The sequence below is a fragment of the Streptosporangium sp. NPDC002544 genome, assembly GCF_040295965.1.
Lineage (GTDB): Bacteria > Actinomycetota > Actinomycetes > Streptosporangiales > Streptosporangiaceae > Streptosporangium.
Genome location: NZ_JBEOWJ010000054.1, coordinates 1 through 47,052 on the forward strand (window position 1 = coordinate 1; position 47,052 = coordinate 47,052).

Annotated in this window: 46 protein-coding genes and 1 pseudogene; 19 read left to right on the forward strand and 28 right to left on the reverse strand. The window is 69.3% G+C overall.

What is annotated here, in order from left to right; translation table 11 throughout:
- The first annotated feature begins 102 nt into the window (after positions 1 to 102).
- The 4 genes from ABT061_RS45355 (at position 103) to ABT061_RS45370 (ending at position 4,870) form a co-directional block, all read left to right on the forward strand.
- Positions 103 to 1,020 (forward strand): carbohydrate ABC transporter permease, encoded by a 918-nt coding sequence (locus ABT061_RS45355; RefSeq protein WP_350929900.1) that lies wholly within the window; start codon positions 103 to 105, stop codon positions 1,018 to 1,020.
- Positions 1,021 to 1,035: 15 nt separating this feature from the next.
- Entirely contained in the window at positions 1,036 to 2,016 is a 981-nt protein-coding gene (locus ABT061_RS45360) for a carbohydrate ABC transporter permease (protein WP_350929901.1), read from the forward strand.
- 39 nt (positions 2,017 to 2,055) lie between these two features.
- Positions 2,056 to 3,654: a glycoside hydrolase family 13 protein gene (locus ABT061_RS45365; protein ID WP_350929902.1), complete on the forward strand. Its 1,599-nt coding sequence runs from the start codon at positions 2,056 to 2,058 to the stop codon at positions 3,652 to 3,654.
- A gap of 862 nt (positions 3,655 to 4,516) precedes the next feature.
- Positions 4,517 to 4,870 carry a Tn3 family transposase gene (locus tag ABT061_RS45370; protein ID WP_350929943.1) on the forward strand — a complete coding sequence of 118 codons (354 nt, stop codon included), beginning with the start codon at positions 4,517 to 4,519 and terminating at the stop codon, positions 4,868 to 4,870.
- On the opposite strand, the pseudogene ABT061_RS45375 reads toward ABT061_RS45370, so the two are convergent.
- Positions 4,839 to 4,940: pseudogene (locus tag ABT061_RS45375) on the reverse strand (Tn3 family transposase); the annotation flags it as partial. The gene ABT061_RS45370 and the pseudogene ABT061_RS45375 overlap by 32 nt on opposite strands.
- Positions 4,941 to 4,954: 14 nt before the next feature.
- On the opposite strand from ABT061_RS45375, the gene ABT061_RS45380 reads away from it, so the two are divergent.
- Positions 4,955 to 5,389, forward strand: a complete 435-nt coding sequence (locus tag ABT061_RS45380; protein WP_502991625.1) for a Tn3 family transposase — start codon at positions 4,955 to 4,957, stop codon at positions 5,387 to 5,389.
- 219 nt (positions 5,390 to 5,608) lie between these two features.
- Here ABT061_RS45380 and ABT061_RS45385 read toward each other — a convergent pair whose 3' ends face one another.
- Positions 5,609 to 6,436 carry an isocitrate lyase/PEP mutase family protein gene (locus tag ABT061_RS45385; protein WP_350929903.1) on the reverse strand — a complete coding sequence of 276 codons (828 nt, stop codon included), beginning with the start codon at positions 6,434 to 6,436 and terminating at the stop codon, positions 5,609 to 5,611.
- A gap of 562 nt (positions 6,437 to 6,998) precedes the next feature.
- A complete protein-coding gene (locus ABT061_RS45390) occupies positions 6,999 to 7,964 on the reverse strand; it encodes a recombinase family protein (RefSeq protein ID WP_350929904.1) in 966 nt (321 codons plus the stop codon).
- Between the two features lie 223 nt (positions 7,965 to 8,187).
- Here ABT061_RS45390 and ABT061_RS45395 point away from each other — a divergent pair, with 223 nt between their 5' ends.
- Complete coding sequence (locus tag ABT061_RS45395) at positions 8,188 to 9,252, forward strand: protein kinase family protein (protein WP_350929905.1); 1,065 nt, start codon at positions 8,188 to 8,190, stop codon at positions 9,250 to 9,252.
- A 37-nt stretch (positions 9,253 to 9,289) separates the two neighbouring features.
- Here the strand turns inward: ABT061_RS45395 and ABT061_RS45400 are convergent, their stop codons facing one another.
- From ABT061_RS45400 to ABT061_RS45415, 4 genes are all read right to left on the reverse strand, one after another.
- A complete protein-coding gene (locus ABT061_RS45400) occupies positions 9,290 to 12,322 on the reverse strand; it encodes a Tn3 family transposase (protein ID WP_350929906.1) in 3,033 nt (1,010 codons plus the stop codon).
- Between the two features lie 236 nt (positions 12,323 to 12,558).
- Positions 12,559 to 13,071, reverse strand: a complete 513-nt coding sequence (locus tag ABT061_RS45405) for a methylated-DNA--[protein]-cysteine S-methyltransferase (protein WP_350929907.1) — start codon at positions 13,069 to 13,071, stop codon at positions 12,559 to 12,561.
- A 381-nt stretch (positions 13,072 to 13,452) separates the two neighbouring features.
- Positions 13,453 to 14,052: a hypothetical protein gene (locus ABT061_RS45410; RefSeq protein ID WP_350929908.1), complete on the reverse strand. Its 600-nt coding sequence runs from the start codon at positions 14,050 to 14,052 to the stop codon at positions 13,453 to 13,455.
- Between the two features lie 173 nt (positions 14,053 to 14,225).
- Positions 14,226 to 15,038, reverse strand: coding sequence for an ASCH domain-containing protein (locus ABT061_RS45415; RefSeq protein ID WP_350929909.1), 813 nt, complete (start codon positions 15,036 to 15,038; stop codon positions 14,226 to 14,228).
- 65 nt (positions 15,039 to 15,103) lie between these two features.
- Here ABT061_RS45415 and ABT061_RS45420 point away from each other — a divergent pair, with 65 nt between their 5' ends.
- Positions 15,104 to 15,592 (forward strand): serine integrase family protein, encoded by a 489-nt coding sequence (locus ABT061_RS45420; protein WP_350929910.1) that lies wholly within the window; start codon positions 15,104 to 15,106, stop codon positions 15,590 to 15,592.
- Between the two features lie 392 nt (positions 15,593 to 15,984).
- On the opposite strand, the gene ABT061_RS45425 is transcribed toward ABT061_RS45420, so the two are convergent.
- Together ABT061_RS45425 and ABT061_RS45430 are read right to left on the reverse strand one after the other, a co-directional pair.
- Entirely contained in the window at positions 15,985 to 17,154 is a 1,170-nt protein-coding gene (locus ABT061_RS45425; RefSeq protein ID WP_350929911.1) for an MFS transporter, read from the reverse strand.
- A gap of 95 nt (positions 17,155 to 17,249) precedes the next feature.
- The gene (locus tag ABT061_RS45430; RefSeq protein ID WP_350929912.1) at positions 17,250 to 18,008 is read right to left on the reverse strand and encodes a DeoR/GlpR family DNA-binding transcription regulator; all 759 of its coding nucleotides are present in this window, start codon (positions 18,006 to 18,008) and stop codon (positions 17,250 to 17,252) included.
- Between the two features lie 57 nt (positions 18,009 to 18,065).
- Between ABT061_RS45430 and ABT061_RS45435 the strand changes: the two genes are divergently transcribed.
- On the forward strand, positions 18,066 to 19,049 hold the full coding sequence (locus tag ABT061_RS45435) for a helix-turn-helix transcriptional regulator (RefSeq protein WP_350929913.1): 984 nt from the start codon (positions 18,066 to 18,068) through the stop codon (positions 19,047 to 19,049).
- Between the two features lie 39 nt (positions 19,050 to 19,088).
- On the opposite strand, the gene ABT061_RS45440 is transcribed toward ABT061_RS45435, so the two are convergent.
- The 3 genes from ABT061_RS45440 to ABT061_RS45450 are packed head-to-tail and all read right to left on the reverse strand — an operon-like array spanning position 19,089 to position 22,359.
- Entirely contained in the window at positions 19,089 to 19,865 is a 777-nt protein-coding gene (locus ABT061_RS45440) for an ABC transporter permease (protein ID WP_350929914.1), read from the reverse strand.
- Positions 19,862 to 21,430: an ABC transporter permease subunit gene (locus tag ABT061_RS45445; RefSeq protein ID WP_350929915.1), complete on the reverse strand. Its 1,569-nt coding sequence runs from the start codon at positions 21,428 to 21,430 to the stop codon at positions 19,862 to 19,864. Before ABT061_RS45445 ends, ABT061_RS45440 begins: the two co-directional genes overlap by 4 nt.
- Positions 21,427 to 22,359 carry an ATP-binding cassette domain-containing protein gene (locus tag ABT061_RS45450; RefSeq protein ID WP_350929916.1) on the reverse strand — a complete coding sequence of 311 codons (933 nt, stop codon included), beginning with the start codon at positions 22,357 to 22,359 and terminating at the stop codon, positions 21,427 to 21,429. Before ABT061_RS45450 ends, ABT061_RS45445 begins: the two co-directional genes overlap by 4 nt.
- Before the next feature lie 113 nt (positions 22,360 to 22,472).
- On the opposite strand from ABT061_RS45450, the gene ABT061_RS45455 reads away from it, so the two are divergent.
- Together ABT061_RS45455 and ABT061_RS45460 are read left to right on the forward strand one after the other, a co-directional pair.
- The gene (locus ABT061_RS45455) at positions 22,473 to 23,768 is read left to right on the forward strand and encodes a sensor histidine kinase (protein ID WP_350929917.1); all 1,296 of its coding nucleotides are present in this window, start codon (positions 22,473 to 22,475) and stop codon (positions 23,766 to 23,768) included.
- Positions 23,765 to 24,457: a response regulator gene (locus tag ABT061_RS45460; protein ID WP_350929918.1), complete on the forward strand. Its 693-nt coding sequence runs from the start codon at positions 23,765 to 23,767 to the stop codon at positions 24,455 to 24,457. The genes ABT061_RS45455 and ABT061_RS45460 overlap by 4 nt, the downstream gene beginning before the upstream one ends.
- A gap of 120 nt (positions 24,458 to 24,577) precedes the next feature.
- Here ABT061_RS45460 and ABT061_RS45465 read toward each other — a convergent pair whose 3' ends face one another.
- Complete coding sequence (locus ABT061_RS45465) at positions 24,578 to 24,943, reverse strand: DoxX family protein (protein ID WP_350929919.1); 366 nt, start codon at positions 24,941 to 24,943, stop codon at positions 24,578 to 24,580.
- A gap of 133 nt (positions 24,944 to 25,076) precedes the next feature.
- Here ABT061_RS45465 and ABT061_RS45470 point away from each other — a divergent pair, with 133 nt between their 5' ends.
- A complete protein-coding gene (locus ABT061_RS45470) occupies positions 25,077 to 25,454 on the forward strand; it encodes a winged helix-turn-helix transcriptional regulator (protein ID WP_350929920.1) in 378 nt (125 codons plus the stop codon).
- Between the two features lie 19 nt (positions 25,455 to 25,473).
- On the opposite strand, the gene ABT061_RS45475 is transcribed toward ABT061_RS45470, so the two are convergent.
- From ABT061_RS45475 to ABT061_RS45515, 9 genes are all read right to left on the reverse strand, one after another.
- Complete coding sequence (locus tag ABT061_RS45475) at positions 25,474 to 25,656, reverse strand: hypothetical protein (protein WP_350929921.1); 183 nt, start codon at positions 25,654 to 25,656, stop codon at positions 25,474 to 25,476.
- 188 nt (positions 25,657 to 25,844) lie between these two features.
- Positions 25,845 to 27,179: an MFS transporter gene (locus tag ABT061_RS45480; protein WP_350929922.1), complete on the reverse strand. Its 1,335-nt coding sequence runs from the start codon at positions 27,177 to 27,179 to the stop codon at positions 25,845 to 25,847.
- Positions 27,180 to 27,186: 7 nt separating this feature from the next.
- Positions 27,187 to 28,260, reverse strand: a complete 1,074-nt coding sequence (locus ABT061_RS45485; RefSeq protein ID WP_350929923.1) for a MerR family transcriptional regulator — start codon at positions 28,258 to 28,260, stop codon at positions 27,187 to 27,189.
- Positions 28,261 to 28,514: 254 nt separating this feature from the next.
- On the reverse strand, positions 28,515 to 29,144 hold the full coding sequence (locus ABT061_RS45490; protein ID WP_350929924.1) for a hypothetical protein: 630 nt from the start codon (positions 29,142 to 29,144) through the stop codon (positions 28,515 to 28,517).
- An 84-nt stretch (positions 29,145 to 29,228) separates the two neighbouring features.
- Positions 29,229 to 29,456, reverse strand: a complete 228-nt coding sequence (locus ABT061_RS45495; protein WP_350929945.1) for a DUF6529 family protein — start codon at positions 29,454 to 29,456, stop codon at positions 29,229 to 29,231.
- Between the two features lie 361 nt (positions 29,457 to 29,817).
- Positions 29,818 to 30,222: a hypothetical protein gene (locus ABT061_RS45500; RefSeq protein WP_350929925.1), complete on the reverse strand. Its 405-nt coding sequence runs from the start codon at positions 30,220 to 30,222 to the stop codon at positions 29,818 to 29,820.
- Complete coding sequence (locus ABT061_RS45505; protein ID WP_350929926.1) at positions 30,219 to 31,136, reverse strand: metallophosphoesterase family protein; 918 nt, start codon at positions 31,134 to 31,136, stop codon at positions 30,219 to 30,221. Before ABT061_RS45505 ends, ABT061_RS45500 begins: the two co-directional genes overlap by 4 nt.
- Positions 31,137 to 31,183: 47 nt before the next feature.
- Positions 31,184 to 31,699, reverse strand: a complete 516-nt coding sequence (locus ABT061_RS45510; protein ID WP_350929927.1) for a cupredoxin domain-containing protein — start codon at positions 31,697 to 31,699, stop codon at positions 31,184 to 31,186.
- 79 nt (positions 31,700 to 31,778) lie between these two features.
- Positions 31,779 to 31,940 (reverse strand): hypothetical protein, encoded by a 162-nt coding sequence (locus ABT061_RS45515; protein WP_350929928.1) that lies wholly within the window; start codon positions 31,938 to 31,940, stop codon positions 31,779 to 31,781.
- A 123-nt stretch (positions 31,941 to 32,063) separates the two neighbouring features.
- Here ABT061_RS45515 and ABT061_RS45520 point away from each other — a divergent pair, with 123 nt between their 5' ends.
- Entirely contained in the window at positions 32,064 to 32,186 is a 123-nt protein-coding gene (locus ABT061_RS45520) for a hypothetical protein (RefSeq protein ID WP_350929929.1), read from the forward strand.
- A gap of 539 nt (positions 32,187 to 32,725) precedes the next feature.
- The gene (locus ABT061_RS45525) at positions 32,726 to 33,052 is read left to right on the forward strand and encodes a hypothetical protein (protein ID WP_350929930.1); all 327 of its coding nucleotides are present in this window, start codon (positions 32,726 to 32,728) and stop codon (positions 33,050 to 33,052) included.
- Between the two features lie 559 nt (positions 33,053 to 33,611).
- Here ABT061_RS45525 and ABT061_RS45530 read toward each other — a convergent pair.
- Entirely contained in the window at positions 33,612 to 34,775 is a 1,164-nt protein-coding gene (locus tag ABT061_RS45530; RefSeq protein ID WP_350929931.1) for an MFS transporter, read from the reverse strand.
- A 357-nt stretch (positions 34,776 to 35,132) separates the two neighbouring features.
- A complete protein-coding gene (locus tag ABT061_RS45535; RefSeq protein WP_350929932.1) occupies positions 35,133 to 36,092 on the reverse strand; it encodes a helix-turn-helix transcriptional regulator in 960 nt (319 codons plus the stop codon).
- An 89-nt stretch (positions 36,093 to 36,181) separates the two neighbouring features.
- On the opposite strand from ABT061_RS45535, the gene ABT061_RS45540 reads away from it, so the two are divergent.
- The 3 genes from ABT061_RS45540 to ABT061_RS45550 all read left to right on the forward strand — a co-directional run bounded on the left by ABT061_RS45540 (position 36,182) and on the right by ABT061_RS45550 (position 37,742).
- Positions 36,182 to 37,045 carry an NmrA family NAD(P)-binding protein gene (locus ABT061_RS45540; protein WP_350929933.1) on the forward strand — a complete coding sequence of 288 codons (864 nt, stop codon included), beginning with the start codon at positions 36,182 to 36,184 and terminating at the stop codon, positions 37,043 to 37,045.
- A 76-nt stretch (positions 37,046 to 37,121) separates the two neighbouring features.
- Entirely contained in the window at positions 37,122 to 37,337 is a 216-nt protein-coding gene (locus ABT061_RS45545; RefSeq protein ID WP_350929934.1) for a hypothetical protein, read from the forward strand.
- Between the two features lie 39 nt (positions 37,338 to 37,376).
- Positions 37,377 to 37,742 carry an MFS transporter gene (locus ABT061_RS45550; RefSeq protein ID WP_350929935.1) on the forward strand — a complete coding sequence of 122 codons (366 nt, stop codon included), beginning with the start codon at positions 37,377 to 37,379 and terminating at the stop codon, positions 37,740 to 37,742.
- An 81-nt stretch (positions 37,743 to 37,823) separates the two neighbouring features.
- Here ABT061_RS45550 and ABT061_RS45555 read toward each other — a convergent pair whose 3' ends face one another.
- Positions 37,824 to 38,252: a site-specific integrase gene (locus ABT061_RS45555; protein WP_350929936.1), complete on the reverse strand. Its 429-nt coding sequence runs from the start codon at positions 38,250 to 38,252 to the stop codon at positions 37,824 to 37,826.
- A 115-nt stretch (positions 38,253 to 38,367) separates the two neighbouring features.
- A complete protein-coding gene (locus tag ABT061_RS45560; protein WP_350929937.1) occupies positions 38,368 to 39,720 on the reverse strand; it encodes a PLL family lectin in 1,353 nt (450 codons plus the stop codon).
- A 638-nt stretch (positions 39,721 to 40,358) separates the two neighbouring features.
- Between ABT061_RS45560 and ABT061_RS45565 the strand changes: the two genes are divergently transcribed.
- Together ABT061_RS45565 and ABT061_RS45570 are read left to right on the forward strand one after the other, a co-directional pair.
- Positions 40,359 to 41,171, forward strand: a complete 813-nt coding sequence (locus ABT061_RS45565; protein WP_350929938.1) for a hypothetical protein — start codon at positions 40,359 to 40,361, stop codon at positions 41,169 to 41,171.
- Positions 41,168 to 41,545, forward strand: a complete 378-nt coding sequence (locus ABT061_RS45570; protein ID WP_350929939.1) for a GntR family transcriptional regulator — start codon at positions 41,168 to 41,170, stop codon at positions 41,543 to 41,545. The genes ABT061_RS45565 and ABT061_RS45570 overlap by 4 nt, the downstream gene beginning before the upstream one ends.
- Positions 41,546 to 42,370: 825 nt before the next feature.
- On the opposite strand, the gene ABT061_RS45575 is transcribed toward ABT061_RS45570, so the two are convergent.
- Together ABT061_RS45575 and ABT061_RS45580 are read right to left on the reverse strand one after the other, a co-directional pair.
- Positions 42,371 to 43,144 carry an SDR family NAD(P)-dependent oxidoreductase gene (locus ABT061_RS45575; RefSeq protein ID WP_350929940.1) on the reverse strand — a complete coding sequence of 258 codons (774 nt, stop codon included), beginning with the start codon at positions 43,142 to 43,144 and terminating at the stop codon, positions 42,371 to 42,373.
- Positions 43,145 to 43,158: 14 nt separating this feature from the next.
- Positions 43,159 to 43,638 carry a MarR family winged helix-turn-helix transcriptional regulator gene (locus tag ABT061_RS45580; RefSeq protein WP_350929941.1) on the reverse strand — a complete coding sequence of 160 codons (480 nt, stop codon included), beginning with the start codon at positions 43,636 to 43,638 and terminating at the stop codon, positions 43,159 to 43,161.
- Between the two features lie 116 nt (positions 43,639 to 43,754).
- On the opposite strand from ABT061_RS45580, the gene ABT061_RS45585 reads away from it, so the two are divergent.
- On the forward strand, positions 43,755 to 46,979 hold the full coding sequence (locus ABT061_RS45585; RefSeq protein ID WP_350929942.1) for an efflux RND transporter permease subunit: 3,225 nt from the start codon (positions 43,755 to 43,757) through the stop codon (positions 46,977 to 46,979).
- Positions 46,980 to 47,052: the final 73 nt, after the last annotated feature.

Consider the following 47,052-nt stretch of genomic DNA (forward strand, 5'->3'; position numbering starts at 1 on the left):
CCACCCCAAAACTTGGGGGGGGCTTCTTCTTCTTTTTCCCCCCCCCCGGGGGGGCCCGCCCGGCCGGCCCCCACCCCGGCACTCATGTAGAAATCGGGAGTCATGACCACAATGACCGTGAAAGGCTCACGGCGGCGGGGAGCGGGGGCGTTCCGGCGTGGGCTGCAACGCAACCTGACCGCCTACGGGTTCCTCTGCGCGGCGCTGATCTGCTTCGCCTTCTTCTCCTGGTACCCCATGGTGCGGGAGGTCCTGCTCAGCTTCCAGCAGACGAACTTCGTCGACGACCCGACCTGGGTCGGCCTGGAGAACTTCCGCACCGTGACGGAGGACTCGGCGTTCGCCGACGCGTGGCTCAACACCCTCGCCTTCACCGGCCTGGCGCTCGTGTTCGGCTACGTCATCCCCTTCGTGGCGGCGATCGTCCTCAATGAGCTGCGACACGCGCGGGCCTACCTGAGGTTCATCGTCTATCTCCCGGTGATGCTGCCGCCGGCCGTCGGGGTGCTGCTGTTCAAGTGGTTCTACGACCCGGGCGCCGGACTGTTCAACCAGATCCTGGAGCTGGCGCACCTGCCGGCCCTGAGCTGGCTGGACTCCACGGACACCGCGCTGATCTCCCTCGTGATCGTCTCCACCTGGATGAACCTGGGAACCGGCACGCTGATCTACCTCGCCGCGCTGCAGAGCATCCCAAGCGAGCTGTACGAGGCCGCGGAACTGGACGGTGCCGGGATCTTCAAGAGGGTCTGGCACGTCACGATCCCGCAGACCAGGCTGATCCTGCTGGTGATGCTGCTGCTGCAGATCGTGGCGACCATGCAGGTCTTCATCGAGCCGTACCTGCTCACCGGCGGCGGCCCGGAGAACGCGACGCTCACCGTCGCCTACCTCATGTACCAGTACGCCTTCAACTTCGGTGACTTCGGCGCCGGGGGCGCGCTCGGGCTGATGCTCATGGTCGTGCTGATGGTGTTCTCCGCCTTCTACCTGCGCCTGTCGCGGGACAACCAGAGCTAGGGAGGAGCCGAGCCGATGTCGAACCTCACAGTCCACCCACCTCGCCCCGCCCCCGCCCGGCCACCGGAGCGGGGCTCGAGGAAGAAGGCCGGGCGGACGCGTGCGGCCAAGGAGGCGCCCAGGGAGTTTCGCAGCCTGGTCTCCCCGCACACGCTCAACACCCCGCGCGGGCGGCTGATCTACCGGATCACGCTGACCCTGGTGGTGGTGGTCTTCACCGCCGTGTTCGTGTTCCCGCTCTACTGGATGGTCACCGGCGCGCTGAAGACCCCCGAGGAACTGGCCCAGATCCCGCCGAGCTTCTTTCCCACCTCCTTCGACCTCGGGGTGTACGCCGAGGCGTGGGACCAGCTCGACCTGGGACTCTTCCTCACCAACACCGTCATCTACGCCGGCGGCGCCTGGCTGTTCACACTGGCCATCGACGTCTCGGCCGCCTACGCGCTGTCCAAACTGCGGCCCGTGCTGGGCAACGTGGTCCTGGCGCTGATGCTGGCCACGCTCATGATCCCGCCGATGGTCATCCTGCTGCCCGCCTACCTGACGGTCAAGGACATGCCGATCTTCGGCTGGGACCTGCTGAACACCCCGTGGGTGATCTGGTTGCCCGCGGCGGCCAACGGGTTCTTCATCTTCCTGCTCAAGCGTTTCTTCGACTCGATCCCCCGGGAGTTGCTGGAGGCCGCCCAGATCGACGGCGCCTCTCCCGCCCGCATCCTGTGGTCGATCGTGCTGCCGGTCTCCCGGCCGATCCTCGGAGTGGTGTCCATTCTCTCGGTGGTCAACGTCTGGAAGGACTTCGTCTGGCCGCTGCTCGTACTGCCGGACGGGGACAAGATGACGATCAGCGTGGGCATCGCCTCGCTCTCGGCGCAGATGCCGCAGAACGTGTTGATCGCCTCATTGGTGATCGCGAGTATCCCGACCATGATCGTCTTCTTCATCTTCCAGCGCAGCATCATGGCCGGCCTCACGGCCGGCAGCCTCAAGGGCTGACCTCGTTACCCACTTTCAACCGCAAGGAGTTGTTCCAGCATGTCCGGCAGCACCTTCCCGGGAGCGACCCCGGACCCCGAATCATGGTGGCGGGGAGCCGCGATCTACCAGGTCTATCTCCGGAGCTTCGCCGACGGTAACGGCGACGGGATCGGCGACCTCGCGGGACTTCGCGCTCGCCTGCCATACCTCTCCGACCTGGGCATCGGTGCGATCTGGCTCAACCCCTGGTACCCGTCGCCGATGGCCGACGGCGGGTACGACGTGGCCGACTACCGTGACATCGAGCCATCGTTCGGCACGCTCGCCGAGGCGGAGGAGTTCATCGCCGAGGCGCATGCCCTGGGCATCAAGACGATCACCGACATCGTCCCCAACCACGGCTCCGACCAGCAGGAGTGGTTCGTGCGGGCACTGGAGGCCGGGCCCGGGTCGCCCGAGCGCGAACGCTTCCTGTTTCGCGAGGGCCGGGGAGCGAGCGGTGAGCTGCCGCCCAACGACTGGCAGTCGATCTTCGGCGGTCCCGCGTGGACCCGGGTCGCCGACGGCCAGTGGTACCTGCACCTGTTCGCCCCCGAGCAGCCGGACTTCAACTGGGCCAACCCCGAGGTCGTCGAGGAGTTCCACGACGTGCTGCGCTTCTGGTTCGACCGGGGCGTGGACGGCATCCGGATCGACTCGGCCGCCCTGCTGGTCAAGGACATGGACAGCGAGGGAGGAGAGGAGGCGTACACCGACCTCGACGGCGTGCACGACATCTACCGGGGCTGGCGCCGGGTGGCCGAGGAGTACGACGACCGGATCCTGATCGGCGAGGTGTGGCTGCCCGACCAGGAGCGCTTCGCGCTCTACCTGCGCCCCGACGAGATGCACACCGCGTTCAACTTCGACTTCCTGGCGTGCACCTGGGACGCCGCCGCGCTGCGCCGGTCGATCGAGGAGACCCTGGCCACGCACATCCCGCTGGGCGCGCCCCCCACCTGGGTGCTGTCCAACCACGACGTGACCCGCCCGGTGACCAAGTACGGCAGGGCCGACACCTCCTTCGACCACGCCGACCGCAAGCACGGCATGCCGTCGGATCCGGTGCTGGGCGAGCGGCGGGCCCGTGCGGCCGCGTTGCTGGCGATGGCGCTTCCCGGCGGGCTCTACGTCTACCAGGGTGAGGAGCTGGGGCTGCCGGAGGTGGAGGACCTGCCGGACGAACTGCGCCAGGACCCGATCTGGGCCCGTTCCGGCCACACCGATCCCGGCCGTGACGGCTGCCGGGTGCCGCTGCCCTGGTCGGGTGACGAGCCGCCGTTCGGGTTCGGCGCGGGGCAGCCGTGGCTGCCGCAGCCGCCGGAGTGGAAGGCGCTGACGGCCGAAGTGCAGGCCGCCGACCCGGCGTCCATGTTCACCCTCTACCGCACCGGGCTGGGTCTTCGCCGCGAACTGCTCGGTGACGGCACGCTGGCCTGGCTGGAGGTGGGGGAGGGGGTGCTGGCCTTCCGCCGGGAGTCGGGCCTGATCTGCGTGGTCAACCTCGGCGCGGAGCCGGTCTCCCTGCCGGAGCACGAGTCGGTCCTGCTGGCCAGCGGTCCGCTGGAGGGGGACAGGCTCCCCTCCGACACCGCCGTCTGGCTCCGGGTGATCTGATCCCCCTCCGGTGCCGCTGACCGGCCGAGCGAGGCTCGGCCGGTCAGCGGCACCGTCCACCGGTGGCCTGGTGCATCCGGGTGGCACTCCGGCCTGGCCCTCCGCTCCCAAAGATGCCCCCGGCCCCAAAGTAACTAGGTGAGTGATCACGGTTGCGGTTCGTGGTTGTCGCGGAGGGGTGAATGCGGCTAGTTGGTCGGGGCTTCTGCCTGATCGTGTTCGTGTTGCAGACGGTCGGGCGGAGGGCGGATACAGGTGCGTCGGGAGTGGGAGCCGGAGGAACTGATCGCGGCGTGGACGCTGCTGGACGGTGACTGGGAGCTGGTGGGGAACAGGACGGGGACAACACGGCTGGGGTTCAGCCTCTCGGCTGGTGGCCTCTTGGCGGGCGCGGGCGATGGCCTCGCATCCGTCGGACTTCGCGGCGAACCAGCCGCCGGTCCGGTTGACGCTGGTGGCCGCGCTGGCATGGTCACGGACGACGGAGATCACCGATGCGCTGGTCGATCTGTTCATCGGCCTGGTGTCGAAGATCAACACTCGGGCGGAGCGGAAGGTCGAGCGGGCGATCGAGGCCGAGGCCAAGAAGGTGCACCGCAAGACCGAGAAGCTGTTCTCGATTGCCGAGGCGTCGCTGCGGGCGCCGGAGGGCACGGTCCGGCAGGTAGTCTTCCCCGCGGTGCCGGGCGGGGAGGCGACGCTGCAGGCGCTGGTGGCCGAGGCGAAGGCGGACGCGAAGGCCTACAAGGCCCGGGTCCGGACGGTGCTGACCGGTTCCTGCACCTCCTACTACCGGCGGATGCTGCCCAGGTTGCTGGCCGCGATCGAGTTCAAGTGCAACAACACCGCCTATCGGCCGGTGATGGACGCCGTGGACTTGCTCGCGACCCTGGTCAACGCCACCTTGAGGATGCGGGACCCGCTGTGGTGGGGCAGCGGCACCGCGTGCGCCTCGGACTCGAAGAAGTTCGGGTCGTGGTCGTCGAACCTGATGACGGAGTATCACGCCCGGTACGGCGGCCACGGCGTGATGATCTATTGGCACGTGGACCGCAAGTCGGTGTGCGTCTACTCCCAGCTTCGCTCCTGCAACGCCTCCGAGGTCGCCACGATGATGGAGGGCGTGCTGCGGCACTGCAGGACGGGACCTGGTCATCGGCGTCGGCCTTCACCAGCTTCTGATGGGCGATGTTCTTCATCCGCGGCAGCAGCTTGAACCCCAGCAAGTAGGAGAACGCGAACCCGACCAGGGATTGGCCGTGGGTGTCGGTGTACTGGCGGTCGATGGTGGCGTCAGTGCATGACCGGCATGGTGACCGACAAGAGCATCGACTGGGAGATCATCGCTCAGCAGTACGACCAGATGGTCAAGTACGCCACCGCCCTGCGGCTGGGCACGGCGGAGGCCGAGCAGGTGCTGCGGCGCTTCACCCGCGGCGGGCCCAAGCACCCCACCTACAAGGCCATCGTGGAACTCGGCAAGGCGGGCAAGAGCGTGTTCGTCGTCGAGTACGTTGCCGCCCAAGAGCTGCGCCGCGAGATCCACGAGGGCCTGCAGGTCGTGGAGAACTGGAACTCTGCCAACACCGACCTGTTCTACGGCAGCGCCGGCACCATCCCCGGCAGCGACAAGGAACACCAGGAGGTCTCCATGCTCAGCCTGCACCTGCTGCAGTCCGCGCTGGTGTTCATCAACACGCTGCTCGTCCAGGCTGTTCTCAAGGACCCTGCCTGACAGCAGAAGATGACCGACGCCGACAAGCGAGGTCTTTCACCCTTTCACGGCGAAGGCTCAGTCGGTACCCGCGAGGCCGTCGCCGCCAACCTCGCTCGCCTGGGCGAGGTCGCGGCCCCTCGCCGCGCTGGAGAGGCTCGATGGACGCAGCCCGTCACGCGCACGGCGTGGCGGGCTGGGCTGCGGATGGGGCGGGCGGCCAGGGCGCCCCGGCCTGGGCTACTTCGCGAACTTGCCGTTGAACGCGAAGTAGTCGATGGAGGCGGCCATGGCCGTGTCCTGTCCGGCGAGAAACGCGCGGGCCGTGTCGACGGCGCTGGTGTAGGCGACCTGGGCGATCGCCGTGCCGGCGGAGTACCGAGACACGCCGGCCTCGCGCAGCTGCTCGGGTGAGGGGGCGCCGGGCAGCCACATGGCGTTGACCTTCAGTCCGGTGCCGCGCGCGACTGTGCCCAGCGCGTCGAGGTCGAGCAGGCCGGGGACGAACAGGCCGTCGGCGCCGGCTTCCCGGTAGGCGCTCCCGCGGGCGATGACGTCGGCGAGCCGGCCGTCCTCGTCGCCGATACCGAGAAGGAACACGTCGGTGCGGGCGTTGATGAACAGGTCGACGCCCGCGTCCTTGGCCGCCACGCGGGCGGCCGCGACGCGCTCGGCGGCGGCCGCGGTGTCGTACAGCAGCCCGTCGGGGGCGCCGGAGTCCTCCAGGTTGATGCCGACGATGCCGGTGGCCAGGACCTGCGCGATCGTCGCGCGCAGGTCGTCGGCACTGTCGGCGTAGGCGCTCTCGATGTCGGCGCTGACCGGCAGGTCGGTCGCCGCCACAATGCGCTCCAGGTTCGCCAGCACGTCCGCCTTGGCCAGCGAGCGGCCGTCGGGGACGGCTTGTGACCACGACTGCGCACCCGAGGACGTCGCGATGGCCGAGGCGCCGGCCTCGGTGATCAGACGGGCACTGCCGGCATCCCAGGCGTTGGGCAGCACGAGGAAGTCGTCGTGCAGGCTGCGGAACAGCTCGGCACGCCCCTGCTGGGCTCGGATGTCGGGCATGTGTCATTCTCCTTCCGGACCGAATCTCGGCCTCGCTTTGGAGACGCGCTCTCGCCCCCCGGACGTGAGATGCGAAGACGGAGAACTTTCAAGGCCTCTAAGCCGCAGCCCGCGGCCGGGGCGCGCCGCAGGACCGCGTCGCCCGGCGGGGAAGGCGTCCGGGCCGGTGCCGGCGCGGATGGCCGGGTAGTCCACCGTCCATGGCCCCACCTCGTAGGCCTGCACCGAGTGTGGCGCAGGGGCAGGGTCTCGGTGCGGGCGCGGCGCGGGTCGGGCCGATGCGTTCGCGCAGCTCTTCGACGGGCTGGCACGCGATCGCCGCCGGGGCCGCGAGCATGCGCAGGCCGCCGCCGAACGCGGGGCCGGGGCCGACGGCCCCGCAGGCGGCGATCAGCCGTGAACTGGACAGCCGGGTGGCGGGCAGGGACTCAACCGTTCAGACTCCGGGCACATACCGGGGCGGTGAGGCCGCGCCTTGCGGCATTGCGGCGTACGGCATCAGGGGTCCCGGTAGTCCTGTCGAAGAATCCAACAGATATAGCTCTGACCTGTGGAGATGCGGTCAAGTTCCTGTTGTGATCTCGGCGAACTCTGAGTGGGCCTGGGCAACCGCGTCGGGGTAGGCCTGCGCCTTGTCGTGCTCGGCCAGGGCACGGTAGATGCTGGCCAGGCTCGGATTGCGGCCCTTGCGTTTCCCGGTGGGGATGATCAGGTCGCCTCGGATGGTCTCGACAGACTCGCCAGCGGCCCTGCGGCGCAGCACGGTGTGCAGCATGTCCTCGGTGATGACGGCGGGCCGTCCGCCGTGGTTACTGCGGGCGGCGGCGTCCAGGCCCTCCAGGGTCGCTTCCCGTATGGCTTCGCGTTCGGTTTCGGCCATCGCGGCGAAGAAGGCGAACAGCATCCGGCCCGGGCCGGACGGGTCGTACAGGCCGGCCAGTGGCCCGCCGAGCATCTCCAGGACCAGGCCGTGCGCGACCAGGTGGTCGGCCAGCGCGGTGAGCTCGGCGGCGTCGCGGCCGAGCCGCTTCATCTCATACACCGTCACGATGACGCGGCAGTACGGGGCGTGCGCCTTGATCTGGCGAGCCAGGGCGAGCGCGGCCTCGAACTGGGGGCGGACCCGGACCCGGGTCGAGATCTTCTCGGAGAAGATCTTGTCGCGATCGATGCCGTGGGCCGCGAGGGCATCCAGCTGTGACTGCAGTTCCTGGGTCAGCGAGCTGCAGCGGGCGTATCCGATCCGGATGTCAGTGGTCGGCGCATCCGTGGCGAGTGGGGCCGGCGGCGGGGTGCCGGGCCGCCACGGCTGTCCCGGACCGCGATCGGCAGGGGTCTGTACCCGCAGCAGCTTTGCCAGCCGGCCGACCTTGGTGAAGCGGCCGGTGTGGTAGGTCCCGGCGACGGCGCCGGAACGGGATCGGCACGGTGAGCCCGCCGCCACGCCGCAGCGCGGGCACGGGTGGCGCTCGACGTCGTCGGCGTCGCGGTCGGCAGGGGGCGCGGAGGGTGCGGGGAGGTCGGCCACCCCTCGCATCGTGTCACAAACATTTCTCGCAACGGGCGGGTCTCGCTTTTTGAGTGAGAACGAGTTGTGAGAAGGAATTGATGATCCAGACGGTCACCGCGATGTCCGATTGATCTTCCTCCGGGAATGGAGCGTTTGTGAGAGCATGCTGGCCTTGTCGAATAGGGCCGATCATGCCGATAGCTCGCCGACGCCCGGCGGGGAGACTCAGGAGCCACCGCTGATGCCCAACCCAGACTCGCGGTACGCTGCGCGCCTGGCCGCCTACGGAGCGGTCTCCACCCAGCTGTCGCTGCTGAGCGACCGCCGACTCGGCCAAGCCGTGGCGGAAGCCACCGCGCTCGGGTCCGGCATCGGCGGTAGGTCTGCGGAGCTGGACATCAGCGGGAGGCGGGTCTTCATCAAACGGATCCCGCTGACCGATGTCGAGCTGCGGCCGGAGAATGTGCGCTCGACGGCGAATCTGTTCGGACTGCCGCTGTTCTACCAGTACGGGGTGGGCTCGGCCGGGTTCGGAGGCTGGCGTGAACTGGCCGTACACACCATGACCACCAACTGGGTCCTCGGACGGGAGTACGAAGGCTTTCCCCTGATGTACCACTGGCGGGTTCTACCCGACTCCCCGCCCAAGGGGTTCGTCGACGAATTCGGCGGCATCGATGGGGCGGTCGCGCACTGGGAGGACTCGCCGGCCGTCCGTGAACGCCTGGAGGCCGTCAGCCGCTCAACATTCAGCCTGGTGCTCTTCTTGGAACATGTGCCGCAGACTCTCGCCGCCTGGCTGGCCGACTCGCGGAAGGCCGCGCCGGGCACTGGAGAAGGCTCGCCGTACCCCTGGGTAGAGGAAGCTCTGGCAGGTGGAACCGCCTTCATGAGCTCTCGTGGGCTCGTCCACTTCGACGCCCATTTCGTCAACATCCTGACCGACGGCCAGCGGCTCTACTTCGCCGACTTCGGGCTTGCCTTGAGCTCCGGCTTCGAGCTCACCGCGGCCGAGGCCGCGTTCCTGTCCGAGCATCTCGACTATGACCACTGCTACACGACGGGCCATTTGCTGCACTACCACCTGCTCGACGACCTGCGCGGCGACATCGACCAGCAGGCGTTCCTGCGGGAATGGATCGCGGGACGACAGCCCGATGACGTCCCGCCCGCGACTGCCGCGATCATCGACCGGCACGCCCCGGCGGCCATCGTCTTGAACGAGTTCCACTACCGCCTGCTCAACACGAGCAAGCGGACGCCGTTTCCAGCCGCCGAGATCAAGCACGCCAGGCAAGTCACCTGAGACGAGACCGACGGGCTATGGCTGTTAGCTCTGCGCCTCACAGGCCCAGCTCCCGTAGCTGGGCCGGGCGCAGCGGTCGCCAGCCGTCACTCAGTTTGGCCAGCTCCGCCTCGACGTCGACGTGGATCGCCCCGAAGAAGTTGATGTTGTCACTGTGCCCGGGCGAAATATGGGCAAGTACCTCGTCGGGGACGTCGCGGCCCTGGGCGCGCAGGTCGACGACAGCTTTAGAATAATATTCTGTCGTCCAGGTCACGACACAGTTGGTCAAGAGGGTCAAACACCAGGCCTGTTCGGTCTGCTGGGACAGGTGCGCCTTGGTGACGATGCCTTGCTGGGCGTAGTGCAGATCACGGCGCAACGCGTGCAGGCTCTCGCCCTTGTTGAGCTGGCGGGTGATCTTCCTGCGGTAGGCCGGGTCCGACAAGTACTTCGCGGTGTGCACCGTACGCCGCAACATCCCCCACTCCTTCAGTGCGGCGGCCAGGGTGTTCTGCCGAGAGGCCGCCGACCACTTGCCGACGATCAACGACGCGGTCGCCTGCCCGAACTTCAGCGACCCGGCCATCCGCAGCAGGTCCGGCCACATCTCGGCGACCAGGGCCTCATTCCACCGCGCTCCGAGCAGTGGCCCTGCGTGCGGATAGAGCTTGCCGATCTCGGTCGGGGTGTCGTCCCGGACCAAGGTGACCCGGGTCAGGTCCCGCATCCGTGGCGTCAGCGCCTTGCCCACCAAGTCGAAGAGGGCAAAGTTGATGAGCGTGGCACCATGGGTATCGGTCGCGTGTTCGACGATCGGCAGATCGGTGGCGTTGCCAAGGAACTCATCGAGGGCGAAGTGGCCCTCCCGCGCCGTCGGTACGACGATCTTCGTGCCGTAGGTCGACCACTGATCTGAGACGTGGGTGTAGGTGGACAGCACCTGCCCGCCGTGGATGGTCATGGTCCGCCCGGTCACGCTTTTGCCACGCACCGGGAAGCGCTGACCGTCGGAGGAGGACATGGTACCGCCGCCGAACACCTTGGCCAGCGCCAGCCCGTAGTGGTGATCCACGACGCAGGTGTTGGCCTCGCGCAGCGTCTCCTCCCGCACATACCACTCCATCGTCCAGGCGAGGGTGTCGTAGGAGATGCCGCAGGCCTCGCTCATCTTGGCCAACCCCAAATTCGTGGCCTGGCTGATCAGCACCGCGAGGATGTTGCGCTTGAGCTCGGGCGAGGTGGCCAGCTTCTTGCCGCCGGCGTGGGTGAAGCAGTCCAGGAACCCGGTGCGCGCGTCCAGTTCGATCAGCAGCGAGGCGATCGGCGCGAACGGCAGCATCCCGGCCAGCTCATCTTTGAGCTCCTTGGCCTCGGCAGGGATGTCCTCGGCCGACAGCGGCGGGATCACCAGGTGATCGTCGTCGTCCAGGCGAACCGCGCCGGTGTCATCGGGCAGAGCGTCGGCCAGGACCGTCTCCAGCTCCGCCAGTGCGGCGTGCAGTTCCTCCTTGCCTTGCTCCAGCGCGTTGGTCGCCGTGGCCGGTTTGCGGACCAGCTGGCAGAACTCCGCTCGGCGCGGCTCCCACTGCTCGGGGGTGTACAGGTAGGTGGAGGGGGCGGCGTAGCGGCGCGACCCGGGCACGAACACATCCCCGCTGCGCAACCCGTCGCGCAGGCCCAGCAGCACGCACAATTCCCAGTAATGGCGAAAGGCGGTGTCATCGCCCTCCTTGAGGGCTTTTTCCAGGTAGTCGGCGTAGCGAGTGGGCACGAACGACATCGGCGCGCCTTCAGGGACCTTGCGGCCGCCGGTGCGGTTCAGCTCCTTCAACATTGCCGCCGCCCGCATCAGCTCGGCCGTGCCCGGCCCGCCGCGGAAGTCGATCGCTGCCAGCACCAGCGGGGTGAACTGCCGCAGATAGGAATAGAACGAGGCCATCTCCGACAACCGGCCATGATCCTTGGGTAGCGCCTTCCACCCGCCCGCGGTCACCTCCCGCAGCTTCCCCATCCCGATCCGCCCATGCAGCAGGCCGCCGACCTGCTCGTCCGGGACACCCGGGTCTGCCAGCACCGGCAAGATCACCTGCAGCAGCAACTGCCGGGCCTCCCCGGTCTTGGGCCGCTCCACCAACGCCTCATCGGTCTTGGACTTCGCCCGGGACTCCCGCGCCGAGACCGCCTGGTCGAACAACGCCACCACCTCATCCAACTGGTCGATCGCGGCCTGGGCGACGAACGCCAGCAGGATCGGATACCGGCGCTCCCGACGGCGCTCCAGCCCCTGGTTGGTGGAACGGCGCGCCACCTGGGCCAGGAGTCGGCGCCGCTCGTTCGGCAGCGCCGACAGATCCAACTGGTGCGCGTCCATCGCGCGCAGCCACGCCAGCTTGTCGATCGAGGTCTTCACCGCGGTGGCGGAGGCCTCCACCGCGGGTTTGGTCAGCCACTCCAACCGGGTGCATCCCAGCCCGGCATCGACCTTCAGCAGCAGATCCAAATCCCAGCGCACCTGCTCGGTCAGCAAGTGGGCCACCTTGTGCGAAGTCAACTCTCCCGCCGCCGCCCGGGCCGTGCCGACTATCTTCGCCAACGCGATCGCCCCAGGCCGGATCACCTTCGCCGACATCAGATACTCGCGGGCCAGGTTGAACAACAAGGTCGGGGAGTCGTGCTCCATGGCCCTGTCCTGCAGGAACTGCTCCAGTTCCTTCATCTCCTGGCTATCGGTCGCGGCCTGTTTCCAGCCCAGGTACTTGGCGACCTGGCCCACATGATCGGACCGGGTCTGGGCCCGCTGCCCGTATCCCCGCAGCGCCCCTGGATGCAGGCCCAACGCGATCGCCAGCCGGGCCACCGCCTCCGGCGGAGCCGACCCCGCCTCATCGGGCACAAACCCAAGCCACGGCAGCGTCGCGACCATCACGGCCATCCCCAGCCGATCGGCCGGGCCTCGGCCCCGTCCCGGATCCACGAACGCCACATCTGCGGGCGTCAACGTGAAGTGCGTGATCAACTCATCGCGGCCGATATCCGGGAACGACCGCAACTGCTCCAACTGCTCACGGGAGAACATCTTCTCCGGCACCGAACGACCCCACGCCCTAGACCGCACAAACCGGAACAGAACGTAGCGGAAACGATCTCAGGCCCCTACGCCGCCCCCTGCATCACCACAGCTCAGAGCTATATGTGTTGGATTCTTCGACAGGACTACCGGGACCCCCATCAGCGGCCCGCGTCCCGGCGCGGGCCGCACAGAAGGGAGGTCTCCTGGTCACAGCCTGATCGGCACGCCATCTCGGCCGGTACGTGAGGCTGCGGCTAGAACAACCTGCTGGCCCGTGCCTCGGCCGGCTCCTCAAGGTCCAGCAGGGTCTGCTTGCGCTCGAGCCCGCCGCCGAATCCCGTGAGCTTCCCGCCCACGCCCACCACCCGGTGGCAGGGGATGACGATGCTCACCGGGTTACGCCCCACCGCCTGGCCCACGGATTGCGCGAACCCCTTGCTCCCCAGCTCGACCGCGATATCGCCGTAGGTGATCCGCTCACCGTACGGGATCTCCCGCAGCAGCGCCCAGACCCGCTCCTGGAACTCGTCGCCGTTCGTCACCGCCGGGACATCGAACACCTGCCGGTCCCCGGCGAAGTACTCGTCGAGTTCGCTCTGCGCCTGCGCCAAAACCGGATCCGCCGATACGGCGACGCGGCGGCCCCACGCCGACTGCGGGGGCGTGTACCGGTAGCGCGGAAAATACAGCCCCACCAGCGCGTCACCGCCGGCGACGAGCAGCAGCCGCCCCACCGGGCTGTCCACATAGGCGTGTCGGACGTCCATTCTGATCTCCTGCCTGCAACCGCTGCCTGTCCACAACGGAGACGCGCGAGCGGCCTGAAACGTGAGACGCGTCCTGACGGTGACCGGCCGGGACGAGACGGCGAGGCAGTGGAGACTGCGGCCGGGCCAGACTCTCGAAGAGCATAAAGACGCGACGCCTGCCCGGAGATCACGAAGCGTGCAAGGATTGCTTGGAGAGTGCGGCGTTCTGGGCGGCGCGGGCGCTGCGGGCGAGTTGGATCTGGGGGGCCAGGTCCCAGCCGTCAGCACGACCTCCAGTCCCGTCGTCGTCGCGGACGGCGACCGGCAACGGGACACCCATGCGCCGCCCGGCCAGCAGGTTGTCCAGCCGGGTGGCGTCCAGCAGGCCGTCCTGGCCGGCTACTCCCGCCCAGCGGACGGATGCAGGACCGGCGCGTACCCGGCCGCCAGCACCTGCACCGTCACAGCGGGGGTGAGCACTTCCACCTGAAGATCGGAAGCGATCGCTTGCGCCGCGCCGTACCCGGCCATCGACCAGGGCCGCCAGCACCCCTGCCGCACCAGCCCGATCTCGCCGTCCAGGCGGACGAACGCGCCATCCGGCAGATCACCGGCCGCCGCCTGAAAGGTGCGCTGCCACCCCTCGGGCGCTCGCCGATCCGCCTGCAGCCTGCGATCCATCTCCGGCGCGCCGGGAAGGCCGCCTCCCAGCGCGGCAGCCCAGTCCCGCTGGAACCGCCGATAGTCCTCGGCGCGGCACAACCCGCACGGCCGGTGGCCGGCGGCCAAGGCCGTCGCCTCATCGAGGAAATACAACTCCGTCAGTCGGCCCGGTTGCCACTGAACCCGCCACCAGCCCTTGAACTCCAGCACACAGCAGACCCAGGCCCGCGTCGACGGCCTGCGGGTCGGCTGGCCGGTGGCACCGAGCAACGCACCCCGGTTCCCCCAGAACAACCCCCGCCCCGGATCGGCCACGATCTCGCCGTCGGGCCGCACCCGATTGCGCCGACCTGTACGGGCAGACGCACTCGTCCTGTGCTGGCTTGCCTGTTCGATCAAGCCTTCTTCCGCCGGGATGATGCGCTCCTCGTCCTATTGAGTGATCGGCGGGCGGAGTCGGCCGCCGATGTGCTGAAGACGCTGGCAGCGGGTGAGATGTGAGATGTGAGTCAAGGCGCCGTTCGGATCGCGATGCCCCCGAGTCCGGATCGGCGGCCGCGACGCTGCCCTCGGCGGTGACCGATCAGGTTCACAGGCTCGATGGCCAGCACGCCGAGCGCTTCCTTCTCGGGGCCGTAGATACGGCGGATGTTGGCCAGCTGCTGGTCACGGAGGCTGGCCGAGTTGACCTTCTCCGGTCCCTCGGTGTCCAGCAGTTCCTCGAACAAGCCGTATCGGGCGACCCTCTTGACCCGGGTGAGGGCCTCGTCGCGGCCGCACACGAACCGGATGTGGTCGCCGGCGGCGAGGTTGCGGAGGTTGGGGTACTGGACGCGGACCTCGATGGTCTTGGTGCCGTTCGCGACGAGGTCGAAGTAGCGGCGGTAGAGGTTCATCTCGCGGGCGCGGGGCGCGGTGGTGGCGGCGGGGCGTGCGGTCATGATGCGGTCCAGTTCGGCGGTGGTGTAAGAGCGATAGAAGTGCTTGGGGTCGGCGGCGCGGGCCGCCGCCTCGCGGCGCGTGGTCAGCTTCGCGCCCGCCACCGAAGGGTCGATGCCCAGCAGCAGTCTGGCCGCCAGCGCGAGCTTGTGGTCGAGGCAGTCCAGTTCCTCGCGCAGGGCCGCCTCCAGCGCCCGGGCCAGGCTCGTCCGGTCGCCGGGATCCAGCGCCCGGCTCCGGACGGCGGGCAGGGCCAGCAGGTGCGGGCCCGCCCGGTCGGCGGGGGACCGGAAGCCATACCGCACCAGCGCCCGCATCTCCTCGGCGAGCTCCAGGATCGGCCTCTCCTCCTGATCATGGAGGGGGATCTGGGAAGGGGCCATGCCCCAGCATCCCACGCCATGCCCAGAAAAGGCCCACTTCCGCGCCCATGAAAAGCCCATGGCGAGTGTTCATCCAACGACCGTTTGACGAACGCGAGCGGGACGCCCCGCCGAACCAGAACCTCGGCGTGCCGTGTCCGGTTCGGGCGTTCAGTTTCCCGTTCATCTTCGCCTGTCTCCTACTACTGGAAGGGCCGATCGTCCTCAACGACCTGTTCCAGCAGGGCATCGGCGTCAAGGTGCTGGAGGGCATCGCCGCAGGCGAGCACACCGAACGCTCCTTCATCCTGGCCCTGGCCCTGGCCGAAGACCGCCGCCGCGACATCGTCCGCAAGACCAAGAACGGCCTGGAGGCCGCCCGCAAGCAAGGCAAGGTCGGCGGCCGTCGCCCCGTCGTCGACGACGACAAGCGCGCCGCCATCCTCGACCGCCGCCGGCGCGGGGAGTCCATCCGCACCATCGCCGCCGGAGTGAAGGTCTCCACCGGCGTCGTTCACAAGCCCCTCACGGCCGCCGCCGAGGTCAATCCCGCCGACCAGACCCCCACCTCCTGAGGACAACGCCGTGCCGCTGCCCAAGATCCCGCTCGACGGCCCGCGCGTGCCGGCCCTGGCCAAGGCCCGCCAGTAGCTCGCCCACGAGTGCACCCACCTCCAGACCTGGGACGAGCTGACCGACGAGGAGCACGCGAGCGCGCTGCCCGACGCCCACAACGACCTGGAAGCGGCGATCAACGCCGGACTCATCCCCGCCGCCCTAGAACTCCTCGACTGACACAGGCTCCATGAAGCGCTCCGCGGCGATCCGCATCCCCGACCACGATCAAGACCTACCTGAAGGCTGGGGACATGTTCGGGAGCGGAGGACCTACCCGAGTCGATCAAAACTACTTTGGGGCTGGGGACGGCTTCGGGAGTGGAGGGCTGGCCTCGCTCGCTATTTTGATCTACTTTGTAAAGGGCGTGGTTCTGAGCGCCCCCGCGGCCAGGGCCACGAAAAAGGCCAGCAGGGCGGGGATCGCCAGCGCACGAGGCAGGTCCATCAGCTCGGCGGCACCCCCGATCAGCACGGGGCCGGTGAGAAATCCCACGTAGCCCAGGCTCGACACCCGGGCCAGCGCCTGTCCGGCGCGAGCCGGGTCGCGGCGACCGGCCGCGGAGAAGACCTGGGGAACGATGCAGGACAGGCCTGCCCCGAAGCAGCCGAAACCGATCACCGCGGCGACCTGATGGTCGGCCAGCAGGGCCAGCCCGAGTCCGGAGGCGGCCAGCGCACCGCACGCGCGCACCAGGTTCACCGGCCCCAGCCAGGCGGCCAGCCTGTCGCCGGCGAATCGGCCGGCGGTCATCATGACCGAGAAGGCGGCGTAGGCGGCCGCGGCGAACCCGTCGGAACTGCCAAGGCTCTCGCTCAGGTAGACGGAACTCCAGTCGGCCGTGGCTCCCTCTCCGATCATGCAGCAGAAGGCCAGGACACCCAGCAGCATCACCCCTCCACCCTTGCCGGACGCCGGTTCCGCTCCCGAGGGGGCGACCTGTGCGGTCGGGGGGAGCGCCCAGCGGGCCGCCCAGAGCGCGAGCGCGGCGATCACCGCGGCGACCACGGCGAACGTGGCTCCCGGGCTGAACGAGGCCTGGGCGAGCAGTCCTCCGGTGGTGGCACCGAGGAACCCGCCGATGCTGAACACCGCGTGGAAGGACGACATGATCGGCCGGCCCGTGGCCTGCTCGACCTCGACGGCGCCTGCGTTCATCGCGACGTCCAGGGTGCCGTGCACCGCGCCGAAGACGAACAGCGCGACGGCCAGGCCGGCCAGGTTCGGCATGTAGGCGGGCAGGACCAGCACCACGCTCTGGGCGAAGGCCATCGGCAGCATCACCTTGGCGCTGCCGTAGCGATCGACCAGGCGGCCGACCACCTGCATGCCGGCGATCGCCCCGGCGGCGATGCCGAGCAGCGCGATGCTGAGCTCGCCCTCGCTCAGTTCCAGCCCCTGCTTGATCGATGGGATACGCGCCGTCCAGGAGCCGATGGCCATGCCGGAGAGCAGGAAGAGCAGGTAGATCGCCACCCGGCCGCGCAGCAGCGCGGCCCGGTCGAAGGGGATGACGTGCATGGGGGAGGGCTCCAGTCAAGTGGTGCGGATCAGACCAGACGGTTCGGGCCGCGGGCTTGGGGCGGGCCGTGGAGCAGGGGCTCCGGCCGGGCGGCTCAGACGGCGCGGACGGCGACGCCTGCCGCGATCATGGCGTCGTGCTCGGCGGGGGGAAGCGCGGTGTCGGTGACGACCATGTCGAGGCGGTCCAGCGGACAGACCGCGCCGAACGCGGTGCGGGTGAACTTGCCGGAGTCGGTGGCCGCGACCACGCGCCTGGCGGAGGCGATCGCGGCCTGCTTGACGGCGACGTCGGACAGGTCGTGGGCGGTGAGGCCATGTTCGGCGGACAGGCCGCAGCAGCCGATGACCGCGGTGTCGAAGCGCAGGGAGCGGATGGCGCTCTCGGTCAACGGGCCGGTGAAGCTCAGCTCGCCGGGGCGGACCTCCCCGCCGGGCAGCACCAGGCGGATCCGGGGGGCGGTGCTGAGCTCGGCGGTGACCTGCAGGCAGAGCGGCAGGACCGTCAGGCGGCGGTCACGGATCGCGCGGGCGATCTCCAGGGAAGTGGTGCCGCTGTCGAGCAGCACGGCCTCGCCGTCGGCGAGCAGGGCCGCGACCTCGCTCGCGATCCGCCGCTTGGCCTCTGTCGCCTCGCGTTCGCGGACCACGAAGGGCGGTTCCTCCCCGCGCAGCAGCAGGCTCACCGCGCCGCCGCGGACCCGCCTGACCACGCCCTGCTGGGCGAGCTCGTCGAGGTCGCGGCGGATGGTCATCTCCGAGACCGCGTGCTCGACGGCCAGCTCCGCGACGGAGACGGCGTCGCTGGCGCGCAGCGCCGACATGATCGCGCGAATACGATTGTTACCTTCCATGTGTTCATTTGAACATGGAGTGTGTGAGGTTGGCAAACGTGCGGAACAATGGCCGCCATGCGCGCGAGTCGTCTGCTCTCCCTCCTGCTGCTCCTGCAGACGCGGGGGCAGCTGACGGCCACCGAGCTGGCCAGGGAGCTGGAGGTCTCCGTCCGCACGGTCTACCGCGACGTCGAGGCACTGTCGTCGGCCGGGGTGCCGGTCTACGCCGACCGCGGGCCCGCCGGTGGATATCGCCTGCTGGACGGCTACCGCACCCGCCTCAACGGCCTGACCGCCGAGGAGGCCTCCTCACTGTTCCTGGCGGCGCTGCCCGGCCCCGCCGCCGAACTGGGACTGGCCGAGGTCGCGGCGAACGCCGAGCTGAAGATGCTCGCCGCACTGCCCCCCGAGCCGCGCTTCCACGCCGCCAGGATGCGCGAGCGCTTCCACCTGGACGTGCCCGGCTGGTATCGCGACGCCGACGCGGCTCCCTTCCTGGGAGAGGTCGCCGAGGCGGTGTGGGAGCAGCGCCCGCTGCGCATGACCTACCGCCGCTGGGGCCCCCGCGACGTCGAGCGCCTGGCACACCCGTACGGCCTGGTCCTCAAGGGCGGGTCGTGGTACATGGTGGCCACCGCCGGTGAGGGGGAGCCGCGCACCTACAAGGTGGCGCGGATCGTGAGCGCCGAGCTCCTGGCGGGGCGCTTCGAGCGCCCCGCCGACTTCGATCTGCCCACCTTCTGGCAGCGCTATGCGGCCGACTTCCGCGAGCGGATGTACACCGGTGAGGCGCTGGTGCGGATGGCGCCCGGCACCGAGGGGATGCTGCGCCACACGGTGGGCGCCGAGGTCGCCGAGGCCGCGCTCGCCGCCGCGGGCCCGCCCGACGAGCGCGGCTGGGTGGTGCTGCGCCTGCCGACCGAGTCCGTCAGGCACGCCCACTGGCTGCTGCTGCGCCTGGGGGCGGACATCGAGGTGCTGGAGCCGCCCGAGTTGCGCGAGCGGATGGCCGCCACCGTCGCCGGCCTGGCCACGCTTTACGGCACGAGTCCCGGCTGAACGTTCGCCTGACCGGCCGGGCGCTGCCGGGAGGTGCGCTCACGCGTCGCGCAGCCGCAGCGCCAGGCCGCCGACCAGGAGCACCGCGGCGGCCCAGGCGGCGAGCACGCCGAGGCCCGCCCACGGGGCCAGGGGCAGAGCGGAGAGGTTGGTGGTCGACTGGATGGCGAGCCCCGCGTTCATCGGCGAGAGCCGCCACAGGAACCGCTGCCAGTCCGGGTCGCTGATCATGAAGGGAAGCACCGAGAGAACGTAGAGCAGGCCGAACACGACGCCGATGGCGGCGGCGGAGTCCCGTACGGCGGTGGCGACGCCGAGGCTGAGCAAGGCGATCAGCGCGAGATAGAGGACCGAGCCGGCGGCCGCGCGCAGCGTCGGCCCGTCGGCCAGCGACAGCGGCGGGTGGCCGTGCGCGGGGGTGAAGCCGTTGCCGGGCAGGATGAGCCGCCCGCCCAGTACGGACACGAGCACGGCAACGGTTCCGGCGGCCGTCGTCAGGCCGGTAAGGATGGCGGCCTTGGCGGCCAGGACGTGGCTGCGGCGCGGCATCGCCGCGAGGGTGGTGCGGATCATCCCGCCGCCGTACTCACCGCTGATCGCCAGGACGGCCAGGATGGCGACGGCGGCCTGACCCACCTGGACCCCCATGAGGCTGAGCTTGGGGACGTCGTGGTCACATCCCACCGGCCGGCAGGAGACGGTCGCGGCCGCCGCGGCGCTCACGGCCGCGGTCAGCACGATGACCGCGAGCAGCAGCCGGCCGGTGCCCGGTACGGTGCGCAGTTTGGTCCATTCGGCGTGCAGCGTTCGTCTCATGCGTCCCTCCGGCGCAGTCGGAGGACGGCCAGGCCGAGGGCGAGCACCGCGTAGCCGCCCAGCACGGCGAGCCCGGCCCATGGCTCCAGCGGGTAGTAGCCGCCCTGCGGGCTGTGGTGGCCGAGCACATGCGCGTACTCCGGGATGCTCTGCTGGATCGCGAAGCCGGCCGCCGGGGTGAGCCGCAGGAGCCACTGCGCCACCCCCACGGGCAGGACGGAGGCGGTCGCGAGGATATGGGGCACGACGATGGCCACGATGGCGGCGGTGACCGCCGCGGCGCTGTGCCGGAACAGGGCGCCGAGAGCGAGTGCGAAGACGGCGGCGGCGGCGAGCAGTGCCGCGATGCCGGCCACGACGCGGAGCTCGGTGAGCGTGCTCACCGGAAGCACGGGGTTGCCGTCCGCGCGCAGGATCCGTGTGCCGACGGGGACGACCGTGCCGGCGGCGGCCAGCCCGGCGACGAAGGTCACCGTGCCGATCACCACGGCCTTGGCGGCCAGGACCCGGCCGCGCCGTGGGCTGGCGAGCAGGGTGATGTGGATCAGGCCGCGCCGGTATTCGGCGGTGATGAACAGCACGGCCACCACGATCACCACGATCAGCCCGGCCAGCACGCCGGACAGGGTGGTCTCGATGCTCAGGCCTTCCGTGCTCGGCGCGATGTCACCGGATCCGGTCACGGTGAACGTGCCACCGGACTCGACGACCCCGCTCGGCCGGTGGTAGCGCTCCCAGTCGGTCTTTCCGGCGCCTCCCACATTGTCGCGGCTCCACTCGCCGCGGGGCGTCGCCCCCTCCAGGCTGACCTGGTCGAAGACAGCGGTGGCCTGGGTGAAGCGAACCTGCTGGATGCTGCCGCCGAGATCGGCCTGCCGCACCGTCAGATCGCCCGGGGAGGTGACGAAGAGCCCGACCCGCACCGTGGCCGGCAGTCCGGTCAGGCGAGCCGTGCCGACCGTGGTCCACTGCCTGCCGTCGACCGACTCGTAGCCGGTGAGCGTGTCGCCGGAGCGGGTCAGCCGCAGCCAGCGCGGGGACGCCGCGGAAACGCCGCCGGGCCGGCCGGCGGCGTCCCGGGTGAAGTTGTGCTGCATGCGCACTCCGTGGCTGCCGGTGACCATCACCGCCGCATAGGCGGAGCCCCGCCGGATGCCGTCCTTGATGATGATCCCGGCCTTCGCCCAGGGCACGACACCGGAGACGATCTTGTCGTGGTCGGGCGGGGGATAGGTGATGATGCCGCTCAGCGAGGTCACCCGGACGGTGATGCCGCCGTCTCCGGACAACGGCCGGTGCGCGAAGGAGAACGTGTCGTCCACCGCCTCGCCGTCCGGGCCCACCGGGAGGGCGGGGCAGACATCGCTCGCACCGCCGCAGGATGTGTGGCTGCCTGTGGCGGTGAGCAGTCCGAGCAGCACGATGACCAGCGCCGCGACCACCATGCCGATCAGCTGGCCGCGGACCGTACGGAACTTGGTCCACTCCGCGCGCAGCAGTTGGGCGAAGCCGCCGCGCCCGGCCTGCGGGTCCGAGCGGTACGGGGTGACGGTGCCGGTGGTCATCGCGTGGCCTCCTGTCCCGGGGAGGCGCGGAACTCCACCTCGTCCCGGGTCAGGTCCAGGTACGCCTCCTCCAGCGTCGCGCGGTGGGCCGTCACCTCGGAGAACGGCACCGCGTGCTGACCGAGAAGCGCCACGACGCGCGTCGCCTCCAGCCCGGAGACGGTGAGCGTGTCGCGCTCGGTGGCGGCCACGGTGGCGCCGGCGCGCGCCAGCACCTCCATCGCCTCCGCCCGCGCCGTGGTGCGCAGCGCGACCTGGCCGCGCGACGCGGCCGCGATCAGCTCGGCCACGCCGGTGTCCGCGACGACCCGCCCCCGGCCCACCACCACGAGATGACCGGCGGTGTCCTGCAACTCGCTCATCAGGTGGCTGGAGACCAGGACGGCGCGGCCCTGCTCGGCCAGCGACCGCAGGAAGCCGCGAATCCACACGACGCCTTCGGGGTCGAGGCCGTTGACCGGCTCGTCGAGCATCAGCACCGGCGGGTCGCCGAGCAGCGCCGCGGCGATCCCGAGCCGCTGCCGCATGCCCAGCGAGTAGCCGCCCGCCTTGCGCCTGGCCGCCGATTCCAGCCCCACCAGCCCGATCACCTCGTCGACCCGCCTGGCGGACAGTCCCTGGGAGTGGGCCAGCCACAGCAGATGGTTGCGCCCGGTACGGCTCGGCTGCGGCGCGGCGGCGTCCAGCAGCGCCCCGACGTGGCACAGCGGCCGGCGCAGGCTCCGGTAGGGCCGCCCGCCGACCAGCGCGTAGCCCTCGTCGGCCGCGTCCAGGCCGAGGATCACCCGCATCGTGGTGGACTTGCCCGCCCCGTTGGGGCCGACGAAACCGGTGACCTGCCCCGGTTTGACGGTGAAGGACATCCCGTCCAGCGCCGTGGTCCGGCCGAAGCGCTTGCGCAGCCCGGCGACTTCGATGGTTGCTCGCATGCCAGGCAGACTAGGCAGCGGCGGGGACGCGGTCGTCACGCCGCGGAGCCATCTTCGCCGTCACGGGCAGGAGCGACACGGCATCCCTCACGTGAGGGATGCCAGAACGTCAGATGACCACGACAATGGCCTTCGTGCACCCAGCGGACGACCGGACCGGCGGATGGGCCGCCGGTCGGCGGCGGATCGCCGCGACCCGGCACGCGCCTGTCGCGGCCGGCGCGCTGCTGGCGGTGCTCGCGCTGGCCGAGTCGATCGCGCACGCCCGCGACACACCGCTGGCGAAGGCGTTCGGCCGTGCCGTCACCACACCGGTGGGCGAGTCGATCGTGCACGGCGGGGGTGCGCCGCCGGTCGAAGGCGGCAACCCCGCTCTGTATCTCGTGGTGTTCGGCCTGCTCGGCCTGGCCACCACGCTGCCCGTCGCGCTGCTGTGGGCGCAGCCGGCCGCGGCCGCGGTGGTCGTCTCCGCGACGGTCATGTTGTCGCCGGTGGCCTTTCACACGCTGACCGTGGCGGGCGTGGCCGCGCAGCTGATCTGCGGATACCGGCTCGGCCGCACCGGCTCGCAGCGGCTGGCCGTCCTTCTCGCGGCACCGTTCCCCATCCTGGCGCTTGCCGTTCCCGCGGGCGGCGAGGCGGGGGTTCTCATCCTGTTGGCGGCCTGCCTGGCTCCGGCGGCGGCCCTGGCCGGGATCGCACGGCGAGCCCGCGCTGAGGCCCTGGAGAACGGCGCGGCCCGGCAGGTCATCGCCGACACCCTGCTGGAGCACACCGCGCGCGGCGAGCGCGCTCGCATCGCCCGCGAACTGCACGATGTCGTCGCCCACCACATTTCCATGGTCGCCGTGCAGGCGGAGACGGCCCGGCTGGCCGTGCCCGGGATGCCGGCCGCCGGTGCGGAACGATTGTCGGCCATCGGGGACACCGCCCGGGCGGCGCTGACCGAGATGCGGCGACTGCTCGGCGTGCTACGCGAGGACGCCGAGGCGGACGCGGCGGACCGGCGGCCCCAGCCGGGCCTGCGCCTGGCCGAGCTCAACGAGCTGCTCGACCAGGCGCGGCAGGCGTCAGGCACGGGTGTCCGCCTCATCCTGCGCGGTCCGCCGGTCACGCTCGACCCAGGTGTCGAGCTCGCCGCCCATCGCATCGTCCAGGAGGCCCTCACCAACGCCCGGCGGCACGCGCCGGGCGCCGCCGTCGACGTGGAGCTGCACTACGGTGGCGATGCCCTGCGCCTGCTCATCCGCGACAACGGACCCGGCCCCCGTGCCTCGGTGCCTGCCGGCGGTCACGGGCTGTCCGGCATGCGGGAACGTGCCACAGCCGTCGGGGGTGAGCTGCGCACCGGCCCCGCCGCAGGCGGTGGCTTCCTCGTCGAGGCGCGCCTGCCCGGAGCGGCCGGATGACCGGCAGGCCACCGGTGGTTCGCGTCGTCGTCGCCGACGACCACCTGGTCGTCCGCACCGGCTTCGCCGAACTGCTCAACACCCAGCCCGACCTCGAGGTCGTCGGCACCGCCCGCGACGGGGCCGAGGCGGTACGGATCTGCCGCGAGCTGTCGCCCGACGTCGTCCTGATGGACGTCCGCATGCCGGGGATGGACGGCATCGAGGCCACCAGGCGGCTCGCCGGCGGGCCACGCGTCCTTATTCTGACGACCTTCGACCTGGACGAGTACGTCTACGACGCGCTGCGTGCCGGAGCGAGCGGATTCCTGCTCAAGGACGTCACCGCCGAGCGGCTCTTCGACGCGGTACGGGTCATCGCCGCAGGCGAGGCGCTCCTGGCTCCGGCGATCACCCGCCGCCTCATCAGTGAGTTCGCCCTGCTGCCCCCGAAGCCCGACGCCGTCTCCATGGCCGCGCTCGCCGCGCTCACCCCTCGTGAGACGCAGGTCCTGCGGCTGGTCGCGGAAGGCCTGTCCAATCCGGAGATAGCAAGCCGGTTGACGGTCACGGAGGAGACCGTCAAGACGCATGTGAGCCGGGTGCTGAACAAGCTCGGGCTACGCGACAGGACACAGGCGGTCGTCACGGCGTACGAGACAGGACTGGTCGTGCCGCGCTCCCGCGGGCCGATCACCCGAGGCGGCTGATCGATTGCGAGCACCGAGAGCACCCGACCATGGCGAGATGTCCTCTGCCGCTGTCGCCGGGCCGCAGGTCAACATGGAGCGCCCCGGAGCGAGGCGAGGGCACGACGTCGGGCAGAGGGTTCAGAGCCAGATGGCGCCGAGCCAGGCGGTTGCCGCGGCGGCTGCCAGGAGGGCGATGTTGAGTCCGATCTGCCGGATCTCGCCGCGGCTCAGGTGGACCGCGATGCCGCCTATCTGGATCAGGACGAGGCCGATCGCCGCGGCGATGGCGAGCCAGGGCGCGATCCCGGTCAGCGGCGGCAGGATCAGGCCGGCCGCGCCGAGGACTTCCAGGAATCCGATCAAGCGGACGAGCGGCATGGGAACAGTGTCGACCCAGCCCATCATCGGCTGAAGCTGCTCCTGGCTTTGGGTGATCTTCTTGCCGCCGGCGTAGAGGTAGAAGACGGCCAGGAGTGCCGCGACGATCCAGTAGGAAATCTCCATGAAGGACACCTCGGGGGGGCTAGTGACGCGGCGCTGGCCACGATGGTTACCAGTCGTAAGTAGCTTCATGATGCGTCACCATTGAAAGCCTTACAAAAGGCACATGCATGTGCGTTACACACAGAGGGCTGTCATGTCGGAGTACGAGCACACCTGCATGATCCGAGGAGATGGCGGACGGACGATCCGCGCCATCCTCGACCGCATCTGCAACAAGTGGACGCTGCTGATCGTGGCGACCCTCGATCAGGGAAGCCTGCGCTTCACCGGCCTGCACCAGCAGATCCCCGGGATCTCCCAGCGCATGCTGACCCTGACGCTCCGGAACCTCGAACGCGACGGCCTGGTCTCCCGGACGGTGCATGCCGAGGTCCCGCCACGGGTCGAATACGCACTGACCCCCACCGGCAAGAGCCTCATTCCACCCGCATTGGCCCTCGCCGGCTGGGCCATCGAGCACGTCCCGCACATCGAGACCAGCCGAGAGGCCTACCAGAGCCGAAACCAATGACCCGATGCCCCGCCTCCGGCTACTTCGCCCCTGGTGCGCCGATCTTCAACGGCGCCTCGGGCCAGAAGCAGGTCCTCGGCCATGGCCGCACCGCCCTGGCGGCAGCTCTCCGCAGGTCCGCGACGAACGCGGCCCTGGCGTCGGCGTCGCCGACCGGCTCGCGGAAGACCTGCGCGTCGGCTCGCCCTTCAGCCACGCCCATGCGGCCATGCTGGGCCGTTACTCCTTCGCCTTGCCCGAGCCGCCCGGAGGAGTGCGACCGTCGGGTGAGCCAGACGACACCCACCCGGGCGAGGGCATCGGTAACCGACCTGGTCGCCGCCTGCGGTCTGACGTTCAGCGGTACCCGGCCCGGTGCTCACCCGCCGACGACATCCGGGCCGGTTCTCATCAGCGATCTGTTCTTGGGGCGGCGTAGTGCCACAGCTGAGGTGCCATCCACACGATCATGGCGACGGTCATCACGGTGAGCAGCCCGCCAACGCAGATCGTCACCTGGGGGCCGTATACCCCCGCGGCGGTCCCGTGCAGCAGGTTGGCGATCTGCGGGCCCCCGATGAGGACGACGGTGAGTGATCCTTGAATCCGGCCGCGCATGGCGTCGTCGGTATATGCCTGTGAGATGGCGTTGCGGAAGGTACTGAGCACGAAGTTCGCCGCACCGCCGAACATGAGCGCCGCCAGCGCGAGCCAGAGTCGCGGAGCCAGGCCAAGGACCACGACGGTTACTCCCCAGACGGCGGCAGCCGATGTCATCAGGGCACCGTGGCGACGGGCGCGCGTGAACCTTCCCGACATCAGCCCGGCCGCGAAGACACCGGCCGGGTAGGCGGCGTAAAGCAGGCCCAGCTCCAGGCCTCCTCCCGCGGGCCCGCCGTAGGTGCGTTGCGCCAGTTCCGGAAAAAGCGCTACCGGCATCCCGAAGACCATCGCAGCAAGATCTACTGCCAGCACGGCTACGAGCACCCGGCCGGCAAGCAGGTAGCGGAACCCGGCGAGCACCTGTCCAAGCGTGGACCGATGCCGGTCACGCTGTGCCGGCGTATCGTCCGTTGCTGCTTTTGATATCCCATCGGGCGATCCGTCACGTGACACCGGGTGAGGGCTGGGCAAGATAGGCGGCAACTTGGCCACCGCCCACACGACGGCCAGCAGCGCAACGGCGTCGAACAGGTAAAGCGTGCCGAGCCCGACCACCGGAATCAGCACGCCTGCCAGTAACGGGCCCATGATCGATCCGGTGTAGCGGACGAGCGAACTGAGACCGTTCGCCGCGGGCAGCAGGCCGACGGGTACGAGGCGGGGCACCGCTGCACCCATCGTCACCATGATCGCCCCGAAGGTCAGTCCTTGGCATGCCACCAACGCCAACAGGACGGCGACAGAGCGGCCTCCCAGGGCGGCCTGAGCCCACAGCGCCGCGTAGGTCAGCGCAAGGCCACAGTGAGCGGCCAGCAGCAGCCGTCGCCGGTCCATGAGGTCGGCGAGGGTTCCGACCCACAGCGACGCGATCACCAAAGCACCGAATGACACTGCGGCCGCGGCGCCGACGGTCGCAGACGAGCCGGTCAAGGTGAACAGCTGCGCCGGCACCGTGACCACGCTGAACGAGCCACCGACCGCGCAGGTGGCCGAGGCGACCCACAACCGCCGGTAGGCGGGGATCGCCAGGGGACGCCGGTCGAGCGTGTACGCGCACAGGGAGCGTACAGCCGACGCGCTCACCTTCCACTCACAGCGTCACCACATCAGCCACCACGCAAGCGATGTTGTCCGGGGCGCCCGCGTCGTATGCCAGCCTGACCAGCTCATCGAGGACCTGCCCAGGGGCGCCCGTGCCGCTCAGTACGCCGCGCAGTGACTCTGTCGCAACGACGGTGGCCAGCCCGTCGGAGCACAGCAAGTAGCGGTCGCCGGCCACGGCCGTATGCAGCGACAGGTCAGGCTGGGACCCGCCTGTGCCCGTGAGTGCACGGACCAGCAATGAGCGTTGCGGATGCGAGGCGGCCTCCTCTGGGCTGAGGCGGCCTTCGTCGACCAGCGACTGCACGTAGGTGTGGTCGTGGGTGATCTGGAAGATCTCGCCGTCGCGCAGCAGATACGCTCGTGTGTCACCGATGTGCACCAGCGCCAGCTGGGAGCCAGACCACAGCATCGCGGTCAGCGTCGTGACCGCCTCGCCGGACAGTGCCGACTCGGCGATGCCCCGAATCGCCTGGTCGGCCTGACCAACCGCATCGGCGAGCGCGCCGAGAAGGTCACCGGCAGGTACGGCCTTCGCCTCCAACGGCTTGAGCGCGTCGATGGCCGCCACGCTTGCGAGATTCCCACCCGGCCCGCGCATTCCATCGGCCACCGCCAGCAACCGAGCGCCGGCGTAGGCGACGTCCTCATTGCTCGTGCGGACCAGCCCCGACTCCGATCGTGCCGCGTAGCGGATCCCGATCATGGTTTCTGCGTCTTCCATGGCGCCGCCCCTTCCTGACAGGTAGTCGACGAGGAAGGTGGCGAGTTGTTCGCGTACAGCGGTGTCGGCCATGACCTGTGCCCAATAGTCGGCGACCTGCTCGGCCGCCGCATGCGGTTCCAGGTCGCATACCTGGCGGATGCGGGCCAGTGGCATGCCCAGCCGCCGCAACCACGCGATCAACCGGGCCCGCTCCAACTGCGTCGGATCGTAGAAGCGGTACCCCGACTCTCCGTCCACTGCAGCCGGCCGGAGCAACCCGAGCTCGTCGTACAGCCGTAACGCCTTCGGCGACAAGCGCGTAGCCCGGGCGAACACCCCGATCGTCAGTAACCCCACACCCAACCCTCCTCGCACCGGCCAGGACGACCGGCACCACGATGCTGCGCCTTCACCCAAGGGCAAGGTCCACCCCTCAGCGTCGGCGAGGCCACGAACAGGGCAATGCGTCATCAGTATGATCAGTGAGACGGGAGCCCGGTTGGCCCTCTCATCCGACTTGAGGCAGCGCAGGTACGAAGCATGGCTCCATGTCGGGGCCGGCCGCGCTGACGTTGAACGCCGCCGAGCCGGATCGGCAGGGTGTCTGAGGGTTACGGCTCCTCGCCGTGAGCGCGGCGGCGGCCTTCGTCGAAGAACTCGTAGATGGCTTCGGCGTGCGGCAGTTGGGTGAGTGGGCGGGCGGCGCCGAAGGAGATGTTCCAGAACTGGCCGGTTCGTGGCTGCTCGGGGCCGACGTAGGCGTACGGCTCGGGTATGTGCCTGTCACCCGGCGAGACGCCGTAGTTGACCTCGTCCAGGGTGACGCCGATGTCGAAATGCTCCGGCCAGAGCACCGGCGTCATGCCGGGAGCAAGCCTGCGCAGGGCCGCATCACCGTCGCCCAGGGCGCGGGCGATCACCATTGCCGCCTGCGGATCGACATGTACGCGGTCGCCGGCCGTGACCCCGGAGCCCTCGGAGTACAGGCCTTCGGGGGCGCCGGCTACGATCCCGGCGGCAGCCGCGAGTTCGGCGTAGGTCACCCCGGTCAGCTTCCTGAGCGGTCGGCCGCTGGTGAGCAGCAGGTCTCCGTTGACGGCCATGTCGGGGTGCTTGGTGGTGGCGAAGCCGCCGGGGACGGCCCGGAGCCTGATGGTGCCGCTTTGGCGGTACTGCGGCCCGGCCAGTACGAGTTCGGCCACTCCATGCAGGCTCTGCCTGGTCAGGACCAGTGTCGTCATGTCCACCGGCGTCTCCTCCCACGTCGTGTAACCCCGAAAACCCGGCCATGTACGGTCGAGTACCTCGTGCTCTGTGGGGGACTGCTAGGGCTGGGTCAGCTGCCAGAGGGCCGCTGAGGACCACAGGATCGCGATGAGGGTGACCAGGGTGCCACCGGCGAGTGGCAGCGCCCAGGTGGGTAGGCGCCGGCTGCGGACGAGGAGTACCTTCGCGGCGAATGCGCCGTAGAAGAGGCAGCCCGCGAGGGAGTGCAGGGCGACCCGGGGGCTGTGCGTCTCCACTCCGTAAGCGGTGATGCGGTGGTAGGCGATTTCTCGGCTGTCGGCGCCGCCGCAACAGCCCGCTCAACGTAGTTCAACTAGTCATGTCCCGCCTTCGCGGTGTCCCCGGCGTCAATCTCCCGAAAACCGGGGAATGCCAGGTTTTGCTGTGCTCTGAAATTCGCGGGATTATGTTACTGAGAAATACCTGGGGTTATCGCCCCGCCGGGTTTCCTCGCCCGTCAATTCATGCGTAGGCGCCGACGGTGCGATCCAGCCGGCCACAGGTGGCCTCTATTCGGTACCGGAAACTCGCGCGGGATACCAGTTCACCCGCCCTTGACATCCGGCGGCAAGATCGACAGCGGCACGCGCCACGAGTATCGACATGCGGCGTGACCGGTATGGATGATTATTCGGCACCCGTGAGGCCCTCCGCCGGCTTGCGCACGGCCAGCTGCCAGGCCGCGAGCAGCAGCAGCGCGGCCACTTCGACGATCACGCTGATCGCAGCCTGCGGGGAGGGGGTGAATCCGCGCTCGGTGAACCCGAAAATCCCGATGGTGCGGGAGAGCGTGAAGCCGCCCAGCGTACCCAGGGCCACGGCGGCGGCACCGAGCCTGACGATGGCCGAGTCGCTGACGAGCAGCAGTAGGGTGACGGCGAAAGCGCCGCCGGCCTGGAGCAGGAACGCCGTGCCGATGATGTGGATGTGCCGGTAGCCGCCGTTGAGGTAGAGGTCGGCGTGGATGTAGCCGCTGACGGCGATGGCGGCGGCCGTGCTCAGGCGGGCGGCGAGGGCCGCGGACGCCTTCACGCCAGCTTGTGGTCGGTGACGGCCAGGCCGCCTGCGCCCTTACGGTAGGTGACAGTGCGGATGCCCAGTGCGGCCTTGAGGTGGCCGGCTGGTACCACCTGCGGGAGGGGTCCCGGCCCGATGCCCGGTTTGGGCAGCGGGTAGGCGGTGGTGGTGGCGCTGTGAAAGGTGACGTTGCCTTCGGTCTTGGTGAACAGCTGGTGCACGTGGCCGTTCAGGCAGGTCACAGAGGAGAAGCGGCGTAGCAGGCCTAGGACCTTGATGGCGTCATCGGTGCCCCAGCCCCAGGCCGGGTACATGGCGAACAGCGGGATATGGCTGAACACCACGATGGGAGTGTCGGCCGATAGACCAGCGACGTCTTTGCGGACGAAGTCGATCTGGTCGGTGCCAAGGTGGCCGAGTTGCTCCATGTGCAGGGTGTTGACCAGAGCGATGAAGTGGACGCCATGGGTGTCGAAGCTATACCAGCCGTCGCCGAGGGTGTTTGCGCCGAATCGCTGCCGGTACGCATGTCCGGCGTCGCCGATCGAGTCGTGTTCCCCGGGCACTGTGAAGATGCGACCGGTACGCAGGCCGGTCAACATCTGCTTGACCTGGTCGAACTGGCCCGGGGTGGACAGGTGGGTGAGGTCGCCGCTGTGCATGACGAAGTCGGGCCGGAAGCCCAGGCTGTTGACCTGATTGAGCGCTTCGGTGAACGTCCGGTTCACGTCGGTGTTGGCGGCGCCGGTGAAGCCGATGTGGCTGTCGGAAATCTGCACGAACCGCAGCGCGCCAGGGTTGGCGGTGGCCTGTACGGCGGCGCTGTCCTGGCTGCCTGCGACGCTGCTGATCACTCGGCCGTCGGCCACCGTCAAGACCACGGCGGAGCCGAACCAGCCGGCGTGGCGCAGCAGTTGGCGGCGAGACATCCCGTGTTCCGGCGTCGGCTCGGCTCCACGCGGATCGATAGGGCCGGTCACTGGGTCACCGTCACAGTGGCGGTCATGAACGGGTGGATGCTGCACAGGTACTTGTAGGTGCCCGGCTTGGTGAACTTGTAGAGGTAGCGGGCACCGGACGCCAGCGCGGCGGAGCGGAGCGGACCCTGGCCCTGGCCCTGGCTCGTCACGGTGTGCGGTTCAGGGTCCTGGTTGATCCAGGTCACCGTAGTGCCTGCCTTGACGGTCAGCGCAGCGGGATGGAAGGCGAAATTCTTGATCGTCACGGAGTTCGGGCCCACCGGCGTGACCGGCGCGCTGCGTGTGGGTGCGGCTGTGGCCGTGTTGGGCAGCACCGGGATGGCAGATGCCGGGCCGGTGCCGCCGGGCATGCCGGGCAGGCTCTGGCCGGCGCCCGGGGTGATCCCGGCGGACGCCGGGCCGCGGTGCGGCGGGTCGCCGCAAGCGGTGACCAGGCCAAGTGCGCCGGTCAGAGCAAGTGCGCTGATCAGGGCCGGTAGGCGCGGTATGCGGGGATGAATATCGTGACTCATACTCATGTCCCTCTCGGTGGCTGGAGTGCCGATCCATTCAGCGCGAATCGGTATCGACACTGTGAGATAGCACGCCGGGTTACCCACGGAACTGGTGGCCGGTATGGAGTAGGAATGGGGTGACGTTGCCCCAGTGGGGGAACTCCGGTGCCTTGAAGTCCGGATGGGGCGGCAGGTAGTCGCCGGGTTTGCCGGTGGTGGTGTAGGGCGGGGTGGCGTCCGCGCCGTCGTGCGCGCGCAAGGCGAGGATGTCGCGGGCGCCTGGGCACCGGCCTGGATGCCCGCCTGTTCAGCGGGGCCGGCGGGATGCCAGGCGAGGTCGGCGGCCAACCGGTGGTCCAGGTTGGTCTTCTGCGCCGGGTACATGATCCTCCTCCTGGTCAAGTTCGGAGGAAAGGTGACAGGCCGCTCCGGCACGTCCACCAGCGCCGACGTGCTGAAACCCGATCCAGAGCGTTTTTGCTCTGAACTGACCGAAGCAACGTGAAACCACTGGATGTGCGACGTTGCCACTCATATTAGATGCATGGTTAAACTATTTCCTCAGTCATATCCCACTTTCGCGGTATCCCCGGCGTCAATCTCCCGAAACCGTGGAATGCCAGATTTTGCTGTGCTCTGAAATTTGCGGGGATATTTTACTGAGAAATACCTGGGGTTATCGCCCCGCCGGGTTTCCTCGCCCGTCAATTCATGCGTATCGAAACGGCTCGCTTCCGTAGGTGCTGACCGAGAACACGCTTGTGCCAACCGCCGTGTCTTCCTCGCGCCGTCGACGGTTACCTCCGGCACGGCCCCGGCGTCCAGCGCCGTTTAGATAGCGATCTTGCTGGTGGCTTCGCCCGGTGAGCATGCCGGGCGATGCAGGCACTTCGGGTCGGTTGGCGGATTCGATGGCAGTCGGCGCGCTGACGTCGCTGATTCCGCTTCTGCGCCGACTATCGTGTCGTGCCCGGTAATCAGTTCTGGGTCAAGATCGTGAGCTGATCCGGACAAATCTCAGGTAGCCCAGCTGAACGTCTGCGAGTGGAGGTGGTCATCCGCCTCCACTCACAGACTTACTCGAACCTCGAAAGGAACTGTCCGTTGAACCTGTCACGAGCGATGCCTGCGGAGAGCCAGTGGGATCTCCTGGAGGAGTACCTCCTGAACAGCCGCTTCGATGTGGCATGGATCGACACGGAGAAGATCGATGAAGCCGCAGAGCGTTTCCGGGTGGATCCGGGCTCTGGAGTTCTCTGCGATCTCGATACCGCATTCGACCTGATCGACAATGACGAGCAGGAAACTCTGGTCGCGTCCTCTACCGCGTCCCCCGCGACGCCTGGCCGCGCTGAGCGAACCCGCCCCTGAGCCTCGCAGAAAAGTGCGGGCCGCGACGATCGTGCGCGGGGCCGAGGTCGGGCCGACCGTGCTGGGCGGAGCCGCCGTGCGGCACGAAGTCACGATCAACGAATGGCTCTGACAGGCGAGGTCGTTCTTTGGGCACCCCGGCGCGGCTAGATGGTTGATGTGCTTTCTGGGCTGTGCCGAACAGCAGAGAGTGCCCAGGATCGGTGATGTAGAAGCACTTCCGGCCCGCACGGGATCGTCGTGGACACCGACCCGGGCGGTGGCGGTCTCGAATAGCTCAGCCGCGCGCCGATAGGGCAAGCGGGCACGGCCCGAGGCGAGGTCGAGGTCACCAGACGGCGGTTCGACCCGGGCGCGGCGATCGGTGAGGAAGACGGGGCGGCGGCGGTGCGCCAGACGATAGTGCACGCCATGGTCGAGGGCGCCATACGGTTCGCCGAGTGGGGACGGAACGCCATCCTCTTATAAATCTACATTGTAAAGGCGTCCGTCCGGGTTCAAGATCATTTGCAACGGACTGAAGGCTCCCACCAAAGAACAGAGGCCGTCTGCCTGTCGATCATGACGATTGCGGGTGGCGTAGCGCTCCGGCGGAAGCCGCCATGAAGGCCGCGAGCAGGGCGGGAATCCCCAGGGCGGCGGGCAGGCCGATGAGTTCGGCGGCGCCGCCGATGATGGCGGGGCCGGCGACGAGCCCGGCGTAACCGACGGTGGCGACCTGGGCGATGGCCTGCCCGGCACGGGCCGGGTCGTGGTTTCCCGCGGCGGAGAAGACCTGCGGGACGATGGTGGCCAGGCCCAGGCCGAACAGGGCGAATCCCACGAAGGCGACGAGGGTCTGGCCGACGAGCAGTGCGGTGCCGAGGCCGAGGGCGGCGACGAGCCCGGAGTAGCGGACCAGGCGCACCGGGCCGAACCGTTGGGCGAGGTGGTCTCCCGCGAAGCGGCCGATGGTCATGGCGGCGGAGAAGACGGCGAATCCGGCGGCGGCGACGGCCTGGGGGGCGCCGAGGTTCTGGAAGAGGTAGACGGCGGTCCAGTCGTTGGCGGCGCCCTCTCCGACGAGTCCGGCGAAGGCCACGACTCCCATGAGGATGATCCAGCTGGTCCATGGGGCGCGGCGTGGGGTGGTGGTGTGGGTGGCCGCCGGGGGTGGGGTGGCGGGGAGGAGGTGGCGCCGGACGTACAGGGAGGCGAGGGCGAGGGGGATGCCGACGGCGGTGAGGGTGGCGGCGGCGCTGAGGTCGAGCCAGGCGAAGAGTCCGCCGATGCCTGCGCCGATGAGTCCGCCGATGCTGAACATGCCGTGGAAGGAGGACATGAGGGGGCGGCCGTAGGCGCGTTCGACTTCGACGCCGTGGGCGTTCATGGAGACGTCGAGGGAGGCGTTGACGAGGCCGAAGAGGAAGAGGGTGGCGATGAGGGCGGGGAGGGTGGTGGCGTAGCCGGGGAGGATGACGGTCAGGGAGGTGGCGATGGCGGCGGGGGTGAGGAGGCGGGCGCTGCCGAGGCGGTCGGTGAGGTGTCCGGCGAAGCGCATACCGGTGATGAGTCCGATGGCGACGGCGAGGAGTCCGTAGCTGAGCTGGCCGTCGCTGAGGTTGAGTGTGTGTTTGACGGCGGGGATGCGGGCGGCCCAGGCTCCGGAGACGGTGCCGAAGAGGATGAAGAAGTAGGAGACGGCTCGGCGGGCGTTGGTGGGGTGTTGGTGGGTGGTGGTCATGAGCGTCCCCGGGTGTGTTGGATCCGGGGGTTATTCAATCATGGTGGGGTGTTGGTGGGTGGTGTACGGACTGGTGGTGTATGGGAGTTTTTGTCTGGTCACTTCTGCCGGTGGGCATTCTCGGTGGGCGAGAAGGCCACTGACCTTGGCGGTTGGTGTGCGCTGCGCCTTCCGGTGGCAGGTTTCGCTGTCGGGGTGTCGGCGCACTGGTTTGCTGTGTCCCTTGCGCCGTGGACCTGAAATGAGTGATCTGCCATGGATCTCATCGAGGAGATGCTGGGTTGGTCTTCACTAGGTACACGGGAAGGCCTCGGCCCAGGTCAGGCTCACCGGAGATACCTGAGGTACGTGATCCGGCTAAGCGGTGCCAGCATGTAGGAAGAGCTTGCCTATGTCGCGAAGGTGCTGGCGGAACTCAGGGGGATGGATTACGTCGAATTCCGCGCCGACCGCGGCAAGGATGAGCACTGGCCAGTCGAAGTCGTCCACTTGCAGCCGCAGATGGCAGGAGTGGTCGTCGACGGGCTCGCACCGGCCGCCGGTGACGGCGACGACCGGTTCGACGGCCCTGGCCGGAGTGTGGATGAGGACGGTGATGTCGTGCCGGGTGGGTCGGGAGCCGAGCCGGTCGGCGATGAAGGCGGCGGCGTCGGCGGCGGGCAGGTCACGCGGGCGGAAGCGCGCTCCGGTGGAGGCCGGGCCGGTGAGCCGGTCGAGGCGGAAGACGCGCCAGTCGGCGCGGTCGAGGTCCCAGGCGACCAGGTACCAGCGGCGCCCGAGTGAGACCAGCCGGTGCGGCTCGACCTGCCGGGTGGCCGGCTCGCCGGATGGGGTGGCGTAGGTGAAGGTGAGTCGTTCGTCGTCGCGGCAGGCCTGGGCGATCACGGCGAGTGTGGTGGCATCCACCTGAGGGCCGTCCGGCGGCGCGGTGACCGTGTAGGCCCGGAGGGCGTCCACGCGGCGGCGCAGGTGGGGAGGCATCACCTGGACGACCTTGGTCAGGGCGCGCAGCGAGGTCTCCTCGATGCCTTCGACGGTGCCGCCGGCGGCGGTGCGCAGGCCGACGGCGATGGCGACGGCCTCCTCGTCGTCGTCGAGCAGCAGGGGCGGCATCGCCGTACCGGATCGGAGCTGGTAGCCGCCGGAGGCGCCGCGGTTGGCGTGGACCGGGTACCCCAGCTCGCGTAGCCGGTCGATGTCGCGACGCAGGGTGCGCTCACTTACTGCGAGCCGGTCGGCCAGTTCGAGGCCGGGCCAGTATCGGTGGGTTTGCAGCAGGGACAGCAATCGCAGCATGCGCGCGCTCGTGTTCGCCATGATTTCAGGCTCTCTCTCATTCCGGCCAAGAAGTGACCGGAATGGACTCTAGCGTGGCCTTCGTGAACGACAGAGCGGAAGGAACGCAGATGAAGATCCTTGTAACCGGAGCGACGGGGATCGTCGGCCGCCACGTGGTGGACCAGCTCGTGCGGGCGGGTGCCAGCGTGCGGGCGCTGACCCGCAACCCCGCAGGGGCCAAGCTGCCGCCGCAGGTGGAGGTCGTCGAGGGCGACCTGACCGCACCCGCAAGCGTGGTCGCCGCGCTGGAGGGCGTGGAACGGATGTACCTGTTCTCCGTGGAGGAGACCGCGCGCGAGGTCGTCGCGCTGGCACGGCAGGCGGGGGTAGGGCGGATCGTGGTGTTGTCGGCGGCGTCGGTGACCGCCGGCCTGCATACCAACCCGGTGGAGCAGGCGGCCGAGGAGTCCGGGCTGGAATGGACGCACGTACGACCGTGCGGGTTCATGACGAACATGCTGCAGATCTGGGCGCCGTCCATCCGGGCCGAGCGTATGGTCCACTATCCGTTCGCGGACGAGCCGATGAACCTGATCCACGAGGCCGACATCGCCGCAGTCGCCGTCGCCGCGCTGCTGGAGGACGGCCACCATGGCAGGGCGTACACCTTGACCGGGCCGGGGCTGGTCACCGTTCGCGAGCAGGTGGCGGCCATCGCCGACGCGCTCGGCGAACCGGTCCGCTACGAGGAGGTCAGCCGCGAGCGCGCCCGTGAACTGATGAAGGCACAAGGAGGGTTCGCCGCCGAGTCGGCCGACCTGATGCTGGGCTTCATCGAGTACGACGGCGGCGCCGCGACCGGCGCCGATGGCTACGCCGACCAGGACTGGTCGGCGCTGATGCGGGTCTGGCCGGACGTGGAACAGGTCACCGGACGCCCCTCGCGCAGCTACGCCGAATGGGCCCGCGATCACGTCGCGGACTTCCGCTGACCGTCATCGATCGCCCTGGGCGTTCCATCCCACCTCGAACGGGACGCCCGCCTCCTCACAACCTTGGAACCCTTACATGACCGACGCCTTGACACTGCCGGCGACACCGCCCCCGGCCGCATCCACGTCCTACCGGTGGCGGTGGCCGGCTCTGGCGGTGATCCTCACCGGCTCGGTGATGGAAATGCTGGACTCCACCGTCACCAGCATCGCCGGCCCGACCATCCGGGCCGACCTCGGCGGCGGCACCTCCCTGATTCAATGGCTCGGGGTGGCCACACCCTGGCCATGACCGCATGGCCGAAAGGTCCTGCACGTCGGAGCCGTGACGATGACGGCCGGTGTCCTGGCCCTGGTGCCGATGCTTGGCTCGGAAGCCGGATTCCGGCAGCTCGCTTTTGCCCTGCTCATCACCGGGCTGGGATCTGGGCTGATCATGGGGCCCTACTTCGACATCGTGCTGGCCGGTGTCGAGCCGCACGAGACCGGCTCGGCCTCCGGCATGCTCACCACCCTCCAGCAGGTCGGCGGCGCACTGGGAACAGCCGTACTCGGGACTGTGTTCTTGAGCGGGCTGAGCGCCGGGACTACCGCAGTCGCCCACACTTTCCGGATCGTCGCCGGGATGATCGCGCTGACCTTCCTGGCCGGCTTCCTGCTGCCCAGAAAGGCCCGCGAGGCAGAACCCGTCTCCTGACCAAGTCGCCGAGGCCGTATCCGCCGCAACTTGCAACAGACTGTGCTTGACCTGTGGAAGCACTGAGCGCGTGGGGATGGGTCAGCGGCGGCGGGCAGGGTCCTGCTTGGCCAGTGCGGCGGCGACGGCTTCGGGACCAGGATTGACGTAGATGCCCAGCGTGCGCAGGTTCTGGTGGCCGGAGAGCGCCATCAGCATGGGCGCTGACCAGCCATCCTCACCCAGGTGAGTCAGTCGCGAGTGGCGCAGCTGGTGCAGGGTGAAGCCCCGTCCGTCCGGGTCGTTCTGCTTGGTGGCCTGCTTGAACAGGTATTCGGCCCGCTCGTACGACAGCCGGGCTCGTCCGGCGTCCGGACACAAGTCGGCGCCAGCCGGGGTGCACCCGGGTCCCGGCCGCCGGTCGGTGACGAACACCGGGCCGCAGGTGCGGCCGGAAAGGAGGCGAGGCAGCAGCCGGGCGGTGCCGGACTGCCAGAAAATGAACGCTGTGTCGCCGCCCTTGCGCACCACCCGGGCGCGCTGTTGTCGCTGACGGCGCAGTCCCAGATCACCTGCTCGCCGTCGCTGGTGATGTGGAAGGCGAAGAAGGCGCAGTACGCCTTTTCGCGGGCGGCAGTGGCGGCTTCTACCCATGACCGCGGTGGACGCAGAAGAGCTGGTCTTCGGTGCCGTAGGGTTCGCGGTAGGAGACGATGGCGGGGCCTTGAGCGCTCAGGTGGCCGGGCAGCCGGGTGTCGGGGCTCCAGTCGGCTGAGTTGAAGCTGGTCCACCACAGGCTCTGGTCGCCGGAGCCGCGGTGCACGCAGTACAGCCTGTTGTTGAAGACGGCCAGGGCGGGGCCCTCCGCACTCCGGTGGGCGGGCAGTCGGCGGGCGGTGCTCCAGCGCGTGCCGTCGAAACTGGTCCACCACAGGAAGTGGTCAGAGCCGCCGCCGCGGAACACGCAATACAGCACGCCAGCGTAGACGGCCAGAGCGGGGTTGGAGGCCGTGAAGTGGCTGCCGAACGGCTGGTCGTTGCTCCAGCTGGTGCCGTTGAAGCGGGTCCACCACATCTGATCGCTGTTGGCGTCCCGGTAAGCGCAGTACAGCATGCCGTTGAAGGTCGCCAGGGCCGGGCCTCGGCTGGACGCGCCGTTCATGCGGGTGTCGGGGCTCCAGCGGTTGCCGTCGAAGCGGGTCCACCACAGGCTCCTGTCGTTGCCGCCGCCGCGGTGCACGCAGTACAGGAAGTTGTTGTAAACGGCCAGGGCAGGGCCGTCGGCGCTGCGATGGGCGGGGAAGGCGATATTGTCGCTCCAGCCCTCATTGCCGCCGGGGTCGTAGGCGGTCCACCAGAGCGATTCGTCCCGGTCCCCGCGGTGCGCGGCGTACAGCCGGCCGCGGAACTCCGCCAGCGCCGGATTGGACCTGGACAGGTGGCCGGGGAATCTCTCGTTCTCGCTCCAGTTGTGGGAGGTGTTCATGGCCGTCCACCACAGCGAGGTGTCCTGCCTGGGGGCCAGAGAGATGGGGAGGAGCATCCCCGGGGCGAACCAGGGCGACACCAGCCGACAACCGTGGTCCCTGCCGACGATCTGGATGGTAAGAGAACGGATCTGGAAGGAGAGCTCGATCAACCGGCCGAGCGTCCTGGGACGGATGGCCCTGGCCACGATCTCCCCTACCATCTCCGAGATCTCGGCGGCGGCTTGGGCGGCTGCGGCGTTGAGGACGATCTCAAAGCCCCACCATCTCGCGTTGGCGTACACCGCCCTACCGTTGGCGTTCAGCTGCGTCTCGATCTGGCGAGCCCTGTCTTGGTCGGCTTGGGGGAGCCGGCTGGTCTGCTCCTCGAATTCCTTGCGGGCCTTGTCCAGATACTCCCGGGAGATCTGCTGCGCCTCCTCGTGGGAGACGGAGTACGGGATGGCCTGCCAAGCGGCGAGGGCGTCGGCCTCGGCTCTGGCTTGGTCCTGGCTGGTGCTTTCATCGGGCATGCGATCACGTCCCAGTCCGTAGGAGGATCCGCCGTGAAGATCGTCAGCGGCCTTGAGTATCCGGCGGTGCCTCACTGCTGGCAAGGGCGTGCCCGTGGCCGCAAGCGGCCACGGGCACAACGGACTGTCTCGGGCCGGTTGGATGCGTGGTCGTAGGCCACTGGGCCTCCGCCGTCCGGTCCGATGTCGGCAGCGGTTTCTAGACGCAGCGGCTTGTCTGTGTCGTGACGGGGTCGGGGCAGCGTGAACAGGCCAGGGTTCGGTTTCAATCAGGACGCTTCCGGCGGGCGTGTGTTGGGGTCCCCGTGGCTTCGGCCGGAAGTCCAACAGATATGCCTCTGGCCTGCATGGACAACAGGGCTCAGGTCTGGCCTATCAGCCTGAGACCTCCGCATAAGCGCAGGTGAAAGGCATATCCGTTGGATCCCGCGCCATTACTACCGGGCCCCCCACAAGACCCTCACGGCCGCTGCCGAGGGCAGCCCTGTTCACGCTCTGCGAGTGTTCGCGCACGCCTGGGCGACGGCCACCGCTGAGCCGGGGCTTGCATCATCGGGACGACGAGAGTCCCGGACGTTGACTTTGTCGCAAGGTATGACGCATCTTATTGCTACAAAGCTTGCGACAAAGGAGGCGCTATGACCCGCGAACCGCTACCGGACACCGACCCGCCGACGCGCACGACCGATCTGCGCATGGCGGGCGAGTGGCTGGCCCGCCACGACCTGGCCGACACCCACCCGACCCCGCTGCTCGCCAGCCGGCTGGCGGTCCGCAGACGCGCCCGCCTGGCCACTTACGTCATCCTGGCCGCGCTGATCATCGTGAGCGCCCTCGCCGCCACTTCCGCTTTCGGCGGCCTCCCGCCGCATCGCCCGCTGCCGCTGCTGGCCCTGGCCGCGTCGGTGGCCGGGCTACTGCTGGCACAGTCCCTGCTCGACCGGTGGGTGCGACGCGTCGACCAGCGGGCGGGCGCGACGCTGTCGCGCAGGGCCGCCCATCCGATCCAGCCCGGCTGGCGGACCGTGCTCGGCCGGCCGTACGCCATTTTCGCCGCCGCCACGTTCGCCGGCGCGATGGTGCTGGCCGCAAGCGTCCTGGCCGTTCCCGAGCCCACCGTGCGGCAGCTGGCCGTCGTCGTGCTGATCGGCCTGCTCGGCGCGACGGCCATCACCGCCATGCAGCTGCGCCACCTGCTCAGCTTCCCGGTCGTGGCGGAGGACGAGGAGTCGCTGACCGCCGACGTCATCATGCGCGTCGAAGACGCCCGCGAGCTCACCACGCCGAACGTGCAGTGGTCGCTGCCGGTGGTGCTGTTCGGCACCGCGCCCGGCTGGTGGAATGCCGCCGCGGTCGCCTACATCGTCCTGAGCCTGGCCGCGTGCGTCGCGCTCCATGCCAGGACGCCGTCGTGCGCGACGGTGGCCCGGCGGGCCATGAGCGTCCAATGATCGTCATCGATGCGGCCTCGCCGGTACCGCCGTTCGAGCAGCTGCGGGCCCAGCTCGCCCGGCAGATCCAGGACCGCACGCTGGCCGTGGGTGCCCGGCTGCCGACCATCCGCCACCTGGCGGCCGACCTCGGCCTGGCCGTCAACACGGTCGGCCGGGCCTACCGGGAGCTGGAGGAGGCGGGGCTGATCGAGACGCGCGGGCGGGCGGGCTCGTTCGTGTCGGCCGCCGGCGAGGAGGGCCGGGAGCGGGCCCGCCGGGCCGCCGCCGACTACGCCGCCGTGATCGCCAGCGTCGGCCTCGACGCGGCCGAAGCGCTCCGCATCGTGCAGGCGGCTCTGGCGGCCGGTGCGGCGGCACCGGCCTCGTCATGACCGCGACCCGGCCGCGGGGATCGCGGGAGTCCGGGGTCAGAACGGCGGATGGCGGCGAGTCCGCCGCGCTGGCCTGCTAACGCCACTGACCGTTCCGTTGTCGATCAAGTCCCTACGCGCAGCGGCGACGAGACCGGTTCCGCACCACCCCCACCGGCGGAATGAGCGTCGGGACCGTGCTGAACAAGCTGGCCGAGACCGCCGAGCACGTGGGCGAGTTCGCCCGCGAGTTCGGCGAACAGAGCTGGGTCGACATGGACGAGGACGAGACCGCGGACTGGCGCAAGGTCCTCGCGGACCTGGAGGCCGCGGCCGCGACCTTATTCGTACCGGCCGCGCCCCTTTTTTGTCATATCGGAGATCTCGTCGGCGGGCCGACCAATGTCATCGCCAGGCCTGACATCGCCCGAAGAGAACACATCCCCTGTTATGTCGCTTCGCGTGTACCTGGTGACACGCTCCTTAACGACGCGCCTATGTGTGGCCGGCTCAGGCGCATGCGGTGGCGGGGGCGCTGTGGTGGCGCTGGTCGCGGTGAACTATGTCGGAGTGCAGAAGGCCGCTTGGCTGAGCCGGGCGATCGTCGTCGTGGTGCTCGCAGCGGTCGTGATCGCCTGTCTCGCCTCGGCCTCGGCGGATACCGGGCGGCTGGACGTCACCGTGGAGGTCACCGCGGGTGGTGTGTTGCAGGCGGCGGGGCTGCTGTTCTTCGCCTTCGCCGGTTACGCCCGCATCGCCACCTTGGGTGAGGAGGTTCGTGATCCCGCGCGGACCATTGATCACCGGCAGATGACAGGCCGGAAGCCGGACGGGCCGGTGGCCCGCTCAGTGGACGGAGAAGCCGCCGTCGACGCAGATGGCCTGGCCGGTGATGTAGGCGCCGGCGTCGGAGGCGAGGAGGAGGGCGATGCCGGCGAAGTCGGCCGGGGTGGCGTTGCGGCCGGTCATGGAGCGGGCGGCGAGTGCTTCGACGCGGCCGGGGATGGCCTGGGCGGGTTCGGTGAGGGGGGTGAGGACGAAGCCGGGGATGATGGTGTTGACGCAGACGCCGTGGGGGGACCAGGCTTCGGCCTGGGAGCGGGTGAGGCCGGTGATGGCGGCTTTGGAGACGCCGTAGGCGCCGCTGTCGCCGAAGGCCCTGTGGGATTGCTGGGAGCCGAGGTTGATGATGCGGCCCCAGCCGCGCCGGGCCATCCGCGGGCCGAAGTGCTGGCCGAGGAGGTAGGGGGCGGTGATGTTGACGGCCATGGTCTGGTGGTAGTCGTCGTCGGTGAGGTCGGCCATGGGGTGGCGGATGTTGTTGGCGGCGTTGTTGACCAGGATGTCGATGTCGCCGAAGAGGGTGGGGGCCTGGTCGCGGATGCGGGTGATGTCGGCGGGGTCGGCGAGGTCGGCGCTGATGGCTGCGGCGCTGATGGCGTGGTCGTGGAGTTCGCCGAGGGTGCGGGTGAGCTGTTCGGTGCGGCGGGCGACGATGACGAGGGCCGCGCCGGCCTGGCCGAGGGTGTGGGCGATGGTGCGTCCGATGCCGGAGCTGCCGCCGGTGACGAGGGCGGTGCGGCCCGCGAGGGAGAAGAGGTCGTTGATGGGCGTGGTCACAGCGACAGAACCTATCATCCCACCTTTTCGTGTGGAGGGTGATCCTGCAGGGTGGAGGCGGCCCGCTGGATCTTCTCCATGACGTCGGACAGGTCGCGCAGGGTGCCGGTGTCGAGGTGGTACAGGATGCGGCGGAAGTCGGCGAAGCCGGCGTCGGCGATCTGCTCGGTCAGGGCCAGGCCGGCGGGGGTTAGCCCGACGCGCCGGACCCGGCGGTCGTGGGGGTCCTCGCGGCGATCGACGAGGCCGTGGGCGACGAGGCGGTCGACGATGCCGGTGACGGTGCCGAGGCCGACGCCGAGGTGGCCGGCGAGGTCCTGGCCGGAGGCGGAGTCCTGGCAGGACAGGAAGATGACGACCTTGAGCTGGCGCATGGTCAGGTTGGAGTCGAAGAGGGGTGAGGAGGGCCGGTGTTGGGCGAACAGTCGTCCCAGGTCGCGCTGGATGGCACCGATCTGGTCGATCAGTCGTTCGCGGTTGTCGTTCACGCTCACCTCTCGCTTCCTGAGAAGGTTATCAGGAACGGTAAGCTTCCTTAAATATTCGCATAAGGCGAAGTGTTAGTCTGGGGCGAATCTTGTTGTGACATCCATTGAGGAGTCCCGCCCCCATGACCTCCTTGGCCAGGTTGAGCCTCGCCAACCGTAGCCTCGTCATACTGATCGCGCTGGTGCTCAGCGCGTTCGGTGTCTTTGCGATCCCGTCATTGAAGCAACAACTGCTGCCCTCGCTCTCGTTCCCGGGGGCGTTCGTGGTGGCCCCCTACCTGGGCGCCTCTCCCGAGATCGTCGAGGAACAGGTCACCGAGCCGATCGAGAACAGCTTCCAGGGGCTGGAGGGTGTCACGAAGGTGACCTCGACGTCCCGGGAGGGGATGGCGCAGATCCAGGTGGCGTTCGAGTACGGCACCGACATCGACGCCGCGGTCTCGAAGATGCAGCAGGCGCTGTCGCGGATCAAGACGCAGCTGCCTGTGGAGGTCGACCCGCAGGTGCTGACGGGCGGGACCGACGACATTCCGGTGGTGCAGCTGGCGGTGGGCGACGGCGGCGACCAGCGGGTCATGGCCGAGCGGCTGCAGCGGCTGGTGGTGCCGGAGCTGCAGGGCATCGAGGGAGTGCGCGAGGCGACGGTGACGGGCACCCGCGACGAGGTGGTGACGATCACCCCGGACCTCGGGAAACTGGCGCTACTGGGCCTGGCGCCCACGGCGGTGGCCGACCTGCTGCGCGCCAACGGGCAGTCGATTCCCGCGGGCAGCCTGACCGAGGACAAGACGTCGCTGACGGTGCAGGTCGGCACGCGGGTCTCGACTCTGCAGGAGCTGAAGGACCTCTACCTGACCCCCGCGGTGCCGGCGCAGGCACCCGCGCAGGCGCAGGCGCGGCCGGGAGGCGCCCAGCAGGGCCCGCAGGCTCAGCGCCCGGCGCCGGCCCCCAGGCCGGTGCGGCTGGGCGAGGTGGCCACGGTGGAGCGGTCGCTGGCCGAGGGCACCTCGCTGACGCGCACCAACGGGCAGCCGAGCCTGGGCGTGGTGGTGACGATGAAGCCGGACGGCAACGCGGTGACGATCTCGCACGCGGTGCGCGAGAAGATCCCCGGTTTCGTGCGGGCGATCGGTGACTCCTCGCAGGTGACGGTGGTCTTCGACCAGGCGCCGTACGTGGAGCGGTCGATCCACGACCTGACGACCGAGGGGTTGCTGGGGCTGGCGTTCGCGGTGCTGGTCATCTTGGTCTTCCTGCTGTCGGTGCGCTCGACGCTGGTGACGGCGGCCTCCATCCCGCTGTCGGTGATCATCGCGCTGATCGCACTGTGGGTGGGTGACTACTCGCTGAACATGCTGACACTGGGCGCGCTGACGATCGCGGTGGGCCGGGTGGTCGACGACTCGATCGTGGTGCTGGAGAACATCAAGCGCCACCTCGGCTACGGCGAGGCCAAGCGCAAGGCGGTGCTGGAGGGGGTACGCGAGGTCAGCGGCGCGGTGACGGCCTCAACCCTGACGACCGTCGCGGTGTTCGTGCCGATCGCGGTGGTGGGCGGCATGGTGGGGCAGCTGTTCGCACCGTTCGCGATCACGGTGAGCGTGGCGCTGCTGGCGTCGCTGCTGGTGTCGCTGACCGTGGTGCCGGTGCTGGCCTACTGGTTCCTGAAGGCGCCGGTGCTCTCGCCCGAGCAGGCGCGGGCGGTGCGCGAGGAGGCCGAGGCCAAGGAACTGCGCAGCCCGTTGCAGCGGGCGTACCTGCCGGTGCTGCGTTTCGCCACCCGGCGGCGGCTGGTGACGCTGCTGGTGGGCGTGGTGGTGTTCGCCGCGACGATGGGGCTGGCCGGCCGGCTGGAGACCAACTTCATCGACTCCTCGGGGCAGGACACGGTCTCGATCAGCCAGCGGATGCCCTCGGGCACGGACCTGGCGACGACGGACGCCGCGGCCAAGAAGGTCGAGGAGGTTCTGACGTCGCTGGATGCGGTACGCGACTACCAGGTGAACGTGGGTGCCGGCGGCGGGTTCGAGGGCGCGACCGGTGGCGGCGGCGGCGGAGACCGGGCCTCCTACTCGGTGACGATCAAGGAGGGCGCCGACGCCGAGGCGTTGCAGGAGACGCTACGCGAGCGGCTGAAGGGGCTGTCGGACGTCGGGGAGGTCACCGTGGGCGGCTCTCAGGGCGGCCCCGGTGGCGGCTCGGCCGACCAGCTGCAGGTGATCGTGCAGGCGCCGGATGTGGCGACGCTGCGTACGGCGACCGAGACGGTGCGCGCGGCGATGGCGGACCTGGGCGGGCTGCGGGACGTGGGCTCGAACCTGGAGGCCGGCGCGCAGCGCATCGAGGTGCGGGTCGACCGGGAGAAGGCCGCGGCCAGGGGGCTGACCGAGACGCAGATCGGGCAGCTGGTCGCGCAGCGGTTCCGCGGGATGCCCCTGGGCGAGCTGACGCTGGACGGGCGCGCCGGTACGGTGGTGCTGCGGGCCGGTGAGGTGCCCGAGGACCTCAAGGCGGTGCGCGCGCTGACGCTGCCGACGGCGGCGGGCATGGTCAGGCTGTCGCAGGTGGCCGAGGTCGCCAAGGTCGACGGTCCCACGCAGGTGACCCGGATCGACGGTGCGCGCAGCGCGACGGTGTCGGGCACGGCCGTCGGCAGCGACCTGGGCGCTGTGACCACCGAGCTGACCGCGAAGCTGGACAAGCTGACGATGCCCGCGGGGGCGAGCTTCAGCGTGGGCGGGGTCAGCGCCGACCAGGCCGAGGCGTTCGGGCAGCTGGGGCTGGCGATGCTCGCGGCGATCGCGATCGTCTTCATGATCATGGTGGCGACGTTCCGGAGCTTCGTGCAGCCGCTGATCCTGCTGGTGTCGGTGCCGTTCGCGGCGACCGGCGCGATCGGGCTGCTGCTGGCCACGGGCACGCCGCTGGGCGTGCCGGCCCTGATCGGCATGCTGATGCTGATCGGCATCGTGGTGACCAACGCGATCGTGCTGATCGACCTGATCAACCAGTACCGCGAGCAGGGCATGGGCATCGTGGAGGCGGTGATCGAGGGGGGCCGGCGACGGCTGCGGCCGATCCTGATGACCGCGGTGGCGACGATCTTCGCGTTGATTCCGATGGCACTGGGACTGACCGGTTCGGGCGGGTTCATCTCCCAGCCGCTGGCGATCGTGGTGATCGGCGGGCTGCTGTCGTCGACACTGCTGACGCTGGTGCTGGTGCCGACCCTGTACGTGATGGTGGAGCGGCTCAAGGAGCGGCTGCGGCGTACCCCCAAGGAAGGGAGCCCGCGGCCGGGCCTGAAGGTCTACGACAAGGACGAGCTGGCGCCGGCCAGGCAGTAAGTCCTGGGGGAGGCCCCGGGGCAAGCCCGGTGAGCCGGTCATCGCGCGGTGCGCCCCCCCCGCACGACCCCGA

Bases quoted from the DNA above. Each gene is read 5' to 3' on its own strand.
- ABT061_RS45355 (WP_350929900.1), top strand. From the start codon at position 103: ATGACCACAATGACCGTGAAAGGCTCACGGCGGCGGGGAGCGGGGGCG.
- ABT061_RS45360 (WP_350929901.1), top strand. From the start codon at position 1,036: ATGTCGAACCTCACAGTCCACCCACCTCGCCCCGCCCCCGCCCGGCCA.
- ABT061_RS45365 (WP_350929902.1), top strand. From the start codon at position 2,056: ATGTCCGGCAGCACCTTCCCGGGAGCGACCCCGGACCCCGAATCATGG.
- ABT061_RS45370 (WP_350929943.1), top strand. From the start codon at position 4,517: ATGGACGCCGTGGACTTGCTCGCGACCCTGGTCAACGCCACCTTGAGG.
- ABT061_RS45380 (WP_502991625.1), top strand. From the start codon at position 4,955: ATGACCGGCATGGTGACCGACAAGAGCATCGACTGGGAGATCATCGCT.
- ABT061_RS45385 (WP_350929903.1), bottom strand. From the start codon at position 6,436: ATGCCCGACATCCGAGCCCAGCAGGGGCGTGCCGAGCTGTTCCGCAGC.
- ABT061_RS45395 (WP_350929905.1), top strand. From the start codon at position 8,188: ATGCCCAACCCAGACTCGCGGTACGCTGCGCGCCTGGCCGCCTACGGA.
- ABT061_RS45405 (WP_350929907.1), bottom strand. From the start codon at position 13,071: ATGGACGTCCGACACGCCTATGTGGACAGCCCGGTGGGGCGGCTGCTG.
- ABT061_RS45415 (WP_350929909.1), bottom strand. From the start codon at position 15,038: ATGGCCCCTTCCCAGATCCCCCTCCATGATCAGGAGGAGAGGCCGATC.
- ABT061_RS45425 (WP_350929911.1), bottom strand. From the start codon at position 17,154: ATGCACGTCATCCCCTTCGACCGGGCCGCGCTGCTGCGCGGCCGGGTG.
- ABT061_RS45430 (WP_350929912.1), bottom strand. From the start codon at position 18,008: ATGGAAGGTAACAATCGTATTCGCGCGATCATGTCGGCGCTGCGCGCC.
- ABT061_RS45435 (WP_350929913.1), top strand. From the start codon at position 18,066: ATGCGCGCGAGTCGTCTGCTCTCCCTCCTGCTGCTCCTGCAGACGCGG.
- ABT061_RS45440 (WP_350929914.1), bottom strand. From the start codon at position 19,865: ATGAGACGAACGCTGCACGCCGAATGGACCAAACTGCGCACCGTACCG.
- ABT061_RS45445 (WP_350929915.1), bottom strand. From the start codon at position 21,430: ATGACCACCGGCACCGTCACCCCGTACCGCTCGGACCCGCAGGCCGGG.
- ABT061_RS45450 (WP_350929916.1), bottom strand. From the start codon at position 22,359: ATGCGAGCAACCATCGAAGTCGCCGGGCTGCGCAAGCGCTTCGGCCGG.
- ABT061_RS45455 (WP_350929917.1), top strand. From the start codon at position 22,473: ATGACCACGACAATGGCCTTCGTGCACCCAGCGGACGACCGGACCGGC.
- ABT061_RS45460 (WP_350929918.1), top strand. From the start codon at position 23,765: ATGACCGGCAGGCCACCGGTGGTTCGCGTCGTCGTCGCCGACGACCAC.
- ABT061_RS45465 (WP_350929919.1), bottom strand. From the start codon at position 24,943: ATGGAGATTTCCTACTGGATCGTCGCGGCACTCCTGGCCGTCTTCTAC.
- ABT061_RS45470 (WP_350929920.1), top strand. From the start codon at position 25,077: ATGTCGGAGTACGAGCACACCTGCATGATCCGAGGAGATGGCGGACGG.
- ABT061_RS45475 (WP_350929921.1), bottom strand. From the start codon at position 25,656: ATGGGCGTGGCTGAAGGGCGAGCCGACGCGCAGGTCTTCCGCGAGCCG.
- ABT061_RS45490 (WP_350929924.1), bottom strand. From the start codon at position 29,144: ATGACGACACTGGTCCTGACCAGGCAGAGCCTGCATGGAGTGGCCGAA.
- ABT061_RS45505 (WP_350929926.1), bottom strand. From the start codon at position 31,136: ATGTCTCGCCGCCAACTGCTGCGCCACGCCGGCTGGTTCGGCTCCGCC.
- ABT061_RS45510 (WP_350929927.1), bottom strand. From the start codon at position 31,699: ATGAGTCACGATATTCATCCCCGCATACCGCGCCTACCGGCCCTGATC.
- ABT061_RS45520 (WP_350929929.1), top strand. From the start codon at position 32,064: ATGATCCTCCTCCTGGTCAAGTTCGGAGGAAAGGTGACAGGCCGCTCC.
- ABT061_RS45530 (WP_350929931.1), bottom strand. From the start codon at position 34,775: ATGACCACCACCCACCAACACCCCACCAACGCCCGCCGAGCCGTCTCC.
- ABT061_RS45535 (WP_350929932.1), bottom strand. From the start codon at position 36,092: ATGGCGAACACGAGCGCGCGCATGCTGCGATTGCTGTCCCTGCTGCAA.
- ABT061_RS45540 (WP_350929933.1), top strand. From the start codon at position 36,182: ATGAAGATCCTTGTAACCGGAGCGACGGGGATCGTCGGCCGCCACGTG.
- ABT061_RS45545 (WP_350929934.1), top strand. From the start codon at position 37,122: ATGACCGACGCCTTGACACTGCCGGCGACACCGCCCCCGGCCGCATCC.
- ABT061_RS45550 (WP_350929935.1), top strand. From the start codon at position 37,377: ATGACGGCCGGTGTCCTGGCCCTGGTGCCGATGCTTGGCTCGGAAGCC.
- ABT061_RS45560 (WP_350929937.1), bottom strand. From the start codon at position 39,720: ATGCCCGATGAAAGCACCAGCCAGGACCAAGCCAGAGCCGAGGCCGAC.
- ABT061_RS45565 (WP_350929938.1), top strand. From the start codon at position 40,359: ATGACCCGCGAACCGCTACCGGACACCGACCCGCCGACGCGCACGACC.
- ABT061_RS45570 (WP_350929939.1), top strand. From the start codon at position 41,168: ATGATCGTCATCGATGCGGCCTCGCCGGTACCGCCGTTCGAGCAGCTG.
- ABT061_RS45585 (WP_350929942.1), top strand. From the start codon at position 43,755: ATGACCTCCTTGGCCAGGTTGAGCCTCGCCAACCGTAGCCTCGTCATA.